Raw genomic sequence first — 56,706 nt, forward strand, 5'->3', positions numbered from 1 at the left:
GCGCGAAGCTCGCCGCGTTGACGGCGATGGCGGTCGCCGGGCCGAAGCGGGCAGCCACCATACCGGCGAGCAGCGGCCCGAGGACGGCGGCCGCCGCGTACGTCGCCTGCAACCGGCCGTTGGCCTCGGTGATCCGGTCGGAGTCGACGAGGTTACGGACCGCGGTCACCGCGGCGACCTGGAACACCATGCCGGCCGCCTCGCAGATCGGCAGCACGACGAAGAGCAGCCAGACCTGCGGGCCGGCGAGCCACGCCAGGGGCACCAGGGCGTAGAGCACCAACCGGGTCAGGTCGGCGACGATCATCAGGGTGCGCCGGTCGTACCTGTCGACGAGCACCCCGCCGAAGATCCCGGCGACGACGGACGCCGCACCCGCGACGGCGGTGAGCAGGCCCATCTGCGTCACCGACCCGGTCGCCTGGAGCACCAGCAACGGCACCGCCAGGTAGGCGAACGAGTCGCCGGCGGCCGAGAGCGACTGCGCGACCCAGTACGTGCCGAAGGCCCGGTCCCGCCAGAGCGGAGCCCGACCAGCGGCGACAGGTCGGCTCATCGCGCCAAGGGTAGTGAACGCGGCGGGCTGGCGTTGCCCGGAAACGGCCGTGGGATCCCCCACGACCGTTTCCGGAGAGCGCGCGGAACGCTCAGCCCTTGCGCAGCGGCGCGAGCGCCGTGCTCCAGGCGACCACCTGGTCGAGCGTGGTGGTCAGCGAGTCCTGGTGGAACTGGTTGGGCTTGAAGACGCTGAAGTTCTCGAAGTCGGTGAACAGCGACAGCGCGACCTGCGAGCGCACGTCGGCCATCTGCAGCTCGCCGGCGATCAGGCGCAGGTGCTCCACGGCGCGCGTGCCGCCGACGGAGCCGTAGCTGACGAAGCCGACGGCCTTGTTGTTCCACTCGCCGTAGAGGAAGTCGATCGCGTTCTTCAGGGCACCCGAGGTCGAGTGGTTGTACTCGGGGGTCACGATGACGAAACCGTCGAACGACGCGATCGTCTCAGCCCACCGCTTGGTGTGCGGCTGGGTGTACTGGCCCATCGAGGGCGGGTACGCCTCGTCGAGGTGCGGCAGCTGGTAGTCGAGCAGGTCGATCAGCTCGTACTCCGCGTCGGAGCGCTGCTTGGCGATCTCGAGCACCCAGCGGGCCACGGCCTCGCCGTTACGCCCCGGGCGGGTGCTTCCGAGGATGATCCCGATCCTGGTCATGTGTGGCGCCTTTCGGAGGGGTCCTTGCCTGACGCCGGAACGCTAGCCGCTGCTTGATTGGTCAAGCAAATACTTGACGTATGGGCGTGGTCACACGGAGGGTAAGCAGTTGATCGGTCAAGCAAGTATGCTAGGAGGATGCCCACCCCCACCGCGGCGACCCCGCAACCCCTCAACCCCGACGAGGAATCCCTGGTCCGCGCCCTGGGCCAGGTGATGCATGTCCTACCCCGCGCGATCGACGCCGACATGGTCGGTGACCGTCAGCTACCGCTCACCGAGTACACGGCGCTGATGAACCTCTCCGAGACACCGGGCCGGCGGATGCGCATGAACGAACTCGCCGCGCTCTGCTACCTCTCGCTCAGCGGCATGACCCGCACGATCATCCGGCTGGAGACCCAGGGGCTGGTCCGGCGGGAACGGTGCGAGGAGGACGCCCGCGGCTGGAACGCCGTCCTCACCGACGCGGGCTTCGCCCGCCTGGAGGAGTCCTGGCCCAGCCACCTGGCTGCCGTCCGCCGGCGGTTCCTCCAGCACTTCGAGGGCTTCGACCTCGCCCAGCTGGCCCGCGCGTTCCAGGGCGCCGGCACCGCAGAGACGACCGACTGAGGCGCGGGCCCCACCGGGGGTCAGCGGGCCGGAGCGTGGGCGGCGAGCGGGTTGGTGAGGGTGCCGACGAACTGGAGCGCCGCCGACGGGTCGGCCAGGTCGATCATCTGCTGGTTGTCGCGTAGCTGGAGCCGGTTGAGGCAGGACAGCGTGAACTCCGGGGCGAACAGGTCGTAGTGGCGGACCCGCTCGGCCAGGTGCGGCACCCGGTCGAAGTAGTCGGCGGCACCGGCGGCGACCGTACGCCAGAAGTCGTCCTCGGCGAGCACACCGGCCTCGACCAGCACGGCGTTGAGGTGCCGCAGGAAACAGTCCACCACGTCGGTGAAAATGCTGAGCAGCTTGGTGTCGTCGGGCACCTCGACGCGGATCCGCTCCACCGCCGCCGGCAACTCGACCTCGTCGCTCATCACGGCGATCTCCTCGGCGATGTCCTTGAAGATCACCCGCTGGACGGTGTCCTGCTCGTCGAGGACCAGGATGACGTTCTCACCGTGCGGCATGAAGGCCAGGTCGTGGGCGTAGAAGCTGTGCAGCAGCGGGGTCAGGTAGGCGTCCAGGTAGCGGCGCAGCCACACCTCGGGCGTCAGGCCGGACCGGGCGATCAGCGCCGCCGCCAGCGCGCCGCCCTCGTCGTCGACGTGCAGCAGCGCCGCCATGGTGGTCAGTCGCTGCCCCGGCGTCAGGTCGGGCACCGGGCTCTCCCGCCAGAGGGCGGCAAACATCTTGCGGTACGGGGAGGTGCGGTCGGTCGCCGCCTCGTACTGCCGGTGCCGGTAACCCACCGCGGCCCGCTCCCGGATGACGGTCAGGCCGGTGCCGGTCAGCACCTCGTCGGAGGCGATGAGGTCGGCCAACCAGTCGTTGATCGCCGGGGTGGCCTCCATGTACGCGGCGGACAGCCCGCGCATGAAGCCCATGTTCAGCACCGACAACGCCGTCTTGACGTAGTGCCGGCCCGGCTCGCTGACGTTGAAGAAGGTGCGGATGGACTGCTGGGCCAGGTACACGTCCGGCCCGGGGCCGAGGTGCACCAGCCGACGCGCGGCCAGCTCACCGGCGAAGGTGACCGCCAGCTTGTTCCACCACTGCCACGGGTGTGCCGGGATCAGGTGGTAGTCGGCGAGGTCCAGCCCGAGATCGGCCATGGTGGCCGCGAACCGGGCCCGGGTGGCGGCGTCGAGTTCGCCCTCGATGAGCGTGTCGTAGTCGAGGTCGGCGGCGCTGCTGAACGTCGAGTGGTCCCGGTGCGCGGCCAGCCACTCCAACCGCACCGGCGCGGCGGCCTCCGGGGCGTACCTGTGGTACTCGTCGACGCCGAAGCCGAGCCGCCCGTTGTTCGCCACGAAGCAGGGGTGGCCCTCGGTCATCGAGGTCTCGATGGTCTGGAAGTCCGCCTCGGCCAGCTCGGCCGCGCTCGGCGCCGCCTGCGCCAGCTTGTACGCCGTGCCCGCGAGCGTCGAGGTGATCTCCTCCAGATAGACCGGGAGCACCCGCGCGGAGAGCCCCAGGGTGTCGCGCAGTTCGACGATGAGGTCCACCGCGTCCGGTGCCAGGGACTGGCCGTCCCGGTGCCGGCTGATGCTGTCGGCGTCGATCTGCCAGTGCGCCAGGGCGAGCACCCGCGCCACGAACCGGTAGACGACGGCGCCGTCGTCGCTGCGGACCTCGTACCACTGCCGGTCGTCCGGGCCGGTCACGGCGTCCGGGGTGAGCAGCCGTTCGTGGGTGAACTCGGCGAGCGCCTTGCGGACCAGCAGCCGGTTGGCCCGGGCCCACCGCTGCGGGGTGAGGTGCCCGACCGGGTCGCCGGAGGCGGGGTATGCGGTGGCGACGGGCGGGTGGGTCGGGACGGCGGTGGTGGTCACGCCGGGGCTCCTTCGGTTCGGGTGGTGGCGGCGCCGTCGGTGGCGGCAGTGCGGTCGGTGGCAGCCGGGTCGGTGGCGGCCTCGAACTGGGCTCGGGTGCAGACGCTGAGCAGCGCGTCCTTCTCGGGTTTGGCGATCGGGCCGACGACCGTGAAGCCGACCGCGGCGTTCAGCGCGTGCACGGCGGTGTTGCGTACGTCCGGTTCGACCACCACCCGTCGGGTCGTCGGGTCGTCGAAGAGCCACGCCAGCACGGTGCCGATCACCGCCCGGGTGAAGCCGTGCACGGGCCGCTCGACCGGCGCGCAGAGGAAGTGCATGCCCACGTCTCCGGGCTGGTGGTCGTAGAGGCCGACCAGCTCGACGTGGGCCGGGTCGTAGCGCTCGGCGAGGAAGGCGGGACTCCCCCGCCACAGCCCGAGGTACGCGTCGTGGTGCGGGTGCCCGGCGATCCGCCGGTACTCCTCGGTCACCTGGGCCACGTCGGCGTCCTGCATCAGCCAGAACGCCGCCTTCGGGTGGGTGACCCAGCCGTGCAGCAGCGCCGCGTCGGTGTCCGGGTCGAGCCGCCGTAGCGCGAACTCGCCGAGCCGGGCGTCGGCGCGGGTGAAGACGGTGGTCACGACGACACCCCGAACTCCTGGAACGTGATGCTCTTCTCGATCGGGTAGTGCTCCCGGCCGAGCAGCTCACTGATGATCCAGGAGTTGCGGTAGGCGCCCATGCCCAGGTCGGGTGAGGTGATGCTGTGCGTGTGGGTGCCCGCGTTCTGCAGGAAGATGCCCCGGCCGGTGTGGTCGATGCTGTAGTTACGGGCCACGTCGAAGCGGCCGTGCGCGTCCCAGCGGATCCGGTCGCGTACCGGCGCGAGGAACTCGGGCACCCGGTAGTGGTAGCCGGTGGCCAGGACGAGCCCCTCGGTCCGCAGCGTGACGTCGCGTTCCTGCTCCACCTGACGCAACCCGAGCGTGTACTCCCCGTCCTGGTACTCGGCGCTGACCAGCTCGGTGTTGGTGAGCAGGCGGGTGTTCACCGGCCCGTCGACGCTGTGCGCGTAGAGCAGGTCGAAGATGTCGTTGATCAGGTCGGCGTTGATCCCCTTGAACAGGCCCTTCTGCTCGGCCTCCAGCCGGTAGCGGGTCACCTCGGGCAGCGCGTGGAAGTAGTCCACGTAGTCCGGTGAGGTCATCTCCAGCGTCAGCTTGGTGTACTCGAGCGGGAAGAACCGCGGCGACCGGGTCACCCAGTTGAGCTGGTAGCCGTACCTGTCGATGTCACCGAGCAGGTCGTGGTAGATCTCGGCGGCGCTCTGCCCGCTGCCCACCACGGTGATGCTGCGCTTGGTCCGCAGTGTGGTGCGGTGCTCCAGATAGCGGGAGTTGTGCACGGCGTCGCCGGGCAGACCGGCGACGGCCGGCGGCAGGTGCGGCGGGGTGCCGGTGCCCAGCACCAGGTGCCGGGCCCGGTACTCGACGGTCTCCCCCGTGCCGGTGCTGGCCCGCACCACGTACCGCTCGTCGGCACCGTCGTACTCCACAGTGGTCACGGCCTGACCGAAGCGCAGGTTCGGCAGTTTCGCCGCCGCCCACCGGCAGTACGCGTCGTACTCGCTGCGCAGCGGGTAGAAGCTCTCCCGGATGTAGAACGGGTAGAGGCGGCCGATCTCCTTCAGGTAGTTGAGGAAGGAGTACGGCGACGTCGGGTCGGCGAGGCTGACCAGGTCGGCGATGAACGGCGTCTGCAACCGGGCCGACTCCAGCAGCATCCCGGGGTGCCAGGCGAGACTCGGCCTGGCCTCCAGGAACACTCCGTCGAGGTCGTCGATCGGCGCGGTGAGGCAGGCCAGGCCCAGGTTGTACGGGCCCAACCCGACGGCGATGAAGTCGTGGGTGGACATCGAGGTCTCCAGACGCGGGGTCGTGGTCACCGGCGTCAGCCGACGGGGCAGATCAGGTCGGCGGCGGCGTGGTCGTGCACGTACCGGCCGGCGTGGGTGGCGATCAGGTCGAGCACGTACCCGATGTCGTCGACGGTGGTGGCCGGGTTGAGCAGGGTGAACTTCAGGAAGTGCCGGCCGTCCACCCGGGTCCCGGCGACCACGGCGAGACCGGACGCCGCGAGCGCCTCCCGCGCGTGCAGGTTGGCGGCGTCAGCCAGCTCCCGGCCGGGGCCGGTGGGCAGGTAGCGGAACACCACGGTGCTCAGCTCGGAGCGGGTCACCACCTCGAAGCGCGGGTCCTCGCTGACCAGCCGCCAGGCGTCGACGGCCCGGTCGACGACCTCGTCGAAGAGCGTGCCGAGGGCATCCGGGCCCATCACCCGCAGGGTGAGCCAGAGCTTCAGCGCGTCGAAGCGGCGGGTGGTCTGCATGCTCTTGTCGACCTGGTTCGGGATGCGCTGCTCCACCATCCGGGCCGGGTTGAGGTAGTCCGCGTGGTAGGTGACGTGCGCCAGCGTCCGCCGGTCGCGGACCAGCAGCGCGCTGGAGCTGACCGGTTGGAAGAACGACTTGTGGAAGTCGACGGTGACCGAGTCGGCCCGCTCGATGCCGTCGAGCAGGTGCCGGCGCGTCGGTGAGACGAGCAGACCACAGCCGTACGCGGCGTCGACGTGCAGCCAGACGCCGGCCGCCGCGCAGATCGCGGCCAGCTCCGTCAGCGGGTCGATCGAGCCGAAGTCGGTGGTGCCGGCGGTGCCGACGACGGCCATCACCACGAGCCCGGCCTGCCGGCACCTGACGATCTCCGCGCGCACCGCGTCCGGGTCGACCCGCCGTCGGGCGTCGGTGGGCACCGCGATCACCGCGTCCGGGGCGAGACCGAGCAGCTTCGCCGACTTCTGCACGCTGAAGTGACCGGCGGCGGAGGTGAGCACGCGCAGACGGGGCAGCAGTTCCGCGCGGGCCGCCGGGCCGATCGCGTCGGCGCACGCCTCCTCCCGCGCCAGCAGCAGCGCCTGGAGGTTGGACTGGCTGCCGCCGCTGGTGAAGATGCCGTCGGCGCGGGGGCCGAGGCCGATCCGCTCGGCCGTCCAGTCGATCAGCCGCCGCTCGATGAGGGTGGCCCCGGCGCTCTGGTCCCAGGTGTCCAGTGAGGAGTTCACGGCGGTGAGCACGGCCTCGCCGAGCAGCGCCGGGATGGCCACCGGGCAGTTGAGGTGGGCCAGGTAGCGGGGGTGGTGGAACCAGACCGCGTCGCGCAGGTACACGGTCTCCAGTTCGTCGAGGGCGGCGCCGGCGTCGCCGAGCGGCCGGTCCAGGTCCACCCGGTCGACCAGGGGGGCCAGCTCGGCCGGCGTGATTCCGGTGCCGGGGCGGTCCACCGTGGCCACCCGACGGGCGACCCGGTCGACGCCGTCGGCGATCGTCAGGCGGTACTGCTCGACCGAGCCGCCGTGCAGCAGGTGGGCCTGGGCGGCGGTGGCCGCCGGTGGCGGCGTGGTGGTCTCGACGGGGTACGTCGGCACGGTCATGATGTCAGCTGACCTTCTTCGCGTTCCGGATGGCGGTGGCGAGGTTCTCCAGCAGCGGCGCGGAGCCGGCGTACGAGAAGCGGGGTACCGCGTCCCACGGGCTCACCTGGTTGGCCTTGACCGCGGGCAGTTGCTGCCAGGTCGGCTTGGCGGTCAGGTCCTTGGCCTGCAGCGCGGTGCTGCGGTTGTCCAGCAGGATCAGGTCGGCGGGGAACTTGCCGGCGCTCTCCCAGCTCAGCGCCTCGAAGTAGTCGCCGGCTTCGAGCTTGGTGGGGACCACGACGTCGACGCCCAACTCGGCGAAGTACATCAGGTCGGTGCTGACCTTCGGGTTGGAGACATAGAAGAGGTCGGGGCTGCCGGAGCAGGCCATCACCTTGATCCCGGGGTTGGCCTTGACCGCCTGTCGGACCGCCTCGGCGGCGGCGTCGAAGCGGGCCTTCCCGTCGGTGACCTTCTTCGCGGAGAGGTCCGCGCCGAGGGACTCGGCGAGCGCCGCGTACCGCTCGATGGGCTTGGTCATCGGCACCCGGGCGGTGGTGATCGCGACACTCGGCGCCAGCGGGAGGATCTTGGCCTTGCTCTCGTCCGGCACGTACCAGAGCGCGTCCGGGTCGTACATGTGGGTGACGAGCAGTTCGGGGCGCAGGGCCGCGTACTTCTCCAGGCTGAACTCGCCCCAGACGTTGCCGAGGATCTCGACGCCCTCGACGTTCAGGTCGCCGGCCTGCGGGTCGACGGTGCCATCGGCGCGCCTGGTCTCACCGAACACGCCCACGAGCTGCTTGTCGAGACCGAAATCGATCAGGGCTGCCGCCACACCGGTGAAGGCCACCACGCGGGTCGGACGGGCCGGGGCCTCGACCTTCGTGCCACGGTCGTCGGTGAACGACCAGGGTCCACTTCCGTTGCCGGCGGCGGGCTTCGCGGTGTCGTCCTTGCCGCAGGCGGCAAGCAGGGTGGCCAGCGTGGCAGCGCCACCGGCGGCCAGCAGGCCACGACGGGAGAGGCGGCGGGCGGACAGGGCATCGGGCATGGTGTTGTCTTTCGATCAAGGGTTGGCCGGGCTCGACCAGGGCAGCGGGGTTAGGTTAGCCTAACCTCGGTCATTGTCAACAGCGGTTCGCCGTGTCGCCGTCACCCCGGAGCCCACACTGGACGCCACACCCACCGTCACCCGACCGGCACCGCCCGTGCCGGTCCGGGAAGCGGCCCCACCCCCGAGCCGACGGGGCCGTCGGATGGCCCGCGCCGCCGGCCTGGTCGCCGCCGTGGCCCTGCTCGCGGTGATCGTGGTGCTCAGCATCGCGCTCGGCGCGAAGACCATGCCACTCGCCGACGTCTGGTCCGGGCTGCTGCACCGCGACGCCACGGAGTACGCCGTGGTGCACCGGATGCGCCTGCCCCGCACCCTGCTCGGGCTGCTCGCCGGCGCCGCCCTCGGGGTGGCGGGCGCGGTCATGCAGGCCCTCACCCGCAACCCGCTCGCCGACCCCGGGCTGCTCGGCATCAACGCCGGCGCCTCCGCGGCCGTCGCCACCGCCGCCGCGTTCCTGGGCGTGACCGCCGTCGGCGGGTACGTCTGGTTCGCGCTGCTCGGCGCGGCGGCGGTGACCGCCCTCGTCTACGCCGTCGGCGGCGGTCGGGGTGCCACCCCGGCCCGACTCGCGCTGGCCGGAGCGGCGCTCAACGCCACCCTCTACTCCTACGTGAGCGCGGTGATGCTGCTGGACACCGCCTCGCTGGAGCGGCTCCGATTCTGGACGGTCGGCTCACTGGCCAGCGCGGACCCCGCGACCGTGACCCGGGTGCTGCCGTTCATCGTCGTCGGGCTGCTGGTCGCGCTCGGGGCGGCCCGTCCGCTGAACGCGCTGGCGCTCGGTGACGACGCGGCGCGGGCCCTCGGTGCCCGCCCCGCCCTGATCCGCGCCGCCGTGATCGTCGCGGTGACCCTGCTCTGCGGCGCGGCGACCGCCGCCTGCGGGCCGATCGTCTTCGTCGGGCTGCTGGTGCCGCACCTGGTCCGCGCCCTGACCGGCCCGGACCTGCGGTGGCTGCTGCCGTACTGCGCGGTGCTCGCGCCCGCGTTGCTGCTCGGCGCCGACGTGCTCGGCCGGGTGCTGGGTCGCCCAGGGGAACTCCAGGTCGGCATGGTGACCGCCGTGCTTGGCGGCCCGCTCTTCCTCTGGCTGGTTTCCCGCAGACGGGTGGCCCAACCGTGACCGTCATCCGTACCCCTGGGGGGTTGTCGCTGCGGTTCCGCCCCCGCGCGTTTGGCGTCGGCGCGGGCGCGGCGGTGCTCGCGGCCGGGTTCGGTCTGGTGGCCCTGGGCAGTGGTGACTACCCGATGGGGTCGGCGGATGTGCTGCGCACGCTGACCGGCGGCGGCACCCTGGCGGAGCAGTTCATCGTGTTCGACCTGCGGCTGCCCCGGCTGGTCACGGCCCTGCTGGTCGGTGCGGCGTTGGCGCTCGCCGGCGCGGTGTTCCAGTCGCTGGTCCGCAATCCGCTGGGCAGCCCGGACATCCTGGGTTTCACCCAGGGCGCGTCGACCGGGGCACTGGTGGTGGTCGTCCTCGGCGGCAGCAGCCTGGCGTTGGCCGGCGCCGCGGTCGCCGGTGGTCTCGGCACCGGCCTGGTGATCTACGCGCTCGCCTGGCGGCGCGGAGTGCACGGCTACCGGCTCATCCTGGTCGGCATCGGGGTGGCCGCGATCCTGACCGGCGTCAACGGCTACCTGCTCACCCGGGCGCCGCTGATGGACGCCGCCCGCGCGGTGCTCTGGCTGACCGGCAGCCTCGACGGGCGGGGTTGGGCGAACGCCGGGCCGCTGCTCGCCGTCCTGGTCGTGGTGGCCCCGCTGGTGCTCGTCGGCTGCGCCCCGGCGCTGCGGATGATGGAGTTGGGCGACGACGCGGCGAGCGCCCTGGGTGTGCCGGTACGCCGGCTCCGCCTGGTGCTGCTCGCCGCCGCCGTGCTGCTGGTCTCGTTCGCGGCGGCCGCCGCCGGGCCGGTGTCCTTCGTGGCGCTTGTCGCCCCGCACGTGGCGAAGCGACTGACCCGGGCACCGGGCCCGAACCTGTGGCCGTCGATGGCCGTCGGCGCGGCGCTGCTCGTCGGCGCCGACCTGCTGGCTCAACGCGCGTTCGCCGGGCACCAACTCCCGGTCGGCGTGGTGACCGGCGTGCTCGGCGGCGGTTACCTGGTCTGGCTGTTGGCGATCGAACGCCGGGCGGGCCGGCTGTGAACACCCGTGACGCCCTTGAAGGAGCACCCATGCGACCCGGCGATTCCCGGCTCGGCGGCGCCGCGCTGACCCTCGCCTACGACAGGCGCACCATCGCCGAGGACCTGACCGTGGCGGTGCCCGACCGATCCTTCACGGTGATCATCGGCCCGAACGCGTGCGGCAAGTCGACGCTGCTGCGCGCGCTGTCCCGGATGCTGCGCCCCAGCGCCGGAGCGGTGCTGCTGGACGGACGGGACATCCACGATCTGCCGGCCCGCACGGTGGCCCGTACGCTCGGACTGCTGCCGCAGACGTCGATCGCTCCCGACGGCATCAGCGTGGCCGAGCTGGTCGCCCGGGGGCGCTACCCCCACCAGGGGCTGCTGCGGCAGTGGTCGCGCGAGGACGAACGGGTGGTCCAGGAGTCGATGGCCGCGACCGGAGTCGACGACCTCGCCGACCGACCGGTGGACGAGCTGTCCGGCGGGCAACGGCAGCGGGTCTGGATCGCCATGGCGCTGGCCCAGCAGACGCCCCTGCTGCTGCTCGACGAGCCGACCACGTACCTCGACATCGCCCACCAGATCGAGATCCTGGACCTCTGCGCCCGACTGCACGAGGAGCAGGGCCGTACGCTCGTCGCGGTGCTGCACGACCTGAACCACGCCGCCCGCTACGCCACCCACCTGATCGCCATGCGCGACGGACGGGTGGTGGCCGCCGGGGAGCCGACATCGGTGGTCACCGCCGACCTGGTGACGGAGGTGTTCGGGCTGCCCTGCCGGGTCATCGACGACCCGGAGACCGGCACCCCGCTGGTCGTCCCGGCGGCCCGCCGTCGCGCCACCACGCTGGCCCCGGAGCCCGCGTGAGCACGCGACGGTTCCGCGACCCGTGGGGCGTCCCGCACCTGCGCGCCGACGACCCGCTCGCCCTCGCCACCGAGCAGGGCCGGGTGACCGCGTACGACCGGGCCTGGCAGATCGAGGTGGAACGGCACCGGGCCCGGGGCAGCAGCGCGGCGTTCCTCGGCCCCGACGCGCTCGGCTGGGACCGTTTCGTCCGGCAGGTCCGGCTCGACGACACCGCGCGCCGCTGCCACGCCGCCTTGGACCCGGCGACCGCCGAGTGGGTGGACGCCTACGTGGACGGCGTCAACGCCGGTCTCGCCGCCGGCGCGGCCCGGTCGCCGGAGTTCGCCGCCACCGGGCTGCGCCCGGGCCGGTGGGAACCGTGGACACCGCTCGCGGTCTGGCTGGGCCACCACATTCTGTTCGCGGGCTTCCCCGGCAAGCTCTGGCGTGAGCACGTGGCGCAGCGGCTCGGGCCGGACGCGGCCGACAGGTTCGCCACCGACGGCCCGGCCGTCGCCGGCAGCAACGGGTGGCTGCTCGCCGCCGAGCGCACCGGCACCGGGGCCGCGTTGCTCGCCGGCGACCCCCACCGCTTCATCGAGGATCCCGGCGTCTACCAGCAGATCCGGTTGGCCTGCCCGGAGTACGACGTGCTCGGGCTGGCGGTGCCGGGTGTGCCGGGCATCGCCCACTTCGGGCACACCGGCGAAGTGGCCTGGGCCATCACCAACGCGATGGCCGACTACCAGGACGTGTACGCGGAGCGGCTGCGCCGCGACGGCCCCGGGGTGCAGGCGCTCGGCCCGCAGGGCTGGCGTCCGGTGCACCACCACGTGGAGACGATCGAGGTGGCCGGGGCCGACCCGGTCGAGGTCGAGGTGGTGGAGACCGACCGTGGTCCGGTGATCGCCGGTGGGCCGGACGACGAGACCGCCGTCAGTCTGCGCTACCCGCCCCGGGTCCGGGGTGACCTCGGCTTCGCGACGCTGCCGGAGCTGCTGCGCGCCCGCACCGTGGCTGAGGTGGACCACGCGCTGCGGCACTGGGTGGAGCCGGTGAACGTGGTGCAGGCGGCGGACACCGCCGGAGGGCTGCTGCACCGGGTCGCCGGCGCGGTGCCGGTCCGACACCCGGAGAACGGCCGACGGGTGGTCCCCGGATGGGACGCCGCGCACTCCTGGCGGGGCTGGTACGCGCCGATGCCGCGCGCCGAGGTGGTCGGTCGGGCGGTGATGGCAAACGAGCGTGGGCTGGCCGCGCCACTCGGGGTGGAGTTCGCCGCACCGCACCGGGCGCGCCGCATCGCCGAACTGCTCGACACCCGTTCGGCCTGGACGGCCGACGAGATGTCCACCGTGCACACCGACACGTACCTGGGCGCGGCCGGGCCACTGCTGGCGGTGCTGGCCGGGGCGACGGGGCTCGGCCCGGCCGCCGCCGCGCTGCGCGAACGGCTGCTGAACTGGGACCGCCGGATGGCCGCCGACAGCACGGACGCGGCGGCCTACGCCATCCTGCGGGCGGCTGTCGTACGCCGGATCGCCGCCCACCCCGCGCTGGCCACGCTGGCCGAGCCGCCCGCGTACCCCGAGGTGTTCGCGCCCTGGTTGGCGCTGACGCCGCGCGTCGGTTACGCGCTGGAGCACCTGCTCGGCGCGGCGCCGCTGCCCGGTGTGGACGTCGGCGCGCTGGTGGGCGCGGCGGCCGAGGAGGTCGCCGACGCGGCGGCCACGGCCGCGCCGTGGGGGGACCTGCACCGGCTGGCGTCGTGGCGGGCCCTGCCCGACCCGGACGCCGGCCCCGGCCCCCGGCTCGACGGTGACCACGACTGCGTGCTGGCCACCTCGAGCGTGCCCGGGGCCACCCACTGGTGTTTCCGGGGGCCGGCGGCGCGCTTCGTCTGGGACCTGGCCCACCGTGCGGACAGCCGTTGGGTGGTCCCGCTGGGCAGTTGCGGGGTGCCCGGCGACCCGCACCACGACGACCAGAGCCCCGCCTGGCTGGCCGGCGAGTTGCTGCCGGTCACGACAGACTGGGACCGCCTCGTCGAGGAGCCAGATGAGCACCGATGAACAGCACTACCGCAGTGAGGTCACCGGGTTCCGGCACGGGCTGAACCGGGCACGGGCCGCCGGTCGGGGTGCGCGGGGCACCCCGACCGGCGGCCGTGGCGTCAGCGCAGGCCGAACGCCCGGGTGATGCTCTGGCTCACGGTGTTGCCGGCGGTGTCCCGCGCGGTGGCGCGCAGGCTCACGAAGCCGGCCTTCGCCGGTGCGGCCAACGAGGTACGCCAGCCGTCGCCGTGCCGGGTCAGCCGCGGCTTCTGCCAGGTCGCCCCGTCGTCGTAGGACACCTCCACGGTCACCGCGCCGATCGTGGCGGCGACGCCGGGCAGGTGCGAGGCGACCACGGTGAGCGGAGCACGCCGCGACGCCTTGCCGTCCCGGTCGATGGCCACCTGGTAGTCCAGCTGGATCATCGGCAGCACCTCCGCCGACTCCTCCCCGGTGGCCGCCGAGCTGAAGCCCCACTCGGTGCGGGTCTTGCGGGAGTACGGGTTGGTCCAGGCGGCCCGGTCGTTCTCCACCACCAGCCGGTACGGCAGTCGCTGCTCAGCCAGACCGCCGACCTGGAGGTACTCGGCGTTGCCCCACCTCAGCTCCCGGTCCCCCTGGTAGAGGGTGGTCCGGTTGACCATGTCGAAGTTGGCGTACGCCTCACCGATGTGGCCGCCACCGTCGCCCCAGCCGGGCGCGGGCAGGTAGACGGTGTCCAGGTACCGCACCGGCGTGTAGCTGCCGCCCATCCGGGGGCGCTGGATCGGGCCGAACCAGTTGACGGTGCTCGGCTTGCCGGCCGGGTACGCGGTCACCCCCATCAGGTGCTGGCCGGTCTCACCGGCGATGTACGCGTCGTCGACCCACCGCTGGTCGGCGCTCACCCAGTCGGTGCGCCGACCCTGCGCCGGGGCGGTCTCCTGGTTGCTCGACGCCCAGCCCCGCCAGATGTCGGTGCGGAACTCCAACGCCTTGCCCGGCCGGTAGTTGCGGAACTCCACGTCCACCCGGGCCAGGTCCCGCTTCGTCGGCCGGTAGGTGAGGTCGCCCGGCACCGCGCCGGTCCAGTGGTGCGCCACGTCGTACAGGTAGCTGGTCTCCGGGTGCGACTCGACGGTCAGCCGCACCGCGCCGCGCTGCAACGAGGCGATGAGCTGGTCGCCCTGGTCGGCGCCGAGCGTGGCGACGGTCAGCGGGGCGGGACTCTCCGGGCTCCACGCGAACTCGTCCCACGGCTGGAGCCGCCCGACACCGTCGTTGACGACAAGCAGCAGCTTGGCCCCGGCCGCCGCGGCGGCCTGCGCCTGGGTGGCGATGTCCACGCTGTCACTGCGGCGGACCACCACGGCCCGGTCCCGGACCGGTCGCTTCGCCAACCCGGCCGCCGACGCGTCCGCGACGTGGATCGCGTCCAACTGGCGGCGACCCTCCGGCAGCGCCGGGGTCGCGCGCTTCACCACCAGGTCGTCGTACGAGTGGCCGCCCGCCGACACGGTCAACGCCGGCTGTTCGAGGCGCCACCGGGCACCGAACTCGAACTCCCCGTCGGTGACCTTACGGCCCGTCGGCAACGCCCACATGCTGTCGTACGAGTCGTCGGGCAGCACCTGACTCTCGGTGAGACTGCCCCCGGAGGACCTGTGGATGTCCATCCGCAGCGACGTGGCACCTGCCTCCTGCGGCACGACGGCCCGCACCTGCCGGGCAGCCCGGGCGTCGAGGGTGACGGTCCGGTCCCGGTCCAGGGTGACGTCGGTGAAGCTGAGCATCGCCATGCCCTTGGAACGTGGCCCGTGCACACCGCGCACGTCCGCGGAGATCCAACCGGACCAGGTCGCGACCGGCAGCCGCAGGGTCGTGGTGCCGCTCTCCGGCAGGTCCACGGCGGTGAACAGACCGTCGGTGGTGAGGATGACCTTGCCGACGAGCGGCTTGCCGTCGCGGTCCTTCGCGACGAGCGTCAGGTCCTGCCGCTGGCCCTCCTTACCCGCCCCGATCAGCGTGCGGCCACGGACCGCACCGGTGTCGTCGGTGGCGACGATCATGCCACTGACCTGCTTCTCCACCGGCAGCTTGTCGTACGCGGCGGTCACCGTCACGGTGGCGGTGCCGCCCGCCGGCACGGTGACCCGGTCGGCGGAGAGCGCGAACAGGCCGGCCGGAGCGGTAGCCGCGTCGAGGGCCACCTTCAGGGTGACAGGCGTGCCGCCGACGTTCGTGTACGTGACCGTCCGGTCGACGATCATGCCGGGCTGCTGCGGCCACGCCTGGAAGCCGGAGTGGGCGCTCGGCGTGGCGAAGACCGTGGCGTGCGCGGCAGCCACCGCGTCGACCCGGCCGGCACCCGCCTGGTACGGGCTGTACTCCGGGGTGGCCTTGACCGTACTGACAAGTGCCTCCTTGATCCGCTGGCCCGTCCAGTCCGGGTGCGCGGCGGCGACGAGCGCGGCCGTGCCCGCCACGTGCGGGGTGGCCATCGACGTGCCGCTCATCAACGTGTAGTCCCCGGAGCCGCCGCGCACGAGGTGCGAGCGGGCCGCCAGGATGTCCACGCCGGGGGCGGTGATCTCGGGCTTGAGGCCGCCGTCACCGGCGCGGGGCCCCTGGCTGGAGAAGTCGGCAAGGTGGTCGGAGCTGTCGACGGCGCCCACGGTGAGCGCGGAGTTCGCCGCCCCCGGGCTGCCGATGGTGGCCGGGCCGCTGTTGCCCGCGGCGATCACGAAGAGGGCGCCGGTCTCGGCGCTGAGGCGGTCGACCGCCTGACTCATCGGGTCGGTGCCGTCGGTGGCCTCGCCGCCCAGACTCATGCTGACGACCCGGGCCTTCTGCTCCCGGGCCGCCCACTCCATCCCGGCGATGATCCAGGAGTCCTGGCCGCTGCCCTCGCTGTTGAGCACCTTGCCGACGTGCAGCCGGGCGCCCGGGGCGACGCCCTTCTCGACGCCGCCGGAGGCCGCGCCGGTGCCGGCGATCGTCGAGGCGACGTGCGTACCGTGGCCCTTGTAGTCGAGGATGTCCGGCTCCGACGGCACGAAGCTGCTGGACTCGGCGATCTGACCGACGAGGTCCGGGTGTTCGGCGTCCGCCCCCGAGTCGAGCACCGCGACGTCGACGCCGCTTGCGGTGTTGCCCTCGGCCCACAGCTTCGGCGCACCGATCTGTGCGGTGGACTCGGTAAGGTCGCCGTGCACCCGGCCGTCCAACCAGACCTTCGCGATGCCGTTGGTCAGGGTCGGGGCGGCACCCGCCCGACGGGCCGCCGAACCGGCGGTGAGCGCCGTCCAGAACCGGTCGGCGGTCGCCCGCTTGCGGGTCAACGCCGCGCCCTGCACGCTGTCCAACGGTCGGACCAGCTCGGCACCGTCCACCGCCGGTCGGGTGCGGTTGCGGGCCGCCGCGTCGGTCATCGTCACGATCAGCGGAAGCGCGTCGGTGTGCGCGTCGTCGTAGCCGTCGGCGATCAGGTCGGTGACATTGAACAGTCGCCGGTCCAGCACACCACTCGTGACAAAGGACAGTGCGGCGTCCGGGTAGACGTAGGTGTCGCCGTCGCGCACCGTGCGGTGGAAACTCGGGGTGCTGCCGTCCGGCCGGCGCACCGTGGAGACCGTGCTGCCGTCCGCCGCGGTGGTGACCGTGACCGTGTCACCGGTGATCAGGGTGACGGTGGACGCGCGTCCGGCCGCGGCCGGGGGTTGCCCCGCCGGACGGTCGGGGTTGTTCGGCGGGGCGGCGGCCGCTCCCGCGCCGGGTGGGATGAACCCGGCCGCCAGGGTGAGGGCGGCGCCGAGGGCGATCAGCCCGGATCGGCGGCGCCGGTGAGACAGAGCCACGATGACCTCTTTGTGTCGAGAAGTGGTACGCACCACAGCATCGACGTAAAGCCCACCCCAACCGCGCCCCGAACCCCGACGCACCTACGCCATGGCGCAACCCCGCCACCCCGGCCTCTCCCGCTCTCCCCTCCGCGCGCCGTCCCCGCCCTACGCGCGCCGTCCCCACCCTCCGCACCGTCCCCACTCTCGGCGCGTCGATCTTGCACTTTCTGTCCCGACAGAAGCCGCGAATAGGGGCACATCGACGTCAGTAAGTGCAAGATCGGCGCGCGGGGCGGGGGCGGGCGGGGCGCCCCCCACCGCCCTTCTTCGTCGATCAAGGAGTTGTGGTGCCAGGCATCAGATGGAAAGCGGCTTTTGCACCCCACCACAACTCCTTGATCGACGCCGGGGTGGGCGGGCGGGGCGGGCGGGCGGGGTGGGCGGGCGGGGCGGGGCGGGGAGGCAGGGGCGCGGGGTTGGGGGGGATGTTAGGGGGTTTGGCGGGTCAGCTTGGCTAGGGCGTCCAGTTGGGTTGGGTCGGCCAGGGCGGAGCCGACGGCTACGACGCGTACGCCGGCTTGCAGGAACGCGTCGGCGTTGCTGGCGTCGAGGCCGCCGGTGGCGACGAAGCGCAGCTGCGGCAGCGGGCCGGCCACGGCCTTGAACCAGGCCGGCCCGAGGGAGATCGCGGGGAACGCCTTGAGCCAGGTGAGGCCGTGCTGTAGTGCCTGCTGGGCCTCGGTGGGGGTGGCCACACCGGGCAGGTGTGGCAGGCCCCGCGCGGCAGCGGCGTCGGCGACTGCGAGGTCCAGGCCGGGCGCGACGGTGAACCGGGCGCCCGCGTCGGCCGCCGCGGCGACCTGTTCGATGTCGATTACGGTGCCGGCGCCGACGATCCGGTCACGGTCGGCGCCGGCCTGGACGGCGGCCCGCAGCGAGGGCACCGCGTCGGCGGTGGCCACCGGCACCTCCACCACGTCGATGCCGAGGTCCCAGGCACGCTCGGCGAGTCGTACCGTCTCGGCGACCGGCAGGCCGCGCAGGATCGCCATCACCCGGGCGCCGCCGAAGATGTGGTCGAAGTCCGGTGTGGTCATGGTGCACTCCATCCAGGGTCGCGGTGAGACTGTTGCGGACGGCCCGACTCAGGCCGTCGCCGCCGGGCTGGTCAGGTCGAGCGGCGACCAGGCGTCGGCGGGAGCGTCGATCAGCTTCTCGAACCAGGCCCATTCCGGGACCGGGGCGTTGTCGCCGCTGCTTGTCAACGCCTGCGCGGCGACGAGGTGGCCGAGGCGTAGCCGCCGTACCGGGCCGAGGTCGCGGAGCAGCCCGGCCAGGTAGCCGGCGGCGAACGCGTCGCCGGCGCCGACCGGCTCCACCACCGTCACCAGGGGAGCGGGCACGAAGACGGGTTCGGCGTCGCGGTCCAGTGCGGTGGCACCGACCGCGCCGTCCTTGACCACCACCGTCTGCGGCGCGGGCAGCAGTGCGCGGACGGCCGCCGGGTCGCTGGTGCCCCAGAGGGTCTCCGCCTCGTCCTGCCCGACGAAGACGAGGTCGCAGCGGTTGGCGAGGTCGCGCAGCACCGGCGCGGCCTGCTCGGCGGGCCACAGCCGGGCCCGGTGGTTGACGTCGAAGCTGACCAGCGCCTGCGCCAGTGGCCGGTCGGTCACCGCGTGCTCGACGAGCGCCCGGCAGGACGCGGAGAGCGCCGGGGTGATCCCGGACAGGTGCAGCACCCGGGCACCGGCCAGCCCCGGGTCGGCAAGCGTGGCGGGGTTCATCCGGGACGCCGCCGACCCGGCCCGGTAGTAGTGCACGGAGGTGCCCTCCGGGCCGGGGTCCTTGACGTACAGGCCGGTGGGTGCGGCCGGGTCCACGCACACCTGGTCGACGCGGACGCCGGCGGCGGCGACGTGCCGGACGACGGCCCGGCCGAAGGGGTCGTCGCCGACCCGGCTCACCCAGGTCGTCCGGTGACCCAGGCGGGCCAGGTAACCGGCCACGTTGGACTCGGCCCCACCGACCGAGACGGCGACGCGCTCGGCATGCTCCAGCGGCTCACCCGGCGCGGGGCAGAGCACCACCATCGTCTCCCCCACCGCGGCCACCTCGACCGACGGAAGGCCGGCCGGGACACTCGCCGGGTCAGGTCGGGGGGCGGTCGGCATCTGGCACACGTCCTCGGGGCGGGGGTGCTGGGCGTCGCCGAGCCTAGGTGTCCCACGCGGGACGGGCAAGCGGCGTCCCGCCGGTCAGGGCAACGTCAACCCGTACGCGGCCAACACCTCCGCGATCGGCTGGTAGTAGGTGGTGCCGCCGGCGGTGCAGTTGCCGGTGCCGCCGGAGAGGATGCCGAGGATGGTGCCGGTGGAGGCCACGTAGAGCGGCCCACCGCTGTCGCCCGGCTCGGCGCAGATGTTGGTGCGGATCAGTCCGTAGATCACGCCGGTGGCGTAGTTGACGGTCTGGTTGAGACCGGTGACCGTGCCGCAGCGTACCCCCGTGGTGGTGCCGCTGCGGCACACCGCCTGACCGACGTACGCGGTGCCGGGGCCGTTGATGGTCAGCAGGCCGGGGTAGGTGTAGACCGCGCTGGGGTGGGCGATCCGGCCGGTGTAACGGATCAGCCCGTAGTCGTTCGTGGGGTAGCTGGTGGCGGTACGTGTGCCGAGCACTGTCGTCTGGGCGCTGTCGGTGTACCAGGTGGCCGCCGCGGCGGTGCAGTGCCCGGCGGTGATCACGTAGTAGGTGCTGCCGCTGCGCGCGTTCGCGCCGAGCGAGCATCGTGCGCCGCCGCCGTAGATGCCCTGCCCGCCGGCGATCAGCGGGCGCAGCGTTCCGGGTTCGCGGCGCAGCACCACGCCGGTCCGGTCGGTCGCCGCCCGCAGGGCGGTCAGCTCGCCGGAGGAGACGGTGTCGTCGACGGTGAGGGTCATCCGGCCGGTGGCGGGGTCGAGGCCCCAGGCGGTGCCCGGGGTGCGTTCCCCGGTCAGCAGGGTCACCGGGTCGGGTGCGGGTGCGGCGGCCCGGTCGGGGACGGCGGCCTGCGCGGCGCCGGGCGCGACGAGCAGCAGGATGGTCAGGACGAGGGCGGCCAGCGGCGAGCGACGCATCCGAACCTCCGAAGAGATCGAGATTGATTGATGCGCTAAAGCATCGCCCGGTCTGCGACGCCGTGGCAACCTCCGGACGCCCTCTTCCCCGAACGGCGGGAATCGCCGATCCGGGGACGGGCCGCGCCGGCACCGCCGATAATCCTCGAAGACACGGCGGGAGGCCGGGCATGACCACCGGAGGCACCGCGGCACTGGTACGCCGGCCGGACGGGTCGACCCGGGCCACTCTGCTGGAGTTGCTCTTCGACGTGGTGTTCGTGGCAGCCCTCGCACTGACGTCGACGCTGTTGACCGAGAACCTCTCCTGGTCCGGCGGCGCGAAGGTGCTGCTGATGTTGACCGCCATCTGGTGGACCTGGTCGGTCACCGCCACCACGACCGAGTTCTACGACCCGCAGCAGCGCCCCATCCAGTTCATCCTGATGATCGCCATGGTCGGCTCGGTGGGGATGGCGGCGTCCCTGCCGATGGTCACCAGCGGCCACGCGTTGATCTTCGCGGTCGCGTACGTCGGTACGCACGTGCTGCGCGGCATCATCCTGATCACGTCACTGCAACGGCAGCGCCACCGGGTGGCCACGATCCGGGCCACCCGGTTCCTGTTCTGGTTCGTGGTGTCAGGTGTCTTCTGGCTCGGCGGCGCGGTGACCGGCGAGGTGAACTGGCCGCTCTGGGCCATCGCCATCGCGATCGACCTGCTCTCCGCGGCGGCCCGCTACCCGACGCCCTGGCTGGGCCGGGTGCCGATCGACCAGTACGAGCGGACCACCGGGCACCTGGGCGAGCGGTACCAGCAGTTCGTCATCCTGGCGCTCGGCGACATCATCCTGGTGCCCACCATGCGGGTCAGCCGTACCGATCTCGACGGTGACCGGGTCACCTCGTTGTTCTGCGCGTTCGCCGTCATGCTGCTGATGTGGCAGGTCTACGTCTTCCGGGCCGGCGAGTTGCTCGAGGCCGGAGCGAGGGCCGGCCGACCGGCCCGGGTGGCCCCGTACACCCATCTGGTGATGCTTGCCGGCGTGGTCGGTACGGCGGCCGCGTTCGACCTGGTCGTCTCGCAGCCGACCGGGACGACACCGGCGCGGTGGCTCCTGCTGATCATCGGCGGTCCGATCCTGTTCGTGATCGGCCGCGCGCTGTTCACCCTGCTGGTGTCGACGAACGTGCCGTGGTGGCGGATGGGTTGCCTGGTTCTGCCGCTGCTGGTGCTGCCCTGGGCCGGTCACTGGCCGCCGGTGCTGGTCACCGTGGTCGTGGCGCTGGGGCTGGGGGCTCACGTCCTGCTCCCCGGCGCGGCCCGGGAGACCACCCCGGGCCTGCGGTTCCGGCAACCCGGCGATTGACCCGACCCGCTCAGGCGACGTGTCGGGCGGCCCACTCGGCGAGGTCCCGGGCGCACGCGTCCACCGACTCCTGCCAGGTGCGCGCCGCGCCCTCCCCTGCCTCGTCGCTGACCTGTTTGACCAGCCGGCACGGCACGCCGGCCTGCGCGGCGGCCCAAGCCACCGCGTACCCCTCCATGTCGACCAGGTCGGCGCGCAGGGCCAACCGGTCCCGCGCCCCGTCGTCGGCCACGAACGTGTCGCCGGTGGCCAGCACCGCGCCCTCGGCGGCCAGCGCCAGTGGCGCCCCGTAGGTCTCGCCGGTGAGGGTGCGCAGCAGGTCGGTGTCCAGGTCGTGCTGGAGCACCGTGGCGATCTCGTGGATGCCGGCCAACCCGGGGCGCAACGCGCCGGCCGTACCCAGGTTGAGCAGCAACGAAGGGCGCGGCCCGGCGGCGAGTACGGCGGCGACGGCGCTCGCGGCGTTCACCTTGCCCATGCCGGTGAGCAGGACCGGCAGTTCGGGCGGCAGGTAGCGGGCCTCCGCACCGACGGCGAGCACCACCAACGGACGATCGGCGCGGACCGTACCTCGAAGATTCACCGGAGCATCGTACGAGCCGGCTCCTCGGCCGGTGACGTCAGTCGTCGGTGAAGCGGTACAGCACGAAGTCCTTCTCCGCGCCGCAGGCGACCAGGTGGGTGTTCCACGAGCAGGACGAGCTGCGAACGTCCTTCAGCTCACCCAACTCGTCGACCTCCCCGGACTCGGCCCACACCCCGGCCAGCACCCGGTTGTCCGCGACCACGCTCGGCGGCTTGGCGAAGACCAGCAGGTTGCCGGCGTCGAGGCGGACCGCCACCCCGCCCCGGTCCCGCAGCACCGGCTTGCCAGCGGCGTCGAAGACCGTGACGGTCGGCTCCGGCGACTCCCGCTGGGCGAGCACGTGCTCACCCAACGGCACCAGGTGGGTCACGCCCGGCGCCGACCAGCTGATCATGCGCTCGCCCTCGGTGGCCGCCACCACCTCGGTGCGCGCGACGTCGAAGTTCGGCACCTGCAGCAGACAGGCCCGCCGCGCACCGCAGGCGACAAGCTCCTTCGGGTACTCGTCGTTCCCGGACCGGTGCAGCACCACCGGCTCGGCGTCGGAACCCAGGTCGTACGCCAGTAACTGGAAACCGCCCTCGTTGGCGGCCACGAACAGGCGGTCCTCGTACGCGACCACCAGGTCGTCGAGGTCGGCGACGCTCCCCCACTGACGCAGAACCGCGCCGGACGCCATGTCGAGCAGCCGCACCGACCGGTCCGCACCCACCTGGACGAGCCGCCGCCCCTTGCCCGTCCAGGGGTCGCGGGGCGTGCCGTCGAGGAAGGCCGGCCCGCCCGCCGCCTCGTCCGTGCCGACCGGCCGGACCACGGTACGGCCACCGGCGTACCGGTCGCGGGGGTTGGGTCGGGTCCACTTCGCCGCACCGTCGGTCAGGCGCAGGCCGACCAGTTCGTCCGCGGCCCGGTCCACCAGCACCGCCGTGTCGTCGGCGAAGTAGACGTCGTCGTCGCCCCGGAGTACGCGCTGCCAGCGCTGCTCGCCGGTGCGCCCGTCGAGGACGGCCATCGGCCGGGGGGTGCTGTCGCCAGGTGCGTCGGCGAGGACCGCGACCGCGCCGGGGACGGCGATGATCGCCTCCCAGTCGTCGGCCCGCACGTCGGTCTGCTCGCGCCACACCTCGCGGCCATTGCCCGCGTCGACGGCCACCACCTCCAGCCGGTCGTCCGGCAGCGGAAACGCCAGGTAGGCCCGGTCGTCGAGCACCGCCGTCCACATGTCGGCCGGACGCTCGGCACCGGCCGGCAGCCGGGACTGCTCACGCAGCGAGGCGAACTCCAGGTCCGGGTAGCGGTCCCGGGTCAGGTAGAGCGTCGCCGCGGTGCCCACCCCGGCCAGGGCCAACACCGCGCCGAGCACCACCCAGCGCGCGCGAGGCCAGCGGGTCGCCCCGGCGGGCGGGGTCGGGGTGGCCCCGGCCAGGCCCGGACCGGGCGGCGGGCCCGCCGGCGGGGTGGATCCCGGCCAGGGCTGCGACGGTACGACCGGCGCCGGCGCCGGCGCTCCAGCCGGGGCGGGCGGGCTCACCGGAGCCGGCGCGGGCGGTGCGAGCGGCGGTCCCGCGTATGCCGGGGCGGGTAGCGGCCTGCGCAGCGGCAGGTCGGTCAGGGCGCCCTCGGCCACCGGCAGCTCGGGCTGGTCCAGCACGGTCGGCGCGATGCCCAGCTCGGCGTGCAGCAGGCGGGCCACCAGCGGGATCCGTGACGACCCGCCCACGAGGAACAGCCCGGCGAGCTGGTCGGGGCGCAGCCCGGCGGCGGCGATGACCTCCCGGGCCCGCTGCACCGCCCGACGCAGCAGCGGTGTGGCCACCCGCTCGACGTCCGCCCGGGTCAGCTGGACCGGCTCGGCGACTCCCGGCACGCCGACCGGTGCGACACCAGCACGGGACAGGGTCTCCTTGGCACCCCGTACCTCGTCCCAGAGCCGGATCTGGTCGCGGCGCTGCGCCGGATCGGCCGGTCGGGTGAGCCGGTCCCACTGGGCGGCGTGCCGCTCACCGACCAGCTCGCCGACCCGCCGCACCAGGGCGGCGTCGAGGTCCAGGCCGCCCAGGTCGGGCAGGCCACCGTCGGCGACGACGGTGAACCCCGAGTCCCCCCAGGGGTCCGCACCCTCGTTGCGCAGCACCGCGACGTCGAGCGTGCCGCCACCGAAGTCGAAGACCGCGATCGCGTCACCGACCGGCACCGGGCGGTGCAGCACCTGCGTGTAGTAGCGGGCCGCGGCCACCGGCTCCCGCAGCAGCCGGGTGCCCGGCGGTGTCGGCCCGGCGAGGGTGTGCTCGACCGCCTGCGGCCAGCCGGCCTGCACCAGCGCGTCGGCGAGGACCTGCCGACGCGTCGCGTCCCAGGCGGCCGGGCAGGTGACCACGGCCGGCGGCAGGAAACCCACAGCCCCCACGGCGGCCCGGCCGACCGCCGCCAGCACCGCGGCGAGCAGGTCGGCCGGCGGGTACGCGCGGTCGCCGAGCCGCACTGTCGGCTCGTCCACCCGACGCTTCGGGTTCGCCTCGAACCGGGCCGGGTCGGCCTGCGCCAACCGGCGGGCGTCCCAGCCGGTGTGCAGGGTGCCGTCCGGGTCGGCGTAGACAGCGGACGGGCTGAGTGGTTGACCGTCCATCAGCAGCGGTCGGGTCCGCCCGTCCGGCCAGCGCAGCACCGCGACCGTGTTTGACGTGCCGAGGTCGATGCCGAGAGCGAAACCCTCGTGCTGGCCTGCCATTGCCCGAACCTCCGCCGTGACGAGGGGAACTCGACCCCGCATCGTACGCAGGCCCCGCCGCACCGCTGATCACTCGGTCCGGGGTGGTCGGTGGCGTCCGGTCAGTGGGTGGAGTGGACGCCCACCACCTCGTCCTCGCTGGTCTCCCCGGTCAGCTGGAACCCGAGTTTCAGGTAGAACTGCTCCGGGCCGTCCGGCCCTGGCTTCCATGTCGTGTAGACGCGGTCGTGCCCACGGCGGCGGGCCTCGTCGCGGACGGCCTGTACCGCGACGCGGCCGTACCCCCGGCCCTGGTGCTCGGCGGCGATGTTGAGCCGCCACAGCCCCGAGCGCCTGTCGTCCGGGTGGGCCGGATCCCACACGATGTCGAAGAAGCCCATCAGGAAGCCGACGATCTCGTCATCCTCGACGATGAGACGCGGCCACGCGATCTCGGGCTGCGCGTACGCCTCGGCGAGGGACCAGGCGACCGGGGACGAGAACGCCTCCTGGTCGGGCCGGACGCTCACCCGGCACGCGGCCTCCACATTGTCTTGAGTGATCTTCACCAGTCGCGGCACGTCGGCCACCTTACCGAGCCGGGCCCCGCAGCAGGCCGTCGAGCAGCCCGCGCAGGCCGAACTGGAACCAGGTGTCGAGGTCGGTGTCGGGTCTGGTCTGCCCGGCCGCGGCCAGCCACTGTCGCTCCCGGGTACGGCCGGTCCGCTCCAGCCGGGTGCGGGTCGCCGACCACCAGGCGTGGTAGGTGGTGTCCCCGGGGTCGCGCCGGATGAGCAGGGCCATGCCCTGGACGTAGCCGCTTAGTGCCAGGTAGGCGCGGAACGCCTCGGCCGGCTCGTACCCGGCGCTGGTGAACGCCGCCACCACCCTGTCGACCATGGCGAGTACCGCCGCCCCGGTCGGCGGCCGATCGGTGGCGAGGATGGCCAGCAGCCAGGGATGTCGGCGGTACATCGCCCACTCGTCCCCGGCCAGCCGTTCGAGCCGTTGGCGTGGATCGCGCGGTGGTGGCGCGGTGCCGGGCGGTCGGGTGGCGGTGATCTGCTCGGCCATCGCGGCGAGGAGGTCGGCCCGGTTCCGGAGGTGCCGGTACACGGCGTGGGCGGGCAGGCCGGCGCGTTGGGCGAGGACCCGCAGGGAGACGGCCTCCAGACCGCCCGCGTCCGCCAACTCGACAGCGAGGGCGACCAAACGGTGGCGCGGGTCGCCGCCGGTCGGCGCGGGCAGGTCCCGAATCCGACGCGGGCTGCTGGTGGGGCCGTGCTCACGACGCCTGCGGTACGCGCGGGCCTGGCAGCGCCGGGAGCAGTAGCGGCGCGGGCGCCCCCGGCCGGTGCCGACGGGCAGGTCCGCCTCGCACTCGACACACCGGACACCGAGCATGGCCGCCTCCAGTTTCGTCACGGCACTCCGTGTGACGAAAGTACTGCACCTCGTCCGTTCGGCGGGCACAGGATCGAGGGCATGAATCCGCCCAGTCGCAGAGATCTGCTCCGCGTCGGCGCAGTCGCCTCCGCCGCCGTCCTCTATCCGACCCCGGTCTCCGCCGCCGCGCCACCAGCGGGGGGCGTGCCCCCACTCGGCCCGGTCCGGGTGCGGCCGGACGACCCCCGGTACGCGGACCTGGTCCGCCGCGGCAACCGACGGTTCGTGGGCACGCCGGACGAGGTACGCGTGGTCGGCTCGACCGAGCAGGTCGTCGCGGCAGTGCAGGACGCCGTCCGCACCGGCCGACGGGTGGCGGTACGCGGCGGCGGGCACTGCTTCGAGGGGTTCGTGGACGACCCGGCGGTCCGGATGGTGATCGACCTGTCCGGCCTGACCGAGGTCTACCACGACCCCCGACGGTTCGGGTTCGCGATCGAGGCGGGCGCCACGCTCGGCGAGGCGTACCGCAGGCTCTTCCTGGGGTGGGGGGTGACAGTTCCCGGCGGATCGTGCCCGGGGGTCGGCGTCGGCGGTCACATCGCGGGCGGCGGCTACGGTCGCCTCTCCCGCCTGCACGGGCTCGTGGCAGACCACCTGTACGCGGTGGAGGTGGTCGTGGTCGACCGCGGCGGCACCGCCCGTGCGGTGGTCGCCACCCGGGAACCGACGGACCCGCACCGCGACCTGTGGTGGGCGCACACCGGCGGCGGTGGGGGCACCTTCGGCGTCGTCACGCGCTACTGGTTCCGCTCACTCCCCACCCCACCCGCGCGGGTGCTCGACTTCACCGTCACCTGGCCGTGGGCCGGCATGGACGAGCCGGACTTCCACCGACTCGCCGGCAACTTCGGCCGCTGGTGCGCTCGCAACAGCGCGCCCGACTCCCGGGGCAGGCACCTGTACGCCGAGCTGATCCTGTCCCGCCCGCAGGCCGGCGGTCACACAGTCGCCGGTCAGGTCCCGCACGGCAGCCGACACCTGCTCGACGAACTCGTCGGGGCGCTCGGCGACGGCGTCGGCGTCACTCCGACCGTCTCGGCGGAACCGCTGCCCTGGCTGACCGCGACCCTCGGCGGCGACAGCGACGACGGCAAGGGCTGGCGGTTGAAGGTCAAGTCCGCCTTCCATCGCGCGCCCCTGACCGAGCGGCAGTTGCACGTCGCCTACCGCCATCTCACCCGCGACAGTGACCTGACGGCCGGCTCGCTGAGCCTGAACACCTACGGCGGGGCGATCAACGCCGTGGCGCCGAGTGCCACCGCCGCCGTCCAGCGGGACGCGTCCATGCTGCTGTTCTACCTCGCCGGTTGGGGCGACCCGGCCGCGGACCCCCGGCACCTGGCCTGGATACGCGAGTTCTACCGGGACATGTACGCCGACACCGGCGGGGTGCCACCGGACGGCGCCTACATCAACTACCCCGACGTCGACCTCGCCGCGGCGGGCCGAGCGTGGCCGGAGGTCTACTTCGGGCCCAACTACCGGAGACTGCAACAGGTCAAGGCCCGCTGGGACCCCCGCGACGTCTTCCACCACGACCTGTCGGTACGACCACCCGGCCACTGACCCCACTCGGCGCCCTCTCGGCGGGTACCCGGGACCCGGCGTCCGGGCATGAACGCGATCGAGCGTGATGACTCTGAGGCATCAATATGCCGCACAGTCATCACGCTTCCCGCGAACAATTCCCGGTGTGGCCGGCACGCCGATCACTGGTGGTCGGCGGGGCAGCGGCTGGAGAGGGCGTAGCGCAGCAGGACCACGTCGCCGATCTGGCGGGCCTCGGCCAGGCGGGCGCGGCGGCCGGGGTGCCAGGGGAAGCGACCCTCGCCGACGAACCGGGGTGCCCGGCCGTCGCCGACGAAGAACGGGGCAACCACCAGGTGCAGTTCGTCGGCGAGACCGGCGGCGAGGAACTGGGCGTGCACAGTCCCGCCGCCCTCCACCATCAACCGCTGTACGCCCCGGGCGGCCAGATCGGTCAGCAGCCACGCCGGGTCGACCGGCTCACCGGCGTCGATCACGGTGGCCAGTCGGCCGACCCGTTCCCGGGTCTTCTCCAGCGCCCCGGTGGCGCAGTAGACGAGCCGGGCCGAGTCACCGGCGGTGAAGAAGCGCGCGGTCGGGTCGAGGTCACCCTGGGCGGTCAGGGTGACCTTGGCGGGCGAGGCCTGTCGACCGGCCGCCACCCGCTCGGCCCGGCGGGTCGGGGAGCGCACCAGCAGCCGAGGGTCGTCGCGTCGGACGGTGCCGGCGCCGACCAGGATGGCGTCACAGCTGGCCCGGACCGCGTCGACGCGGTCCAGGTCGTCGTCGTTGGACAGCAGTAACCGCTGCTCGGACGCGTCGTCGATGTACCCGTCGATGGAGGCGGCGCAACTCAGCAGCACGTACGGCCGCGTCGGCTCCGGCCGCCCGCTCATCGGGAGACGGGCCGCTCAGGAGTGCGACCCGCGAACACATCCGCCGCCTCGACCGCCTCGGCGGCCTCGACCTCCGCCGCCTTGGCCGCCTTCGCCGCCAGGTACTCGGCGTTGGCCGGCGAGAGGAAGACGCTCGTGAGAACCCGTTCGGCCACGTCCACGCCCAGCCGGGTCAACTGCTCGGCCTTGTCCGGGTTGCTGCTCAGCAGTCGGATCCGTGGCACGCCCAACGTGGCGAGCATCTGCGCGGCGACGGTGTAGTCCCGTTCGTCCTCACCCCGGCCCAGCGCGACGTTGGCCTGGTAGGTGTCCAACCCGGCGTCCTGCAACGCGTACGCGTCGAGCTTGGCGTACAGGCCGATGCCCCGGCCCTCCTGTCGGAGGTAGAGCAGAAAACCCCCGGTATCGGCGATCCGCTGCACCGCCTCGCGCAGTTGCGGCCCACAGTCGCAGCGTTGGCTGCCGAACACGTCGCCGGTGAGGCACTCGCTGTGCGGACGGACCAGCGGGGCTGCTCCCCCGGCGGCGAGCCGGTCCAGGGCACCGGCCCAGTCGCCGAGGCCGAGGGCCAGGTGCTCCCGACCATCCACCAGGCCCTTGAACGTGAACACCCGGGCGGTGGTGGTGTAGCCGTCGGGAAACGCCAACGGCACCGTGACCTGCGTACGAATCGTGGCAACCGGCAATGCTTCGGGCATGGGACTCCTTTGTCCGGCGTCACCGCCATCCGGCGACGCGTTCCGTCTCACAACCGACTCAACAGCCGCCGCCGGAGGCGGCTTCCCGGGCGGCGACCGGAGTTCGACGTCGACGGGCCAGCAGCACGGCGGCCCCGGGCAGGCTGGCCACCAGCACCAGTGCCCCGTAGACGGTGGCGGTGGCGACCCCCTCGGCCGCGCTGAGGCCGGCCGCGCCGAACACCCAGGCCGCCACCCCCTCGCGTGGCCCGAAGCCGGCCACGTTCAGCGGCAGCCCCATGGCGAGCAGGGCGAGCAGCGTCAACGGCAGCAGTCGGGACAGTGGGGCGTCCGAGCCGGCGGTGCGCGCCGCGACCAGGAAGGTGGCCAGGTGACCGGCGACCATCACGGCCGAGGCGACGAGCACACCGAACCAGGTGCGCCGCGCCAGCAGACCCGCCCGGACGTCCGCCACGGCGGTGCGCAGCGCCGTCGCCCAGCGGGACGCGCCGCCGTTGGGGACGACCCGGGCCAGCAGCACGGCGACCAGCCCACCGGCGACGAGCAGCCCGGCGGCGACCGGCAGGTACGGCCGGACCGGGGACGGGAAGGCCGCGAGCACCACCAGCGCGACGCCGACCAGGACCACCTGCCCGGCGGTACGCTCCCAGACCACCGCGCGGATGCCCCGGCTCACGTCACCGGCGTCGCGGCCGTGGCGTACCGCCCGGTGCACGTCGCCGAGGATCCCGCCGGGCAGGGTGGCGTTGAGGAACACGGCCCGGTAGCAGTGCGCCACCGCGGTCGTCAGGGGCAGGCGCACGCCGAGGCCGGTGGCGACCAGGCTCCACCGCCACGCCGCGCAGACCGTGGTGAGCACTCCGATGACGAGCGCCGCCGCCAACGCCGGGGCGTCGATCAGTCGTACTCCGGCGAGGAACGGGCCGGTGCCCACCTGCCACAGCAGGACGGCGAGCAGACCCACCCCGCCGACCACTCGTGCCCAGGCCCAGAACATCGGCGCCGGCCTCCCCTTTGAAGATCGTCCACTTGCCCTAGTGCACGTACCCAGGGCGTGAACGGTTCATCCACCGGCGAGGAGGTCAGTGTGTTCGACATGCACGGTGAGTCGTCCGGCCGCCGCGTCGGCCAGCCGGCGGCGGGCGTACGCCTGGGCGGGGCCGGCCAGGTCGGGGCGTTGCTCGCAGGCCGCCCCGAGCCAGCCCCGGAACCACTCGGCGGTCAACTCGGCCTGCTCCGGGCCGAGACGCCACGGGCTGGGCCGTTCGCGCACGTCGACGCCGTGCCGGGCGAACGCGGCGGCGGTGACGGCGGGGGCATCCGGACCGAGCAGCCGCCGGCCGTCGACGGTACGCCGCTGGTGTTCGTTGAACGCGGCTTCGACCGTGTCGTCCAGGGGGTCGGCCGGGTCGAACCGGACCCGACCGGTCACCGAGATGGCGAACAGGGCCGGTCGACCGACGCACGCCGCCACCACCCGCTCGACCTCCTCGGCGGTGAGCATGTCCAGCAGCGCGGACGCGGTGACCAGGGAACCGTCGGCGAGGTCGGCGGCGGTCAGCCGGGTGAGGTCACCGCAGCGGGTGTGGACGGTGACCGGAGCGCCGTCGGCGGCGGTCACCCCGCTCATGCCCTCGGCGGCCCGGGCCAGCAGGTCGGCGTCCCGGTCGTGCAGCACCCAGTGTTGTGGGCCGGTCAGCCGGGCGGCCAACCAGCGGCTCATCGAGCCGGTGCCGCTGCCCAGGTCGTGGACCACCGTCGGGGTGTCGCCGCCCAGCCGGGCCCGGACGGTCTCCAGCAGGTCCTCGGCGCGCGCCGCCGCGTCGGCCGGTTCGCGCAGTCGCAGCCAGTCGGCGAACGGCAGGGTCTCCTCGGCGGTCACTCCGCCACCTCCTTCAGCACGCCGGCAAGCAGCGCGCTGGTCACCGGCCAGTCGGTCAGGGTGTCGCGCCGGGCGAGCGCGGCACGCCGCAGCCGGGCGCGCAGCGCGTCGTCGTCGAGCCAGCGGATCAGCGCGGCGGCGAGCGCCGCCGGGTCACCGGGCGGGACCAGCAGTCCGGGTCGGTTGCCGTCGGGCGCCTGGCCGAGCGCCTCCGGCAGCCCGCCCACCTCGGTGGTCACCACCGGCAGGCCGCGGGCCAGCGCCTCGGTGACGACCATGCCGTACGTCTCGCCCCTCGACGGCAGCACGAGCAGGTCGGCGGCGGCGTACGCGTCGTCCAGCGCCGCGCCGGTCAGGGGGCCGACCAGGCGCACCCGCCCGGTGAGGCCCGCTCCGGTCACCCGGTCGCGCAGCCGGTGCACGAGGTCCGGTTCCCGGGTCAACGTGCCCGCGCAGACCATCGTCCAGCGCCGGCCGACAAGCGTGGCCATCGCGTCGACGAGCACGTCGTACCCCTTGTGCTGGGTGACCGCCGCGACGCAGAGCAACCGGTCGCCCGCCGGCGACCCGGCAGCCGGCGGCGCGGGCCGCACCCCGGGCGGCGCGGCCCGCACCCGGTCGGCGAGCGTCGGGTGCCGGGCCAGCAGGGCGCGGCGGGTCCACTCGCTCGTGGTGACGACGGCCCGCGCGGTGGCGAACGCGCGGGCCTCCGGCTCGTCGTCGAACGGCAGGTGCACCAGGACCACCAGGCGCAGCCGACGGGCGTGCGGGGTGAGCAGGTCCGGCACGGTCGAGGCGATCAGGCCGTCGATCAGCACCACGGCGTCGTCGGGCGTGGCGGCGAGCACCCCGGCCAGCGTCGCCAGGTCGGCCGGCTCGGGCCGCGGCCACGCGCCGGGCACCGGGTGTTCGTGGACCGACCAACCGCGCTCGGCCAGCCCGGCGCAGACCTGCCGGTCGTAGGCGTTGCCGCCGCTTGGTGTCGTCGGGTCGTCGATGTCACCGGGCAGGACGACGTGCACCGCCCGGCCCGCATCGGTCACAGTGACCGCTCGTAGCTCGCCCAGGCGATGTGCGACTCGTGCAGGGTGACCGTGATGCCGGTCAGGTCGCGGGCCCCCGCGCCCAGGCCACCGGCGTGCACCCGCTCGACGAGCCGGTCCGCGATCGTGCGGGCCAGCACCTCGGTGGTGGTGTTCACGCCGGCGAAGGCCGGCTCGTCGTCGAGGTTGCGGTAGGTCAGCTCGCCGAGCACGGCCCGCAATTGCTCGGTGGCCAGGCCGATGTCCACCACGATCCCGTCGGCGTCCAGGTCGGGCCGGCGGAACGTCGCGTCCACCACGAACGTCGCGCCGTGCAGGCGTTGGGCGGGCCCGAACACCTCGCCCCGGAAACTGTGGGCGATCATCATGTGGTCCCGAACGGTCACGCTGAACACGGTCACTCCCCGTCGTCGTAGGTGATGAGGTGGCAGAGGGCGGGCAGGTCACCCGAGCTGAGTCTGGCGAGCACGTCGGGCAGCTCCGCGAAGCGGGACGCGCCGGTGATCAACGCGTCGAAGGCCGGGTCGTCGAGCAGGTCCAGGGCGAGCGCCAGCCGGTCGGCGTAGCTGCGCCGTCCCCGGCGGGCGGGTGCCACCATGCCGACCTGACTGCTGCGTACGGTGAGTCGACCGGAGTGGAACGCGCCACCGAGTGACACCTGCACGGCGCGGTCGCCGTACCAGCTCAGCTCGATGACCGTGCCCTCCGGCGCGAGCAGGTCCAGCGACTGTTGCAGGCCGGCGGCGGTGGCGCTGGCGTGCACGACCAGGTCCCGGTCACCCCGGGCGTCGGCCGGGTGGGCGAAGTCGACGCCGAGGGCCCCGGCCACCCCCGCCCGGCGTGAGTCGGTGTCGACCAACTCGACCTGCACCCCGGGGTACCGGGCGACCAACGCGGCAACGCAGCAGCCGACCATACCCGCGCCGATCACGGTGACCCGGTCACCGACCAGCGGAGCAGCGTCCCAGAGTGCGTTGACGGCGGTCTCCACGGTGCCGGCGAGCACCGCGCGGGCGGCCGGCACCCCCTCCGGCACCGGCACCACGGCGCTCACCGGCACGACGTACGCGCTCTGGTGCGGGTGCAGGCAGAACACCGTGCGCCCGAGCAGCTCCGGTGGGCCCTGCTCGACCACGCCGACGCTGAGGTAGCCGTACTTGACCGGGCCGGGGAAGTCGCCCTCCTGGAACGGGGCGCGCATCGCGGCGTACTGGTCAGTGGGCACCTTGCCGGCGAAGACGAGCGTCTCGGTGCCCCGGCTGACCCCGGAGTAGCTGGCCCGGACCAGTACCTCGTCCGGGCCCGGGTCGGTCAGCGACACCGGCCGGATCTCGGCCGCGCCGGGTTCACGCACCCAGCAGGCGTACGCCTCGCGGTTCACCGTCGCGCACCTCACCTCTGCTTCGGGCCGGCCGATCGGCCATGTCGGGGTCCCCGGTCGGGTTGTCGATCATAAACACGGAGGTACGGCGCGCACAGTTCGAAGCCGACCCGGCCTGATCGCATTTGGACAAAAGCGGCATAGCTCCACTTTTGCCTCGATAAGCTCCCGTGGCACATTCGATCAACGGGGGCGTGATGAGGATTTCGTGGTGGGGTGGCCGCAGGTCACGGGCGACGGCGCTGACCGCCGTGGCGGGCGTGCTGGCGCTCAACGGTCTGCTGCTGCCGGCCGCACCCGACCGGATCGACCCGGTGCTGGCCGCCGTCGACGAGGCCATCGGCCCGGTCGACCCGGTCGCCGCGGCGCTGAGCTTCGGCGTGATGACCGAGGGCAACGCCACGGTGAACAACGACGAGAACGAGGGCACCCTCGCCGTCGGCGGTGACCTCACCTTCGGCAACTACCAGCTCGCCGGGGCGACCGCCGGGTCGTTCGTGGTGCCCGGCGACGCCAACCCCAGCGCCCTGGTCGTGGGTGGACGGGTGAACTTCGCCGGCAGCGTCGGCGGCAGCCGACTCCAGGTGCTCTCCAACGGGTACGCCAAGGTCGGCAACCTCACCGGCGCCTTCGTCCGCAACACCGACAACAACGGCGCACAGGTCAACACCCGGATCCTGCCGACGAACGACTACGACGCCTCACCCCGGGTGGAGCTTGTCACCCGGCAGCCGGTCGCCAGCGTCGGGCCGACCTCTCCGATCAACTTCGCCGGGGCCTTCACCGCCTTCCGGAGCACCACTGCCGGGCTGGCCACCTGCGACAACACCGTGGTGCTGCGGACCCCGAACGGCGATGTGCTGCCCCGCCCGATCCCACCGGGCAGCAACGCCGTCGTCACCTTGACCCCGGGCGTGACGAACGTCCTCAACCTGACCGCCGCCGACCTGGCCAACATCGCGATCCTGACCTTCGCGAGCCAGCCGACCGCCAGCACCCCGCTGCTCGTCAACGTGGACACCAGCGGCGTGGGCAACACCTTCGCCTGGACCGCCCCGAACTTCGCCGGGGTCGGCGGGCCGCAGGCGCGCTACATCCTGTTCAACTTCCCGACCGCCACCGCGCTCACCCTCACCCCGAACGCCGCCACCGTCGAGGGCACGATCTACGCCCCCAATGCCAGCCTGACCGACCTCTCCTCAAGCAACACCGAGGGCAGCGTCATCACCCGTACGCTCGACCACCGCGGTGGCGAGATCCACTACTTCCCGTTCAGCACCACGCTCGCCTGCGAGGGCGCGACTCCGGCCGACATCGCCCTGATCAAGTCGTCGACCACCACACTGATCACCAGCGTCGGTCAGCAGGTGCCGTACTCGTTCCACGTGGTCAACACCGGCGGCACCCCCCTGACCGGCATCTCCGTCACCGACACGCAGACCCCGCCGTCGTCGAACGCGAACCTCGGCCCGATCACCTGCGCCGCCACCACCCTCGCGCCCGGCGCGCAGACCGCCTGCACGGCCACGTACACCGTCACCCAGGCCGACCTGGACAACGGCGGGGTCACAAACGTCGCCACCGCACAGGGCAGCCCACCCACCGGCCCACCTGTCGTCTCCGATCCGAACACCCTGACCATCCCGGCGCAGGCGCTCGCCGCCGCCGTCACCGTGGTCAAGTCGTCCACCACCACGTCCATCACCTCGGTCGGTCAGCAGGTGCCGTACCGGTTCCTCGTCGCGAACACCGGCGGCCTGACCCTGACCAACGTGAGCGTCACCGACGTGCAGACCCCGCCGTCGTCAAACGCCAACCTCGGGCCGATCACCTGCCCGGTCACCACCCTGGCACCCGGCGCGAGCACCACCTGCACGGCCACCTACACCGTGACCCAGGCCGACCTCGACAACGACGGCGTCACCAACGTCGCCACCGCCCAGGGCACCCCGCCCGGCGGCGGGACGCCGGTCACCTCGCCGTCCTCGACGCTCACCATCCCCGAAGCGGGTCTGATCGCGTCGATCGCCATCATGAAGACCTCGACCACCACGTCGATCACGACGGTCGGCCAACAGGTGCCGTACCAGTTCCACGTGTTGAACACCGGCGGCTTCACCCTCACCGGCGTCAACGTGACGGACGTGCAGACACCGCCGTCGTCGAACGCCAACCTCGGCCCGATCACCTGCGCCGCCACCACCCTCGCCCCCGGCGCGCAGACCCTGTGCACCGCCACCTACACGGTCACCCAGGCCGACCTCGACAACGACGGCGTCACGAACGTCGCCACCGCGCACGGCACACCGCCCAGCGGCACCCCGGTCGACTCGACGCCCGCGACGCTGACCATTCCGGAGACCGGCCTGGTCGCCTCCATCGCGATCCTGAAGACCTCCACCACCACGTCCATCACCACGGTCGGGCAGCAGGTCCCGTACCGGTTCCACGTGATCAACACCGGCGGGTTCACCCTCACCGGCGTCAACGTGACAGACGTGCAGACACCGCCGTCGTCGAACGCCAACCTCGGCCCGATCACCTGCGCCGCCACCACCCTCGCCCCCGGCGCGCAGACCGCCTGCACGGCCACCTACACCGTCACCCAGGCCGACCTGGACTTCGGCTCGGTCCGCAACAGCGCGACCGCCCAGGGCACACCCCCCGGTGGTCGGCCGCCCGTGCAGTCGCCACCGGCGACCCTGACGATTCCGAGCGACGTGGTCGTCCCCGGCATCTCCCTGGTGAAGTCGTCGACCACCACGACGATCACGGCGGTCGGGCAGCAGGTGCCGTACCAGTTCCTGGTGGCGAACACCGGCGGCGTGACGCTCAACGGCGTGAACGTGACCGACGTACAGACACCGCCGTCGTCGAACGTCAACCTCGGCCCGATCACCTGCGCCGCCACCACCCTCACCCCCGGGGCGAGCACCACCTGCACCGCCACCTACACCGTCACCCAGGCCGACCTGGACAACGACGAGGTCACCGACGTCGCCACCGCGCACGGCACACCGGCCGGCGGTGACAACCCGATCGACTCGGCGCCCTCGACGCTGACCATTCCGGCGGCCGACCTGATCCAGTCGATCTCGCTGCTGAAGTCGTCCACCACCGTCTCGATCAACACGGTCGGGCAGCAGGTGCCCTACCGCTTCCTGGTGGCCAACACCGGCACCGTGACGCTGTCCAACGTGAACGTGACAGACGTGCAGACCCCGCCGTCGTCGAACGCCGACCTCGGCCCGATCACCTGCGCCGCCACCACCCTCGCCCCCGGCGCGAACACCACCTGCACCGCCACCTACACCGTCACCCAGGCCGACCTCGACAACAACGGCGTCACCGACGTCGCCACCGCACACGGCACACCGCCCGGCAGTGAGACGCCCATCGACTCGGCACCCTCGACGCTCACCATCCCGGACGCGGGGCTGGTCGCCAGCATCCAGGTGGTGAAGACCTCCACGACGGCGTTGATCCACGCGGTCGGGCAGCAGGTCCCGTACCGGTTCCACGTGGTCAACACCGGTGGGCTCACGCTGACGAACGTCAACGTGACAGACGTGCAGACCCCGCCGTCGTCGAACGCCAACCTCGGCCCGATCACCTGCGCCGCCACCACCCTCGCCCCCGGCGCGCAGACCGTGTGCACGGCCACCTACACCGTCACCCAGGCCGACCTCGACAACGACGGCGTCACCGACGTCGCCACCGCACACGGCACACCGCCGGGCGGGGGCACGCCCGTCGACTCGCCACCGTCGACGCTCACCATCCCGCAGTCCGGCCTCGTCGCCGACATCGAGGTGATCAAGTCGACGACCACCGTGGCGATCACCGCGCCGGGTCAGCAGGTGCCGTACACCTTCCTCGTCGTCAACACCGGCGGCTTCACCCTGACCGACGTGACGGTCAACGACACGGTGCTGCCACCGGCCGAGCGCGGCGTGCTCGGGCCGATCACCTGCGGCCCGCAGAACATCCCCAACGGTGCGGTGACGTTGTCGCCGGGCGCCTCCATCCAGTGCCGGTCGACCTACACGGTGACCGCCGAGGACTTCGCCGGTGCGTCGCTGCGCAACGTCGCCACCGCCACGGGTACGCCGCCGTTCGGGCCGCCGCCGGTATCCCCACCGTCGCCCGTGGACATCCCGATCCCGCACCCGGCGATCGCCATCACCAAGTCGGTGACGCCGACAGTGGTGTCGGCGGCCGGTGACGTGGTCACCTACCGGTTCGTGGTGAGCAACACCGGCACCACGTCGCTCAGCGCGGTGACCGTCGACGAGACCGACTTCTCCGGCACCGGGACACCCGGGGCGATCACCTGCGGCACGGTCACCCTGGCCGCCGGCGAGAGCACCACCTGCACGTCGACCTACGCGGTCACCGCGGCGGACATCGAGGCCGGTCGGATCACCAACACGGCCGTCGCCTCCGGCACGCCGCCGACCATCCCCGGCCAGGACCCACCCGCACCGGTACGCTCCGCGCCGGCCACGGCCGAGGTCACGGCCACCCGGGGTGCGGCGATCACGGTGGTGAAGTCGAGCAGCACCGACAAGATCTTCCGGCCGGGGCAGCACGTGCCGTTCCAGTTCGTGGTCAACAACACCGGCCAGGTGCCGCTGACCGCCGTGACGATCACCGACACGCTGACCGCGCCGGCCTCGACGGCCAACCTCGGCCCGATCACCTGCGGCCCCGACCGGACCCCGAACGGCGCCGTCACCCTCGCGGCCGGAGCCGCCGTGACCTGCGCGGCGACGTACACGGTCAGCAAGGCCGACTACCACCACGGGTCGCTGCGCAACACCGCGACGGCGACCGGCACCCCGCCGGACGGCCCGGCGCCGGTCTCCCCCGAGTCGACCATCACCATCCCGGTGAAGGGCAAGCTCCCGGTGACCGGCACGTCGTTCCCGGCCGGGCTCTGGATGGGCGCCGGCGTGCTGGCGGTGCTCCTCGGCGCAGCGCTGCTGCTGGTCGTCCGGCAACGCAGGCTCCGCGCCTGACGCGGACCTGATCGCGGGGGTCGGACCGGAGGGGAACCGGTCCGGCCCCCGCAGCGCTTCACCATCACGGCGCGGGCGGCGATCCGCCGATCGTGTGGCCTGACGACGCGTCAGACCACGCCTGCGAGCGGCGCCTTACTCACCATCACCGAAACTGCTGCCTCCGGACCGGCTGAGGCAGCAGTTTCGGTGAAAATGCTCGGGTCTTGGCGCCCCTTTGCGCTCCAACGCGATCAACGAACTGGCCTGGCACCTTGTGTGACGAGCGCCGATCGTGGTGACTACTTGCACCACGGCCACCGACGTCTGCGGTGTGAACTCTCGGCGAGCCGGTCCGATCGCGTGTCATCCGAGGTCGTACGGCGTGCTGGGGTCGCTTTTGGTCGGGTTCGGTGGGCAGGATTGCTGTACTTCGCTGCTGTACTGCTCGTCGACGAGGAACTGTCTGAAGTGAGTGCGTATCTCCAGCCAGTGGCGGTGTTCGTCGCAGGGGTGGAGTCGGCCGCAGCGGCACAGACTCAAGGCCGACTCGGCGTGCTTGGTCAGCAGGATGTCCGCATGGGCCACCTGCGACTTCGCGTACTCCCTAAAGGCTGTCGAGGTGTAGATGGCTCCCATCGGTCACCGCCCTGCCCGGCGGGTGTGGCGGTGGTGCCAGAGGGCTTCGGCGACGGCGTCCACGGGGTCGATGTCCCCGGCCGCCAGGCGCTCGCGGGTGACGGCGATCCAGGGTGGCGACGCGGGGGTGGCTTCGCCGCACGCGGTGCGCATCCCTTCCTGGGCGAGTTGGGCCAGCCGGCAGGGGTCGCGTTGGTTCGTGTGCCAGCAGCCGGTGGCCACGCAGAAGCCGGCGTTGTCGGGCCGGTGAGCCTCCCAGAGCGCGCGGGCCAACCGCCACAGCAGACGGTGCTGGCATTCTGCGGGCGGCTCTTCGGGAGGGCTGTCGACATTGAAGGACATGCGCCCACCATCCCGGCCGGCGGTGGGCCGTTCCATGGCCAGCGGTCATGTCACGGTGACATGGGACGGCTCGACCAGTGCGAATGGTCGCCCTAGGCTGTCGATCTGAACACTTTGAGTAGTCGGACTGCGACGCTGGGAGCTGCCGTGAGGCTCGATCCGCTGCGAATACCGGAGGATGCGTGGTCGCACGGCGAAGTACTGACCGCCCTGGCCGCCCGCGACATCGGCGGACTGTTCCGCTGGATCACCGGTCTCACCGGGGCGAGTCAAGGCCGGATCGGGGCCTCCGTCGGGCTGGAACAGGGCTACGTCAGCCGGATCATGGCCGGACGCAAGGTCACCTCGATAGACGTTCTGGAGCGGATCGCCGACGGCTGCCGGATGCCCGACCAGGCGCGTACCACGATGGGGCTGGCACCCCGCCAGGCCGCACCACCCACCGGCCCTGACCGGCGCACCCCCAGCGAGCCGGTTCACCGGACCTGGCAGGAGGACGTACGCAGTGCCGCAGAGCTTTGGCGAGGTGACGTGAACCGTCGAGACGTACTCCGGCAGGTGGCCTTCAGTTCCGCCGGCTACACCCTGCCGGCGCTGCGCTGGTTCACCGCACCCGACCCGACCCCGGTCACCCAACCCGGACGCAACACCGTCGGTCAACCCGAGATTGACACCATCCGCGCGATGACCGCGACCTACCGCCAATTGGACAACCAGTACGGCGGCGGCCATGCTCGCGACACCGTCGTCCGTTGCCTTCATCAGGAGGTGACCCCGCTGCTCACCGACGGCCGCTACGACCAGGCCACCGGTCAGCGGCTGCTCAGCGCCGCCGCCGAACTGGCTCAGCTCGCCGGATGGCAGGCGTACGACATCGCCGCGCACGGCACCGCTCAGCGGTACCTCACCCTCGCCCTGGACTTCGCCCACGCCGCCGGAGACGACGGCCTCGGCGCGGAGATCCTCGCCGCGATGAGCCACCAGGCCACCTACCTCGGCCACACCACCACCGGCCTTGACCTCGCCCGCGCCGCCGGCCAGATCGCCCGCCGCGCCGGGATCCCCGTCCTGACCGCCGAAGCCCACGTCATGGAAGCCCACGCCCTGGCCAAAGCCAACGACGAACGGGCCTGCGCCGCAGCCCTGCACCAGGCAGAACAAGCCCTCGACCGAGCCGACCGCAGCACCGAACCGCAATGGCTCAGCTACTTCGACGAGGCGTATTTGTCGGCCAAGTTCGGCCACTGCTTCCACGCCCTCGGCCGCAACACCCACGCCGAACGCTTCGCTGTCCGGTCCCTGCGCATGGACAACCGCTACATACGCGGCCGAGCCTTCAACCTCGCACTGCTTGCCAGCGTGCACGCCCAACAGGGCGAACCCGACCGAGCCTGCGCCATCGGCGCGGAAGCCCTGAGCCTGACCACCCAGCTACGGTCCGCCAGAGCCGTCCGCTACCTCCGCGACCTGCAAACTCAACTCACTCCGCACCGGCGGCTACCCGCCGTTCGGTACTTCACCGGCCGCATAGACGCCACGCTAGGTCGGCGGCGCTGACCGTCACAGCTCTCCCCGGGCCTTACGCGCGACCAACTCCAGCACCGCGATAACCGTGCCGGCACCGACGATCTCACCCCGAGACACCAGCCCGTACGCCTCGTCGAGCGGAAGCCACGCGACCTGCTCCGCCTCGTTCACGTCCGAAGGTGCGCCGATGCGCTCAGCCTTACGAGCCAGGAACAGGAGGTTCTCGGCGTCGGCAGTGGCGACCCACGGTTGGAAGGACAGCAAGGGCTCCACCCCTTGAGGCCGCCAGCCGGTCTCCTCCTCGACCTCCCGCACCGCGCACTGCGCCGGGTGCTCCTCGTCGTCGACGTAGCCACCGGGCAACTCCCACACCCACCGGTCGAACACGAACCGGTGCCGCCGCATCAACAACAGGCGCTCCCGATCATCGAGCACGGCGACCATGGCCGACCGGGGAGCCCGGATCACGTACTGCTCGAAACGAACTCCGTCCGGCAACTCCACCTCGGCGATGCTCAGCCGCGCCCGGCGGGAGTCGTCAACCACCCGCTCACCGTGAACGGTCCAGCGGGTCAACTCCGTCGTTTGCTCCTGCTCCTTCACCACGCCAGTATCCGCGCCGGACTTCACCACGCACCGCATGCCCGGTTAGGCAAAGAGCTGTACGCCACCGACCGCATCGTGTCGAGCGATGCCTGTTCTGCACCCGTCCGCGAGGTAGCTGGTCACGCCCTGCCAGCAAACTGTCCAGCAACGCTGACCGCTGTGGCCGCGACCGCCGAAAGCATCCCCACGATCGCGCCCAGGGTCGTCAGTCCTTCCCTGGGCGACGCCCAAAGCCCGCGGTTCATCTGACGCCAGGCGTTCGGGACGATGGTCATCCTGAGCTTCTGCCACTTGTGCTGCCGCTTGCTGCATCCGAGCAGGAGGCCAGCCGAGTTGTTCCGGCAGAGGGACCCGTCCCGGTTGACAGCGCAGCACCACACAGGCGCTTGGAACAGGAAGAAGCCTGTCACCAGTATGGACAGCACGAGCAGCGCCACCGGCCCGACAGAGCGAGTCCACCAGGCCGTAACGAGGATGATGAACGCCAGATAGCCCCAGTACCGTCCCAGATCCTTCATGGTGATCGAAAGTAGCGGACCATAGGCGCACGGTAACCGCCATCTGTCCGGCACCCGACTCACAGCCTGCCGGCCATCCTTTGACGCTAGGCCGTCGCGGAGTGGCGAGCGAATTGGGTTAAGGCTGCCTATGATTTACCCGAGCTGCTGAACGCTAGGCATCGGCCGCTGCCGCTAGCCGCTCGCTCGGCGTTCCGATGTTCTGGTGCTGGTCCAGCCAGCGCTGACCCCTCGCTTGCAAATCTTGGGCGCTCCGTCCGGGCTGGTCCGCGCACGGTTCGGACGTCGGAAGATAGTCCGCTGCGCCGTACCCGGCCCTCAATGTCTGGCCTCGTTGCTGTCACCGTGGCTGTCCGACACCGGCCTACCGGCTACGTCCGGCCATTCCGATTGCGGTGCTCCCGCAGCCAAGCAACGGTGCTCCCCGTAGCGACGATGGTGCAGGCACCGAAGGTCAGCGGAACCCACCACACACCATCGGGGTCTAGTGTCGTGGCGACCGTCAGCCACAGGCACACCAGCGCAAGCAGGAGCCGCGCGATCGGGAACCAGGGCACACCTTGTCGAACCACCAACGCTCACCCCTCATCCAACCAACGATCTTGCGCTAATCCAGCTCAATCTATTAGGTGCGGGCGAACCACTCTCAGCTTGGGAATCGGGTTGAGTCAGGGCCAGCGAGCGTAGTGCCTGCCAACCCCTGCTGGGCCCCTCGATCGCCTGGCAGGCTGTGGGCATGGAGTTCTCCGACGATCAAGGGCTGGGCACCGCCATTAGGGATGCCGACTCTCCTGCCTGGTCGGCTCGCGCCGCAGCCGGCCGGCATCTTGCGAAATCTCGTGGGATCGACGACGTAGCGGACGTCCTCCACCGCCTTCTCCTAGATCCCCAAGACACTGCGGTTACCTGGGAAACGGCCGAGGCATTGCTAGAACGCAACGACGCCATGGGCCTACGCCTTGTGCTGTTAGCCCGTAGCCATGCCGCCGAACAAGCCACTGCCGAAGAGATCCAAGCTGCTCTGGACTGCAACCCTAACTGGATGACGACCGAGGGTGTTGACCGTCTGACCAAGCATCTTCGGGACCTGGCGATGGATGAAGACGCTGGCGTACGCGACGAGGCCCGAAGGATCCTCGTACGCCTGCGATCTAGATAGAGGTGCTACGTGATCGGCATGGCCGCACTCGATACCGAGATCAAACAGAGAAAATGCTGGTGTACCCAGGGGACTCGAACCCCTAATCCGAGACGTGACGGAGAAGCCGGCTAAGACGGACGTACCGACAGGCTGTGCCTACTACACCTGGGCCTCACGAAAACTCCAGCTAGTGTCTCCGAACAGACAGATGGCTGTCGGCTAGGCGACTCTTCACCCTTTTGGCCGGAATTGCGACGGTCGTTCTGCACAGATCGGGCACGGGGCGTGTACTGATTCTGTGCCGGACGATCTCCGGTAACCAGACAATCGGCCGTTGACGGAGAACGCGTCGTGCGGGCCGACCTCGACCGTCCCGGCGCCAGTGATCGGGTAGCCGATCGCGGCGAGGTCCGTCCGCAGGTCGGCAACGCTGAGCTGAGGGTTCAGTGCCTTTGTCACAGCGTCGGTGAGCGGTCGGTGGGCAACGATGTGCTCGACCGCCGACCGGTCCACGGTCAGCTCGTAGTAGTCGGCGGCGAACTCGACGAAGCGGTCGACGATGTCGTCGAGCAGGATGTCGAGCAGCCCGGACCCGTCCGGGCCGTTGTCGTCGTACGGTCGGTGCGGCGGGAAGGAGATGCCGGCACCGGCGTGCCAGCGGTCGTCCCCCACCAGCCGCCACAGCACTGTGGTTGCGACGAAGAGCCCGTCCTCGTCGGAGAAGGCCGGTTCCGTGAGCTGCGGACGCAGAACCTCCGGGACGCCGTCGACCAGGCCGGGCCACAGCTCGTGGTCCGGATGGCGGTACGGCGACATCGCCGACTCGTGGTCGAGGAGCCGGATGAAGGCCCCGTCGGGGGTGAACACGACGGCCCACTCGTCGCCGCTGCCATTGCTCATCAGCGCCGCCTCGTCCGTGCCCCAGGTCGAGGTGTACGCGTAGTAGGGCTCGCCGCCGTCGATGATGCGCTCGAGCACGGCCAACGCCTTGCAGCGCTGGCGCAGCCGGTCGATGTCGGGGAGTTTGGCGGCGACGTCGTAGGCGGTCACCGGGTCACCCTAGTGAGGCGGCAGCGCCCCGGTGTCGGGGGCGAGGACCCGGGTGAAGAACGCCAGGGTGTCGCGGATCAGTGGTTCCAGCGGCGCTCCGACGAAGCAGTGGTCGGCCCCCCGCACCACCGACATCTTGACGTCGGCTCCCACCGCGGTCAGTGCCGCGGCCAACTCCTCGCTCTGCCCCACCGGTACCACGAGGTCCTGGTCGCCGTGGACCAGCAGCATGGGTGGGGTCTGCCCGGTGACGTAGGTGATCGGACTGGCCGCCCGGCCCACCGCCGGGTTGTCGGCCAACGGGGCGCCGATCAGCAGTGACTCGGGCGAGTCGGCCGCGTCGTGGTCGATCGTTCCGGACGGGTGTGCCTGCGACTGAATGGTGGAGAAATTTGACGGTGCGTACCAGCAGACGGCCGCCTGCACCCTGTTGTCGTCCTGGTCGTTCCCCCGCAGCGCGACCATGGAGGCCAGGTGCCCGCCGGCCGATTCGCCCCACACCCCGATCCGCTCGCCGTTTACGCCCACCGTGTCGCCGTGTCGGCGCAGCCAGCGCACCGCCGCCGTCACGTCGTCGAGTTGGGCGGGGAAGTGCGCCTCGCCGCTGAGCCGGTACTGCGCGGCGGCGACCGCGAAGCCGGCATCGATGGCGGCGGTGAACGGGTCCGCCGCCATGAGCCACTCTGGTGGCTGCTTGGGTGAGCCGAACAGCCACGCCCCGCCGTGGATCCACAGCAGGACGGGGACCGGTCGGGGTGCTGCCACCGGCACGACGAGGTCCAGTGTCAGCGGGCGGAAGCCCGGGACTTCGTGCACGACGATGTCGCGGTGATCGATCCGGTCGGTGCGGTGACGGTGTGCCGCATCGGTCATCGCGCCATCCTCGCACCGACGGCTCCACGGTGCCTCACACGGCGCGGTCGTCGTCCCGCAGCCAGTTGGTGAAGGCACCCATGCGCTCCGCGCTCCAACGTCTCCGGGCCGAGTACCCGTACCAGCGACCCTCTGCCATCTCGAAGCGCCACCGCATGATGGGCCCGGGGCGATAGGCAGCGAGGGTGATTCCCCACTGCCTCGCGAATTCCTCGCCGCCGCTGATCATACGATCGATGTCGCCTGGCTTAAGCTCAAGATCACGCACGCCGGTCATGACGACCGCCAACTCCGCGATGCCCGGATGCGCGGGTTCGACGTCGTCGTCCGGCGCCTCCCCCATCTCTCGAAGCATGCACTGCGACACCTCATCCACGGGGACGCCGTACGTCGCGTAGGTGTAACTGGTCACCCGCTCGGCGAATTGGCGAATCTCGGCATGGTCGTTCGGGTTCGGGTCGAGCCAGCGGAGTACGACCCGGAACGTTCCCAGCAACACACCCCCCAAGGCTCTCCGGTCGAGGAACGCCCTGGGTTGCAGGCGACGCGCCAGCGAGCGATTTCCGAGCAGGACGGCGTGCCAGTAGTGGCCCTGCACCGTGCTCAGTCCGCTCGCCTGCCGCGTGGTCATGTCAGGAGGGTATGAACAAGTCGCCAACGCGGATCTGCCAGCAGCCACGACCGCCAATGATCGACACATCGACCCGAGGTTGCTGAAGTCGGGGTGTCCCGGCGGCCTGGATGCCCCGAGTTCACTGATCGGGTGTGGATGCGGCCGGGCGGGCGCGGACGTGCAGCCGCTCCCCCTGCGGCCCGAACAGACTGAGAGCTTCGGCGGTGCCCGGGCCGGGGTTGAGGAAGAGGTGCGGGATGCGGGTGTCGAACTCGGCCACCTCGCCGGGGCTGAGCGTCAGATCTCGGTCGCCGAGCAGCAGGCGGATCCGGCCGGAGAGCACGTAGAGCCACTCGTACCCCTCGTGTGCCTGTGGTTTCCGGCCCCCGGCGGACGGGTCCGGCGGGAAGATCTGCTTGAACGCCTGCACGCCGCCCGGCCGGCGGGTCAGCGGCAGGTAGGTCACGCCGTGGATGACGATCGGTTTGGGGCGTACCCGGGGGTCGCCGGTGGCGGGGGCGTCGACAAGCTCGTCCAGGGCGACCTGGTAGGCCCTCGCCAGCGGGAGCAGCAGCTCCAGGGTGGGCCGGCGGCTGCCGGACTCCAGCCGGGACAGGGTGCTCACCGAGATGCCGGTGAGGTCGGCGAGCTGGGTCAGGGTGGTTCCGCGTTGGTGACGTAGGGCACGCAGCCGGGGGCCGACGGCCGCCAGCGCGGCACTGTCCTCGTTTGCCATAACGGCAAGGATAGTTGCCACCTTGCCGGTGGCGACGGATGGTGGGCGCAGACGACACGGTACGAGGGAGACAACTGTGGACGAGACGTACGACGTGGTGGTGGTCGGTGGCGGCGCGGCGGGGCTCAGCGGGGCCCTGGCGCTGAGCCGGGCCCGCCGGTCGGTGTTGGTGGTCGACTCCGGTGAGCCACGCAACGCGCCGGCCGACCGGGTGCACAACTACCTGGGCCGGGAGGGGACGCCGCCGGGCGAGCTGCTCGCGGTCGGGCGGGCCGAGGTGACCGGGTACGGCGGGCAGTTCCGCACCGGACGGGTGCAGGCCGCGACCCGGGACAACGACGGGTTCCGGTTGAGCCTCGACGACGGGGAGTCGGTGCGGGCCCGCCGCCTGTTGGTGACCACCGGGTTGACCGACGAGCTGCCCGACGTGCCCGGCCTGGCGCAGCGGTGGGGTCGCGACGTGCTGCACTGCCCGTACTGCCACGGCTGGGAGGTGCGGGACCGTCGGATCGGCATCCTGGCGACCGGGCCGCTCGCCGTGCACCAGGCCGAGATGTGGCGACAGTGGAGTTCGAGCGTGCTGCTCCTGCTGCACGACGCCCCGGCACCGGACGCGGAGACCGCCGAGCGGCTCGCCGCCCGCAGCATCGCGGTGGTGCCGGGCCCGGTCGCCGCGGTGGAGGTGACCGACGACGCGCTGACCGGCGTACGGCTCGCCGACGGCCGGGTGGTGGCGCTCGACGCGATCGTGGTGGCAACACGGCTGACCCCCCGTTCCGACCTGCTGGTGGGGCTGGGTCTCGCCCCGGAGGAGGTGACGATGGGCGAGCACGTCATCGGCGCCCAGATCCCCGCCGACGCCACCGGCGCGACCACCGTGGACGGCGTCTGGGTGGCGGGCAACGTGGCCGACCTGCGTGGACAGGTGATCACGTCCGCCGGGGCCGGGCTGAACGCCGCTGCGGCCATCAACGCCGACCTCATCGCCGAGGACACCCGCGACGCCGTGGCCGCGTACCGGCAGTTGGTGGCCACCACGTTCGAGGAGCCGGCGTGGGAGGAGCGGTACCAGTCCCGCCCCTCGGTGTGGAGCGGCCGGCCCAACCCGCAGTTGGTCACCGAGGGCAGCGACCTGACGCCGGGGCGCGCGCTTGACGTGGGCAGCGGCGAGGGCGCCGACGCGGTGTGGTTGGCCGAGCGCGGCTGGCAGGTGACGGCTGTGGACATCTCCAGCACGGCGTTGGACCGGGCCGCCGCGCACGCCGAGACCGCCGGTGTGGGCGACCGGATCGAGTTCACCCACGCCGACCTGCGCGACAAGCCGCCCGCCGAGCAGGCGTACGACCTGGTGTCCGCGCAGTTCATGCACCTGCCCCCGGAGCAGCGGCGGGAGTTGTTCGGTCGGCTGGCCGCCGCGGTGGCACCTGGCGGCGTCCTGCTGATCGTCGGGCACCACCCGTCGGATCTGTGGGGGTCGGCGCACCGGATGCACATGCCGGACATGATGTACACCGCGCAGGACGTCGCCGCCGACCTGGACCCGGCCCACTGGCAGGTGCTGACGGCGGAGGAACGCTCCCGCCCCGCCACCATGCCGGACGGTGAGACCACCACCCTGCACGACGCGGTCCTGGTAGCCCGCCGACGCTGACCGTCAGTCCTGCGCCTCGCACGTCGACAAGCGCCGATCATGGAGTCGTGCCGGATGACAAAAGGTGGTGGAGCGCCACCTTTCCGGCACCACGACTCCATGATCGGCGCAGGAACGGGGGAACAACGGGCGGCAACGTGAGAGGTGGTGGGGCAGGACTTCGCATCAGGTCCGCTCGGCGGTAGCGTTGCGCCACACTGACGGCCCGTGGGGCAGGCGACCGCCGACCCTGACGCCCCCGATCGTACGGAGGATGGTGCATGTCCATCGGCGCTGAGCCGAACGCAGCACGCGACGATGCGGCCTCCCGGCCGAGCTTCGAGCTCGCCCTGCGCGGTTACGACAAACGCCAGGTGGACCGTCACCTGGAGCAGCTCGACAGCCAGATCGCGATGCTGAGCCGCGAGCATGGACAGTCCGCCGTCCGCGTCCGAGAGTTGACCGCCGAGGTGCAGCGGCTGCGTGCCGAGCTGGCCGAGCTTCAGGAGCAACCCGTGCAGGTGGACCGCGCCTCGTTCCATGACCTGGGCCCGATGGTCGGCGAGATCATGGCGCTCGCCGAGAAGCAGGCCGGGATCATCACCGAGTCGGCCACCGACCGCGCGAACGAGCTGCGCGGCGAAGCCGAGCGGATCCTCGCCGACACCCGTGAGCGGGCCGCGCAGGCACGTCAGGACCTGTCGGAGGAGCTGGCCACCCGGCGGTCCGAGCAGGAGCAGGCGCACGAGGAGCGGCGCGCCCTGGCCGAGGCCGAGCTGACCGCGATCCGCGAGCACGCCGAGCAGTTGCGGGCCGACGGTGAGGCCGCGCACGAGCGCGCCCAGCACGAGGCCAAGCGGATCACCGAGCAGAGCGCGCAGCAGCTCAACCAGACCCGGGTCGCCGCCGACGCGTTGATGAAGTCGGCCCGTACCCAGATCCAGCAGGAACTCCAGTCGGCCCGCTCCAAGAACCAGCAGGAGATGGCCCAGTGGCAGGCCAACGTGGAGCGCGAGGTCAATGAACGGCGTACCGCCGCCGAGCGGGACATCGCCGAGCAGCAGGCCGCCGCCGAGCAGGAGTTGGCCGAGGAGCGCAGCGCGACCGAGCAGCAGATCGCCGCGCTGCTGGCCGAGGCGCAACAGCACGTCACCGAGCTGCGCAACCGCGCCGACGAGCAGGCCGCCAGCCACCAGCAGCAGCTCGCCGCCCTACAGAAGGAGCTTGAGGAACGCCGGCAGGAGGCCGCCGAGCTGCACACCGAGCTGGAGACCGGCCGCCAGCAGCTCACCGAGATCCGCCAGGAGGGTGAGACGCTGGAGAACGAGCTGTCCCGGATGCAGCAGCGGCTCAGCGAGGTCCGCCGCGACCTGACCGCCGAGAGCGCCCGACTGGACGAGGCCCGCCGCGCCGGGGACTCCGCCGAGCGGCACGCCAAGGAGGTCCGCGCCCGCGTACAGCGGGAGGCGAAGCGGGTGGCCGACCTCGCCGCCGCCGCGGTCATGGCCGCGGCAGCCGGCGGTACGGAGACCGCTGAGTACCCGATGGTCGGCTCCCGTTCCAGCGCGGACCGCCCCGCCCCCGAGCGGGTGGGCGTCGAACGGCTCACCGTCGACCGCACCGACGTCGACAGGCGGTCCGCCGAGCGACCCACCCCGGACGACGCGGACGCCGACCGCGCGATTGCCGACCCCGCCGACCCCGCCGCCGCCGACCGCGCCGCCGGCGACCGCGCCCAGCTCGACCCGGCACCTGCCGACCGTGGCCCGTTCCAGAACGGCTACGCCGACCTGACCCCGGCAGCACAGACCAATGGCGACCGGCCCTCGGCCGAGCAGGTGCACGGCGACCGCGCCCCGGCCGAGCAGGCGAACAACGAGCAGACGGTGGCGGACGAGTCGATGGCAGCACGGGAGGCGAGCGCCGACGACACCGAGCCGACCTTTCCTCGCCACATCGGCGCCGACGCGCCGACGCCCGTGCCGTTCCTGGCGTTCGGTCAGCCAAGTGAGAACGGCGCCGCCCGACACTGACCGCAGCAGCGCTCGAACCCGGGCCCGGAGCGAATCCGCGCGGGCCCGGGCCGAGCGTCCGGCAGGGTCGCGCGCCCGGCCGAAGGTCGCGCGCCCGGCCGTCGATCTACGACCCGGACACTCCCGAGGAAGATCGAGCTGACCGAGCGACGTACCTCCGCAGCTCGGCGACCTCCTCCTCGGTGAGAGCCGGGACGAAGTCGAGGTACTCGCTGGGATAGACGGCGGTGCCGGAACCGGCCACCGTGACGAACCAGGCGCCCTCGGGGCCGAACCAGTGCGCCTGTCCGGCCATGCCGAGGTCGACCGAGTCGTCCGGCGCGGTCGATTCGCCTGCCGAGATGATGCGCACCCACTGCCCGTCGCGCCCATACGGCGGCTGAGGGATCACCATCTCCAGGTGGTCCTCGTCGACCTGCTCCGCCGCCACCCCGTACAGCCGAGCGGCACCCTCGCGTGCCACAGTGCGCACCGTCCGCAGACTGCCGGTGGCGCCGACCAGCACCTCCCCGGCGGGTCCTTCGACAAGCACCGCGTACGTGCGATCCGCCTCGTGGCGAACCCGGGCACGGAACCGCAGCGGCAGATCAGGCATCCCCCAATGATCCCGCGCCGGGCCGCAAGGAACGCCCCCACCCGCGTCGATCTTGCACTTTCGGTCGTCGAATTGGGCGGAATGCCAGCTACGCCGGGACAGTAAGTGCAAGATCGCGGGGGCGGGGGCGGGGGCGGGGGCGGGGGCGGGGGCGGGGGCGGGGGCGGGGGCGGGGCGGATTCTGCGGGGAACCGGGGCGCCGCGCACGTCGGAGCTGGCAGGCTGGGCTGGCCGCCGCGCACCAGCGGTGGCCCGCCGGCCTGGCCGGTGACCGAGAGGAGCGCCCGGTGACCGACCAACCGGAGGAGTTCGACCTGCTCGTCGTCGGTGGCGGCAAGGCCGGCAAGACGCTGAGTATGGACGTCGCCCGGTCCGGGCAGCGGGTCGCCATGGTGGAGCGCGGCATGATCGGCGGCAGCTGCATCAACGTCGCCTGCATCCCGACGAAGGCGCTGGTGACGAGCGCGCGGGCCGCCCGCCAACTGCGGGACGCGTCGGCGCTCGGTCTGACGGTGCAGGGCGGCCGGGTCGACATCGACCTGTTGCGCGCGCACAAGCAGGACGTGGTCGAGGGGATGGTCGCGGCCAACCGGCAGCAGTTCCTCGACTCCGGCCTGCACCTGGTGATCGGTGAAGCCCGGTTCGTCGGCCCACGGACGGTACGGGTGGCGCTCGCCGACGGCGGCGAACGGCTGCTGCGCGGAAACGACGTGGTGATCAACACGGGTACCCGCCCCCATCTGCCGTCAGTGCCCGGGATGGCCGAGGCCGAGGTGCTCACCAGCGACGAGTTGCTGCACCTGGACCGGCTGCCGGCCCGGCTGGTGGTGCTCGGTGGCGGCACCGTCGGGGTCGAGTTCGCGCAGATGTTCGCGCTGTTCGGCAGCGCGGTGACACTTGTCGAGGGCGGTCCACGGCTGCTCACCCGCGAGGATCCCGACGTGAGCGACGCGGTGATGCGGGTCTTCCTCGATGACGGCATCGACGTCCGGGTGGGGGTGGCGGCGGCGCGGGTCGACCGGGACGCCGACGGCTCGCTCCGGGTGACGCTCGACGACGGCAGCGTGGTGGTCGGTGACGACGTGCTGGTGGCGGCCGGCCGGGAACCGGTCACCGACGGGCTCGGGCTCGACGCGGCCGGCGTACGGCTCAGCGAGCGGGGCTTCGTGGAGGTCGACGAGCACCTGCGGACCACCGCCGAACGCACCTGGGCGGCCGGGGACGTCGCCGGCAGCCCTCAGTTCACCCACGTCTCGTTGGACGACTACCGGATCATCCGGGCGAACCTCGCCGGGGGCCGGCGCAGCACCGCGGACCGGCTGATCCCGTACACCGTCTTCACCACCCCGGAGCTGGCCCGGGTCGGGCTCACGGAGACCGAGGCCCGTCGCGCCGGGCACGACGTCCAGGTCGCCCACCTGCCGGTCGCCGCCATCCCCCGGGCGCGCACCCTGCGCCAGACCCAGGGCATGTGGAAGGCGGTCGTCGACACCCGCTCCGACCGGATCCTCGGCGCGGCGCTGCTCGGCGCCGAGGCCGGTGAGGTGATCACCTCGGTGCAGCTGGCCATGCTCGCCGGGATGCCGTGGACCGCCCTGCGGGACGCGGTGATCACCCACCCGACCATGACCGAGGGTCTCAACCTGCTCTTCGCCTCGCTGGAGTCCCGCCCGGTCCGCTGAGCGCCGATGGTGCCCGCCCGCGCAACCGTGCACCGGCCAAGCCGCGGCCAACCACCAGAAGTTGCGGTTACGCAAGCCCTGGATCGTGCGGAGGCGGGTGGTAGGCGTGGAAATAGTTCAGGATCCGGTTTATTCAGCTTCTGATGTATGATCCGGTCGTGGAGACGCTCACGCACGGGCAGGTCCTCGCCCGTTTCGGTCACGCCCTGTCCGACCCGGTCCGCGCCCGGCTCCTGCTCGCGTTGCGCGAAGGACCCGGCTATCCGGCCGAACTCGCCGACCTGCTGGGTACCAGTCGACAGAATCTCTCCAACCATCTGGCATGCCTACGCGGTTGTGGCCTGGTGGTGGCCGTACCCGAGGGGCGCCGCAGCCGGTACGAACTGGCCGACACGCGCCTCGCGCACGCCCTCGGTGATCTGCTCGGCCTTGTCCTGGCCGTCGATCCCGCCGCCTGCCCGACCGCCGCGTCCGAGGGGTGCTGCTGATGGGTGCGCCCCTACCACTGGTGTCGCTCGGCCCGACACCGGGGCGACGCGCGACCCTGGTCCGGCGGATCCGTCTGTTCGTCGCCGCGACCATCACCTACAACGTCGTCGAGGCGATCGTCGCGATCAGCGCCGGGACGATGGCGTCCTCGACCGCGCTGATCGGGTTCGGGCTCGACTCCGTCATCGAGGTGGCCTCGGCCAGCGCTGTCGCGTGGCAGTTCTCCGGCCCCGACCACGAACGACGGGAGCGCGCCGCGCTGCGCGTCATCGCGGTGTCGTTCTTCGCCCTCGCCGCGTACGTGTCCGTCGAGTCGGTCCGTGCGCTCATCGGGGCGGACCGCGCGGGGCACTCCACGATCGGCCTGATCCTGGCCGCGGTCTCCTTGGCGGTGATGCCGGTCCTGTCGGCCGCGCAGCGGCGCGCGGGTCGGGAGCTCGGCTCTGCGTCGGCCGTCGCGGACTCCAAGCAGACCCTGCTGTGCACGTACCTGTCGGTGGTCCTGCTGGTCGGGCTGGCCGTCAACTCGCTGTTCGGCTGGTGGTGGGCCGACCCGGCAGCCGCTCTGATCATCGCCGCGGTCGCGGTCAAGGAAGGCCGCGAAGCGTGGCGCGGGGACGCCTGCTGCGCCCCCGGTGCCGCCTTGCGCTCCCCTGCCGTCGACGGCGACAGCGGCTGCACCGTCGGGTGCTGCACCACCGACACCCGCTGACCGGGGATCTGAAGGACGATCTGGCGCTCACTCGGTACAGCTGTCGACGCCAACTGCCTTCGCTGCCGCTTCGATTGACTCAGCGGCCTCGACGTCGGTGCCGATCACCCCGTCGGCGACCTACCGCGAAGCGATGTCGGAACATCTGCGACGCATGCGGTTCATCAGCCGCTCAGGACAGGTCTTCTAGCCGGCGATCTCGTCGCGTACCCGTTGTTGGAAGGCTCGGGCCTGTGCCCCGGTGGGCGGCGGCCCGCCGTGCCGGGCGGCGACCGCCCGACCGATCACCTCGGCCGGGTCGCCGGTGTCGATCAGTCGCTGGCCGGCCGTCACCTTCGCCAGCCAGACGCCGTCGCGGTGGCGCACCAGCGATCGGCAGGCGCCCAGTACGGCGTCCTCGGTGCCGGGTGCGGGCTGGTCGGCCGGCGGGGTGGGCAGGGCCAGCCACCAGGTCAGCGCCTCGATGAGCAGCCGGCGCAGGTCGGCCGGGGCGAGGTCGGCGAAGGCCTCCCCCGCTGGCGGCCCGAGCAGTGCGAATCCACTCTGGTGCAGGATGCTGCGGTCGAGGCCGTACCAGAAGCGGCCGTCCGTCGCCGGGCGGTCGGCGGGGTCGAGGGTGCGGCGGAACGGCATGGCGGCCCCGGTGTTCAGCTCGACCTCGAAGCCGGGCTCGGGGGTGCCGGAGGCGGCCAGCGCCCGGTCGTAGACGACCAGTTCCAGCCCGCGCGCCGGGCAGGGCAGCGCCTCGTGCCGCAGCCGGGCGACGAGCGTCCGCTTGGCGGCCTCGGTGAGCGGGCCGGCGCTGAGCAGCGCCACGTCCACGTCGCTGCGCCCGGCCTGGTACGCCCCGAGCCCCACCGAGCCGGCCGCGTACGCGCCCACGAGGTCGGTGCCGAGCACGTCCCGGGCGGTGCTGACGAGGTCGTCGAGGTAGTGCTGAAGATCGGAGTCCACGGGCCATCATGGCGCACCGGTCCGAGCCGGGCGGCCCTACCCCGCGTAGAGCAGCAGCAGGCCGGCGATGGTGTAGGCGACCATCAGCGCGAGCAGGGGTAGTTGGCCGGCCACCGCCCGGGCGCGGGGAAACAGGTACAGGGCGCGGTCGTGGGCGAGCAGCGTGCCGAGCAGGTGCCCGAGGATGATGACGGTGACCTGGACGCTCGCCACGCCGGAGGGGGTGACCAGCGCGGTGTGTGGCTCCCAGTCGGCGGTGCCGAGCCAGTTGGCGCCGGTGCCGAGCGGGTCGGAGAGCAGCGCGACGGTGCGTTGACCCTCCAGGATCAGCAGCGAATAGTAGTGCGCCACCACGTACCCCACGGCGATCGGCACGATGGAGTGGGCGATCTCGCCCGGCACCGCGCGGGCGTCGGCCGCGTCGGCGCGACCGATGCGCGCCGCGGCGCGGGTGGCGGCGAGGTACGCCACCGCGGCGGCGGCGATGACGGCGCTCAGGCCGGCGCTGCCGGTGACTGCCGGGTGCAGGCCGTTCTCCTGGCTGAAGCGCAACCAGCCCGGCGCGTTGGAGAGGCTGTCGTACATGGTCGAGCCGAGCAGCACGACCACCACGGCGACCAGCCCGGGGCGGGGGCGCAGGCCGGCGATCCCGTCGAGCGGGTTACGCCACACCAGGACGCCGTCGGAGGCCCGGCCGATCGGGGCGAGCTGACCGATCAGGGTGCTGTACGCCTCGAACGGGTCGGCGTGGTCGAACCAGCGTGCGCCGAACACCACCGCGCCGGCCAGCAGGACCACCGCGTACCCGGTCAGCCAGACGGTGATCACCGGCAGGGTGGCCCGGTCGGGGGCGACCAGTTCCAGCCAGACGAAACCGAGCAGGGTCACGGCGGCCGGCCACCACCCGACGCTGGCGGGCAGCTCCCGGAGCCCGCGGTCCGAGTCGCGCCGGGCGGCCAGCGCGCCGAGCAGATGCACCGTACGCAGCGGGTTCACCATCCGCCAGACCGGGCCGAGCAGCAACGACAGCGGGGCCAGCCCGACCCAGAGCAGCACGTAGAGCGCCCCGGCGGTCGGGTTCTCGGCGGTGTCCGGGCCCAGCAGACCGAGGCAGAACCAGGCGGCGGCGAGCAGGCCGAGCCCGCGCAGCACCCACCGGAACGCCTGCGCGTCGACGAGGCGGGCGAGCTGGCGCGACACCGGCCGGCCGCCTGCCGCGTCCCGGTCGAGCCGGGGTTCGCGCCAGAGCAGACCCAGCGCGAGGAACGTGACGACGAGCGTCAGCGCGGCGGCGACGACCAACTGCGGCAGCGTGATCGGCAGGTCCTGACGGCCACCCACGCCGTGTGCCAGCACGGTGGGGGCGGCCGTCATGTCGTTCAGCGGACGACGAGCTGGAACAGGACCAGCTCGGAGTCGTGCGTCTCCACCTCGAACAGTCCGGTCTGGTCGGCCCGGAACTCCACCGAACCGGGTGTGCCGGCCGGCAGCCGGGCGCCCAGGTCGTAGCCGTGCACGTGCAGTTCGTCGGCCACGTCGGAGGTGACGGTGATCCGGACCAGTTTGCCCTTACCGACGGTGACCCGACCGGTCGGCGGATCGACGCGCTTCTTCGCGATCGTCACGGTGATCTGGTGGTCCACCGCCACGGTGCTTGCGGACGCGCTGGGTACGGCGGTGACTGTCGGGGCCGGCGCGTTCGACGGGGCGAGGGACGTCGCCGTCGTCGAGGGGGCGGCCACCGAGGGGTCGTCGTCCTGCCCGCAACCGGCCAGGAGCAGGACGGCGAGGGTCGCGGCGGCGAGGGTGACGGGG

At 72.2% G+C, this 56,706-nt stretch carries 50 protein-coding genes and 1 pseudogene (2 of these 51 running past the window's edge); 17 read left to right on the top strand and 34 right to left on the bottom strand.

The features are described 5' to 3' along the window. Both AB0C15_RS17545 and AB0C15_RS17550 read right to left on the bottom strand, forming a co-directional pair. Positions 1-556, bottom strand: the beginning of a protein-coding gene (locus tag AB0C15_RS17545) for an MFS transporter (RefSeq protein ID WP_357353029.1). It extends 725 nt beyond the left edge of the window; 556 of the gene's 1,281 nt are visible here — the first part of the coding sequence; its start codon is at positions 554-556; its stop codon lies beyond the left edge, outside the window. A gap of 91 nt (positions 557-647) precedes the next feature. Then, on the bottom strand, positions 648-1,208 hold the full coding sequence (locus AB0C15_RS17550; RefSeq protein ID WP_357353031.1) for an NAD(P)H-dependent oxidoreductase: 561 nt from the start codon (positions 1,206-1,208) through the stop codon (positions 648-650). Positions 1,209-1,346: 138 nt separating this feature from the next. On the opposite strand from AB0C15_RS17550, the gene AB0C15_RS17555 reads away from it, so the two are divergent. Further along, on the top strand, positions 1,347-1,820 hold the full coding sequence (locus AB0C15_RS17555) for a MarR family winged helix-turn-helix transcriptional regulator (RefSeq protein WP_357353033.1): 474 nt from the start codon (positions 1,347-1,349) through the stop codon (positions 1,818-1,820). A 20-nt stretch (positions 1,821-1,840) separates the two neighbouring features. On the opposite strand, the gene AB0C15_RS17560 is transcribed toward AB0C15_RS17555, so the two are convergent. Genes AB0C15_RS17560 through AB0C15_RS17580 form a run of 5 tightly spaced genes read right to left on the bottom strand, consistent with a single transcriptional unit; the run spans position 1,841 to position 8,195 of the window. Further along, positions 1,841-3,688: an IucA/IucC family siderophore biosynthesis protein gene (locus AB0C15_RS17560; protein WP_357353035.1), complete on the bottom strand. Its 1,848-nt coding sequence runs from the start codon at positions 3,686-3,688 to the stop codon at positions 1,841-1,843. Next, positions 3,685-4,311 carry a GNAT family N-acetyltransferase gene (locus AB0C15_RS17565; protein ID WP_357353037.1) on the bottom strand — a complete coding sequence of 209 codons (627 nt, stop codon included), beginning with the start codon at positions 4,309-4,311 and terminating at the stop codon, positions 3,685-3,687. Before AB0C15_RS17565 ends, AB0C15_RS17560 begins: the two co-directional genes overlap by 4 nt. Then, the gene (locus tag AB0C15_RS17570) at positions 4,308-5,585 is read right to left on the bottom strand and encodes a SidA/IucD/PvdA family monooxygenase (RefSeq protein ID WP_357353304.1); all 1,278 of its coding nucleotides are present in this window, start codon (positions 5,583-5,585) and stop codon (positions 4,308-4,310) included. The genes AB0C15_RS17565 and AB0C15_RS17570 overlap by 4 nt, the downstream gene beginning before the upstream one ends. 35 nt (positions 5,586-5,620) lie before the next feature. Then, positions 5,621-7,159, bottom strand: coding sequence for an aspartate aminotransferase family protein (locus AB0C15_RS17575; protein ID WP_357353039.1), 1,539 nt, complete (start codon positions 7,157-7,159; stop codon positions 5,621-5,623). 4 nt (positions 7,160-7,163) lie between these two features. Next, a complete protein-coding gene (locus AB0C15_RS17580; protein ID WP_357353041.1) occupies positions 7,164-8,195 on the bottom strand; it encodes an ABC transporter substrate-binding protein in 1,032 nt (343 codons plus the stop codon). Positions 8,196-8,430: 235 nt separating this feature from the next. On the opposite strand from AB0C15_RS17580, the gene AB0C15_RS17585 reads away from it, so the two are divergent. The 5 genes from AB0C15_RS17585 to AB0C15_RS17605 are packed head-to-tail and all read left to right on the top strand — an operon-like array spanning position 8,431 to position 13,441. Then, entirely contained in the window at positions 8,431-9,381 is a 951-nt protein-coding gene (locus tag AB0C15_RS17585; protein WP_357353306.1) for an iron chelate uptake ABC transporter family permease subunit, read from the top strand. Further along, complete coding sequence (locus AB0C15_RS17590; protein WP_357353043.1) at positions 9,378-10,406, top strand: iron chelate uptake ABC transporter family permease subunit; 1,029 nt, start codon at positions 9,378-9,380, stop codon at positions 10,404-10,406. Before AB0C15_RS17585 ends, AB0C15_RS17590 begins: the two co-directional genes overlap by 4 nt. Positions 10,407-10,435: 29 nt before the next feature. After that, entirely contained in the window at positions 10,436-11,260 is an 825-nt protein-coding gene (locus AB0C15_RS17595; protein WP_357353045.1) for an ABC transporter ATP-binding protein, read from the top strand. Continuing rightward, positions 11,257-13,314, top strand: coding sequence for a penicillin acylase family protein (locus AB0C15_RS17600; protein ID WP_357353047.1), 2,058 nt, complete (start codon positions 11,257-11,259; stop codon positions 13,312-13,314). Before AB0C15_RS17595 ends, AB0C15_RS17600 begins: the two co-directional genes overlap by 4 nt. After that, a complete protein-coding gene (locus AB0C15_RS17605; protein WP_357353049.1) occupies positions 13,301-13,441 on the top strand; it encodes a hypothetical protein in 141 nt (46 codons plus the stop codon). The genes AB0C15_RS17600 and AB0C15_RS17605 overlap by 14 nt, the downstream gene beginning before the upstream one ends. Here the strand turns inward: AB0C15_RS17605 and AB0C15_RS17610 are convergent. From AB0C15_RS17610 to AB0C15_RS17625, 4 genes are all read right to left on the bottom strand, one after another. Then, positions 13,416-17,132, bottom strand: a complete 3,717-nt coding sequence (locus AB0C15_RS17610; RefSeq protein ID WP_357353051.1) for a S8 family serine peptidase — start codon at positions 17,130-17,132, stop codon at positions 13,416-13,418. The genes AB0C15_RS17605 and AB0C15_RS17610 overlap by 26 nt on opposite strands. Before the next feature lie 473 nt (positions 17,133-17,605). After that, positions 17,606-18,214 (bottom strand): bifunctional 4-hydroxy-2-oxoglutarate aldolase/2-dehydro-3-deoxy-phosphogluconate aldolase, encoded by a 609-nt coding sequence (locus AB0C15_RS17615; protein ID WP_357353053.1) that lies wholly within the window; start codon positions 18,212-18,214, stop codon positions 17,606-17,608. 48 nt (positions 18,215-18,262) lie between these two features. Next, on the bottom strand, positions 18,263-19,288 hold the full coding sequence (locus AB0C15_RS17620; RefSeq protein ID WP_357353055.1) for a sugar kinase: 1,026 nt from the start codon (positions 19,286-19,288) through the stop codon (positions 18,263-18,265). Between the two features lie 84 nt (positions 19,289-19,372). Then, entirely contained in the window at positions 19,373-20,233 is an 861-nt protein-coding gene (locus tag AB0C15_RS17625) for a S1 family peptidase (RefSeq protein WP_357353056.1), read from the bottom strand. A 170-nt stretch (positions 20,234-20,403) separates the two neighbouring features. On the opposite strand from AB0C15_RS17625, the gene AB0C15_RS17630 reads away from it, so the two are divergent. Then, entirely contained in the window at positions 20,404-21,582 is a 1,179-nt protein-coding gene (locus tag AB0C15_RS17630; protein ID WP_357353058.1) for a low temperature requirement protein A, read from the top strand. 10 nt (positions 21,583-21,592) lie between these two features. Here the strand turns inward: AB0C15_RS17630 and AB0C15_RS17635 are convergent, their stop codons facing one another. The 4 genes from AB0C15_RS17635 to AB0C15_RS17650 form a co-directional block, all read right to left on the bottom strand. After that, complete coding sequence (locus AB0C15_RS17635) at positions 21,593-22,165, bottom strand: nucleosidase (protein ID WP_357353060.1); 573 nt, start codon at positions 22,163-22,165, stop codon at positions 21,593-21,595. Between the two features lie 37 nt (positions 22,166-22,202). Next, the gene (locus tag AB0C15_RS17640; RefSeq protein ID WP_357353062.1) at positions 22,203-24,896 is read right to left on the bottom strand and encodes an Hsp70 family protein; all 2,694 of its coding nucleotides are present in this window, start codon (positions 24,894-24,896) and stop codon (positions 22,203-22,205) included. 101 nt (positions 24,897-24,997) lie between these two features. Then, entirely contained in the window at positions 24,998-25,456 is a 459-nt protein-coding gene (locus tag AB0C15_RS17645) for a GNAT family N-acetyltransferase (protein WP_357353064.1), read from the bottom strand. 10 nt (positions 25,457-25,466) lie between these two features. Then, a complete protein-coding gene (locus tag AB0C15_RS17650) occupies positions 25,467-26,300 on the bottom strand; it encodes a TetR/AcrR family transcriptional regulator (RefSeq protein ID WP_357353066.1) in 834 nt (277 codons plus the stop codon). Positions 26,301-26,360: 60 nt separating this feature from the next. Here AB0C15_RS17650 and AB0C15_RS17655 point away from each other — a divergent pair, with 60 nt between their 5' ends. Then, positions 26,361-27,890: an FAD-binding protein gene (locus AB0C15_RS17655; protein ID WP_357353068.1), complete on the top strand. Its 1,530-nt coding sequence runs from the start codon at positions 26,361-26,363 to the stop codon at positions 27,888-27,890. Between the two features lie 143 nt (positions 27,891-28,033). Here the strand turns inward: AB0C15_RS17655 and AB0C15_RS17660 are convergent, their stop codons facing one another. From AB0C15_RS17660 to AB0C15_RS17690, 7 genes are all read right to left on the bottom strand, one after another. Continuing rightward, positions 28,034-28,747, bottom strand: a complete 714-nt coding sequence (locus tag AB0C15_RS17660) for a dihydrofolate reductase family protein (protein ID WP_357353070.1) — start codon at positions 28,745-28,747, stop codon at positions 28,034-28,036. After that, the gene (gene ribA, locus AB0C15_RS17665; protein ID WP_357353072.1) at positions 28,744-29,445 is read right to left on the bottom strand and encodes a GTP cyclohydrolase II; all 702 of its coding nucleotides are present in this window, start codon (positions 29,443-29,445) and stop codon (positions 28,744-28,746) included. Before ribA ends, AB0C15_RS17660 begins: the two co-directional genes overlap by 4 nt. A gap of 58 nt (positions 29,446-29,503) precedes the next feature. After that, entirely contained in the window at positions 29,504-30,442 is a 939-nt protein-coding gene (locus tag AB0C15_RS17670; RefSeq protein ID WP_357353075.1) for a lysylphosphatidylglycerol synthase transmembrane domain-containing protein, read from the bottom strand. Between the two features lie 66 nt (positions 30,443-30,508). Then, a complete protein-coding gene (locus AB0C15_RS17675; protein WP_357353077.1) occupies positions 30,509-31,327 on the bottom strand; it encodes a class I SAM-dependent methyltransferase in 819 nt (272 codons plus the stop codon). Next, a complete protein-coding gene (locus AB0C15_RS17680) occupies positions 31,324-32,370 on the bottom strand; it encodes a glycosyltransferase family 4 protein (protein ID WP_357353079.1) in 1,047 nt (348 codons plus the stop codon). Before AB0C15_RS17680 ends, AB0C15_RS17675 begins: the two co-directional genes overlap by 4 nt. Then, complete coding sequence (locus tag AB0C15_RS17685; protein WP_357353081.1) at positions 32,367-32,765, bottom strand: 6-carboxytetrahydropterin synthase; 399 nt, start codon at positions 32,763-32,765, stop codon at positions 32,367-32,369. The genes AB0C15_RS17680 and AB0C15_RS17685 overlap by 4 nt, the downstream gene beginning before the upstream one ends. 2 nt (positions 32,766-32,767) lie before the next feature. Continuing rightward, positions 32,768-33,751, bottom strand: a complete 984-nt coding sequence (locus tag AB0C15_RS17690) for a dehydrogenase (RefSeq protein WP_357353083.1) — start codon at positions 33,749-33,751, stop codon at positions 32,768-32,770. 197 nt (positions 33,752-33,948) lie between these two features. Between AB0C15_RS17690 and AB0C15_RS17695 the strand changes: the two are divergent. Together AB0C15_RS17695 and AB0C15_RS17700 are read left to right on the top strand one after the other, a co-directional pair. Next, positions 33,949-35,058: pseudogene (locus tag AB0C15_RS17695) on the top strand (choice-of-anchor A family protein); the annotation flags it as partial. A gap of 726 nt (positions 35,059-35,784) precedes the next feature. Then, positions 35,785-38,772 (top strand): hypothetical protein, encoded by a 2,988-nt coding sequence (locus tag AB0C15_RS17700; protein WP_357353308.1) that lies wholly within the window; start codon positions 35,785-35,787, stop codon positions 38,770-38,772. A 345-nt stretch (positions 38,773-39,117) separates the two neighbouring features. Here AB0C15_RS17700 and AB0C15_RS17705 read toward each other — a convergent pair whose 3' ends face one another. Together AB0C15_RS17705 and AB0C15_RS17710 are read right to left on the bottom strand one after the other, a co-directional pair. Next, positions 39,118-39,390: a hypothetical protein gene (locus AB0C15_RS17705; protein ID WP_357353085.1), complete on the bottom strand. Its 273-nt coding sequence runs from the start codon at positions 39,388-39,390 to the stop codon at positions 39,118-39,120. Positions 39,391-39,393: 3 nt separating this feature from the next. Next, a complete protein-coding gene (locus AB0C15_RS17710; RefSeq protein ID WP_357353087.1) occupies positions 39,394-39,732 on the bottom strand; it encodes a hypothetical protein in 339 nt (112 codons plus the stop codon). A gap of 147 nt (positions 39,733-39,879) precedes the next feature. On the opposite strand from AB0C15_RS17710, the gene AB0C15_RS17715 reads away from it, so the two are divergent. Continuing rightward, the gene (locus AB0C15_RS17715) at positions 39,880-41,289 is read left to right on the top strand and encodes a helix-turn-helix domain-containing protein (RefSeq protein ID WP_357353089.1); all 1,410 of its coding nucleotides are present in this window, start codon (positions 39,880-39,882) and stop codon (positions 41,287-41,289) included. A 3-nt stretch (positions 41,290-41,292) separates the two neighbouring features. Here the strand turns inward: AB0C15_RS17715 and AB0C15_RS17720 are convergent, their stop codons facing one another. Together AB0C15_RS17720 and AB0C15_RS17725 are read right to left on the bottom strand one after the other, a co-directional pair. After that, positions 41,293-41,901 (bottom strand): NUDIX hydrolase, encoded by a 609-nt coding sequence (locus AB0C15_RS17720; RefSeq protein WP_357353091.1) that lies wholly within the window; start codon positions 41,899-41,901, stop codon positions 41,293-41,295. Positions 41,902-41,984: 83 nt separating this feature from the next. Continuing rightward, the gene (locus tag AB0C15_RS17725) at positions 41,985-42,383 is read right to left on the bottom strand and encodes a hypothetical protein (RefSeq protein ID WP_357353093.1); all 399 of its coding nucleotides are present in this window, start codon (positions 42,381-42,383) and stop codon (positions 41,985-41,987) included. Positions 42,384-43,119: 736 nt separating this feature from the next. On the opposite strand from AB0C15_RS17725, the gene AB0C15_RS17730 reads away from it, so the two are divergent. Next, entirely contained in the window at positions 43,120-43,542 is a 423-nt protein-coding gene (locus tag AB0C15_RS17730) for a hypothetical protein (RefSeq protein ID WP_357353095.1), read from the top strand. Between the two features lie 213 nt (positions 43,543-43,755). On the opposite strand, the gene AB0C15_RS17735 is transcribed toward AB0C15_RS17730, so the two are convergent. The 4 genes from AB0C15_RS17735 to AB0C15_RS17750 all read right to left on the bottom strand — a co-directional run bounded on the left by AB0C15_RS17735 (position 43,756) and on the right by AB0C15_RS17750 (position 46,796). Next, entirely contained in the window at positions 43,756-44,574 is an 819-nt protein-coding gene (locus AB0C15_RS17735; RefSeq protein WP_357353097.1) for a hypothetical protein, read from the bottom strand. A 9-nt stretch (positions 44,575-44,583) separates the two neighbouring features. Continuing rightward, positions 44,584-45,447: an alpha/beta hydrolase gene (locus AB0C15_RS17740; RefSeq protein ID WP_357353099.1), complete on the bottom strand. Its 864-nt coding sequence runs from the start codon at positions 45,445-45,447 to the stop codon at positions 44,584-44,586. 34 nt (positions 45,448-45,481) lie between these two features. Further along, entirely contained in the window at positions 45,482-46,078 is a 597-nt protein-coding gene (locus AB0C15_RS17745) for a hypothetical protein (protein WP_357353101.1), read from the bottom strand. 121 nt (positions 46,079-46,199) lie between these two features. Next, a complete protein-coding gene (locus AB0C15_RS17750; protein WP_357353103.1) occupies positions 46,200-46,796 on the bottom strand; it encodes an XRE family transcriptional regulator in 597 nt (198 codons plus the stop codon). A 76-nt stretch (positions 46,797-46,872) separates the two neighbouring features. Here AB0C15_RS17750 and AB0C15_RS17755 point away from each other — a divergent pair, with 76 nt between their 5' ends. Together AB0C15_RS17755 and AB0C15_RS17760 are read left to right on the top strand one after the other, a co-directional pair. Further along, the gene (locus AB0C15_RS17755) at positions 46,873-48,447 is read left to right on the top strand and encodes an FAD-dependent oxidoreductase (RefSeq protein ID WP_357353105.1); all 1,575 of its coding nucleotides are present in this window, start codon (positions 46,873-46,875) and stop codon (positions 48,445-48,447) included. 260 nt (positions 48,448-48,707) lie between these two features. Next, positions 48,708-50,459: a DivIVA domain-containing protein gene (locus tag AB0C15_RS17760; RefSeq protein ID WP_357353107.1), complete on the top strand. Its 1,752-nt coding sequence runs from the start codon at positions 48,708-48,710 to the stop codon at positions 50,457-50,459. A gap of 106 nt (positions 50,460-50,565) precedes the next feature. On the opposite strand, the gene AB0C15_RS17765 is transcribed toward AB0C15_RS17760, so the two are convergent. Next, positions 50,566-51,054 carry a hypothetical protein gene (locus AB0C15_RS17765; protein ID WP_357353109.1) on the bottom strand — a complete coding sequence of 163 codons (489 nt, stop codon included), beginning with the start codon at positions 51,052-51,054 and terminating at the stop codon, positions 50,566-50,568. A gap of 287 nt (positions 51,055-51,341) precedes the next feature. Here AB0C15_RS17765 and AB0C15_RS17770 point away from each other — a divergent pair, with 287 nt between their 5' ends. The 3 genes from AB0C15_RS17770 to AB0C15_RS17780 all read left to right on the top strand — a co-directional run bounded on the left by AB0C15_RS17770 (position 51,342) and on the right by AB0C15_RS17780 (position 53,937). Further along, entirely contained in the window at positions 51,342-52,736 is a 1,395-nt protein-coding gene (locus tag AB0C15_RS17770; RefSeq protein ID WP_357353111.1) for an FAD-dependent oxidoreductase, read from the top strand. 143 nt (positions 52,737-52,879) lie between these two features. Then, positions 52,880-53,224 (top strand): metalloregulator ArsR/SmtB family transcription factor, encoded by a 345-nt coding sequence (locus AB0C15_RS17775; protein WP_357353113.1) that lies wholly within the window; start codon positions 52,880-52,882, stop codon positions 53,222-53,224. After that, a complete protein-coding gene (locus tag AB0C15_RS17780; RefSeq protein ID WP_357353115.1) occupies positions 53,224-53,937 on the top strand; it encodes a cation transporter in 714 nt (237 codons plus the stop codon). The genes AB0C15_RS17775 and AB0C15_RS17780 overlap by 1 nt, the downstream gene beginning before the upstream one ends. Before the next feature lie 186 nt (positions 53,938-54,123). On the opposite strand, the gene AB0C15_RS17785 is transcribed toward AB0C15_RS17780, so the two are convergent. The 3 genes in view from AB0C15_RS17785 to AB0C15_RS17795 are tightly spaced (at most 36 nt apart) and all read right to left on the bottom strand, a layout consistent with a single transcriptional unit that may run on beyond the window. After that, the gene (locus AB0C15_RS17785; protein ID WP_357353117.1) at positions 54,124-54,891 is read right to left on the bottom strand and encodes a nucleotidyltransferase domain-containing protein; all 768 of its coding nucleotides are present in this window, start codon (positions 54,889-54,891) and stop codon (positions 54,124-54,126) included. Positions 54,892-54,927: 36 nt separating this feature from the next. Further along, the gene (locus AB0C15_RS17790; RefSeq protein WP_357353119.1) at positions 54,928-56,265 is read right to left on the bottom strand and encodes a hypothetical protein; all 1,338 of its coding nucleotides are present in this window, start codon (positions 56,263-56,265) and stop codon (positions 54,928-54,930) included. 5 nt (positions 56,266-56,270) lie between these two features. Further along, positions 56,271-56,706 carry the 3' portion of a hypothetical protein gene (locus tag AB0C15_RS17795; RefSeq protein ID WP_357353121.1) on the bottom strand. It continues 29 nt past the right edge of the window, so 436 of the gene's 465 nt are visible here — the last part of the coding sequence; its start codon lies beyond the right edge, outside the window — the gene reads right to left on this strand; the stop codon is at positions 56,271-56,273.

It is taken from the genome of Micromonospora sp. NPDC048835, from assembly GCF_040649995.1.
Taxonomy (GTDB): Bacteria; Actinomycetota; Actinomycetes; order Mycobacteriales; family Micromonosporaceae; genus Micromonospora.

What these genes read in the sequence shown, in the direction of transcription:
- AB0C15_RS17550 (WP_357353031.1), bottom strand. Translation starts at nt 1,208, where the DNA reads ATGACCAGGATCGGGATCATCCTCGGAAGCACCCGCCCGGGGCGTAAC.
- AB0C15_RS17555 (WP_357353033.1), top strand. Translation starts at nt 1,347, where the DNA reads ATGCCCACCCCCACCGCGGCGACCCCGCAACCCCTCAACCCCGACGAG.
- AB0C15_RS17570 (WP_357353304.1), bottom strand. Translation starts at nt 5,585, where the DNA reads ATGTCCACCCACGACTTCATCGCCGTCGGGTTGGGCCCGTACAACCTG.
- AB0C15_RS17575 (WP_357353039.1), bottom strand. Translation starts at nt 7,159, where the DNA reads ATGACCGTGCCGACGTACCCCGTCGAGACCACCACGCCGCCACCGGCG.
- AB0C15_RS17580 (WP_357353041.1), bottom strand. Translation starts at nt 8,195, where the DNA reads ATGCCCGATGCCCTGTCCGCCCGCCGCCTCTCCCGTCGTGGCCTGCTG.
- AB0C15_RS17595 (WP_357353045.1), top strand. Translation starts at nt 10,436, where the DNA reads ATGCGACCCGGCGATTCCCGGCTCGGCGGCGCCGCGCTGACCCTCGCC.
- AB0C15_RS17605 (WP_357353049.1), top strand. Translation starts at nt 13,301, where the DNA reads ATGAGCACCGATGAACAGCACTACCGCAGTGAGGTCACCGGGTTCCGG.
- AB0C15_RS17615 (WP_357353053.1), bottom strand. Translation starts at nt 18,214, where the DNA reads ATGACCACACCGGACTTCGACCACATCTTCGGCGGCGCCCGGGTGATG.
- AB0C15_RS17620 (WP_357353055.1), bottom strand. Translation starts at nt 19,288, where the DNA reads ATGCCGACCGCCCCCCGACCTGACCCGGCGAGTGTCCCGGCCGGCCTT.
- AB0C15_RS17625 (WP_357353056.1), bottom strand. Translation starts at nt 20,233, where the DNA reads ATGCGTCGCTCGCCGCTGGCCGCCCTCGTCCTGACCATCCTGCTGCTC.
- AB0C15_RS17630 (WP_357353058.1), top strand. Translation starts at nt 20,404, where the DNA reads ATGACCACCGGAGGCACCGCGGCACTGGTACGCCGGCCGGACGGGTCG.
- AB0C15_RS17640 (WP_357353062.1), bottom strand. Translation starts at nt 24,896, where the DNA reads ATGGCAGGCCAGCACGAGGGTTTCGCTCTCGGCATCGACCTCGGCACG.
- AB0C15_RS17655 (WP_357353068.1), top strand. Translation starts at nt 26,361, where the DNA reads ATGAATCCGCCCAGTCGCAGAGATCTGCTCCGCGTCGGCGCAGTCGCC.
- AB0C15_RS17660 (WP_357353070.1), bottom strand. Translation starts at nt 28,747, where the DNA reads ATGAGCGGGCGGCCGGAGCCGACGCGGCCGTACGTGCTGCTGAGTTGC.
- ribA (WP_357353072.1), bottom strand. Translation starts at nt 29,445, where the DNA reads ATGCCCGAAGCATTGCCGGTTGCCACGATTCGTACGCAGGTCACGGTG.
- AB0C15_RS17670 (WP_357353075.1), bottom strand. Translation starts at nt 30,442, where the DNA reads ATGTTCTGGGCCTGGGCACGAGTGGTCGGCGGGGTGGGTCTGCTCGCC.
- AB0C15_RS17700 (WP_357353308.1), top strand. Translation starts at nt 35,785, where the DNA reads ATGAAGACCTCGACCACCACGTCGATCACGACGGTCGGCCAACAGGTG.
- AB0C15_RS17705 (WP_357353085.1), bottom strand. Translation starts at nt 39,390, where the DNA reads ATGGGAGCCATCTACACCTCGACAGCCTTTAGGGAGTACGCGAAGTCG.
- AB0C15_RS17710 (WP_357353087.1), bottom strand. Translation starts at nt 39,732, where the DNA reads ATGTCCTTCAATGTCGACAGCCCTCCCGAAGAGCCGCCCGCAGAATGC.
- AB0C15_RS17720 (WP_357353091.1), bottom strand. Translation starts at nt 41,901, where the DNA reads ATGCGGTGCGTGGTGAAGTCCGGCGCGGATACTGGCGTGGTGAAGGAG.
- AB0C15_RS17725 (WP_357353093.1), bottom strand. Translation starts at nt 42,383, where the DNA reads ATGAAGGATCTGGGACGGTACTGGGGCTATCTGGCGTTCATCATCCTC.
- AB0C15_RS17730 (WP_357353095.1), top strand. Translation starts at nt 43,120, where the DNA reads ATGGAGTTCTCCGACGATCAAGGGCTGGGCACCGCCATTAGGGATGCC.
- AB0C15_RS17740 (WP_357353099.1), bottom strand. Translation starts at nt 45,447, where the DNA reads ATGACCGATGCGGCACACCGTCACCGCACCGACCGGATCGATCACCGC.
- AB0C15_RS17745 (WP_357353101.1), bottom strand. Translation starts at nt 46,078, where the DNA reads ATGACCACGCGGCAGGCGAGCGGACTGAGCACGGTGCAGGGCCACTAC.
- AB0C15_RS17750 (WP_357353103.1), bottom strand. Translation starts at nt 46,796, where the DNA reads ATGGCAAACGAGGACAGTGCCGCGCTGGCGGCCGTCGGCCCCCGGCTG.
- AB0C15_RS17760 (WP_357353107.1), top strand. Translation starts at nt 48,708, where the DNA reads ATGTCCATCGGCGCTGAGCCGAACGCAGCACGCGACGATGCGGCCTCC.
- AB0C15_RS17765 (WP_357353109.1), bottom strand. Translation starts at nt 51,054, where the DNA reads ATGCCTGATCTGCCGCTGCGGTTCCGTGCCCGGGTTCGCCACGAGGCG.
- AB0C15_RS17775 (WP_357353113.1), top strand. Translation starts at nt 52,880, where the DNA reads ATGTATGATCCGGTCGTGGAGACGCTCACGCACGGGCAGGTCCTCGCC.
- AB0C15_RS17780 (WP_357353115.1), top strand. Translation starts at nt 53,224, where the DNA reads ATGGGTGCGCCCCTACCACTGGTGTCGCTCGGCCCGACACCGGGGCGA.
- AB0C15_RS17790 (WP_357353119.1), bottom strand. Translation starts at nt 56,265, where the DNA reads ATGACGGCCGCCCCCACCGTGCTGGCACACGGCGTGGGTGGCCGTCAG.